At 54.0% G+C, this 57,005-nt stretch carries 53 protein-coding genes, 2 tRNA genes and 1 pseudogene (1 of these 56 cut by a window edge); 26 read left to right on the forward strand and 30 right to left on the reverse strand.

Translation table 11 applies throughout. From position 1 onward, the window contains the following. On the reverse strand, window positions 1–729 hold the 5' end (the start) of the coding sequence (locus CEK60_RS16090) for an AsmA family protein (protein ID WP_089039885.1). Its footprint begins 1,605 nt before the window's first position; only the first 729 of its 2,334 coding nucleotides appear in the window; it begins with the start codon at window positions 727–729; the stop codon falls past the left edge of the window. Further along, window positions 726–1,211, reverse strand: coding sequence for an acetyl-CoA sensor PanZ family protein (locus tag CEK60_RS16095; RefSeq protein WP_089039886.1), 486 nt, complete (start codon window positions 1,209–1,211; stop codon window positions 726–728). The genes CEK60_RS16090 and CEK60_RS16095 overlap by 4 nt, the downstream gene beginning before the upstream one ends. A 206-nt stretch (window positions 1,212–1,417) precedes the next feature. On the opposite strand from CEK60_RS16095, the gene hisB reads away from it, so the two are divergent. Genes hisB through CEK60_RS16120 form a run of 5 tightly spaced genes read left to right on the forward strand, consistent with a single transcriptional unit; the run spans window position 1,418 to window position 4,798 of the window. After that, complete coding sequence (gene hisB, locus CEK60_RS16100; protein WP_030074661.1) at window positions 1,418–2,011, forward strand: imidazoleglycerol-phosphate dehydratase HisB; 594 nt, start codon at window positions 1,418–1,420, stop codon at window positions 2,009–2,011. 52 nt (window positions 2,012–2,063) lie between these two features. Next, the gene (gene hisH, locus CEK60_RS16105; RefSeq protein WP_038478294.1) at window positions 2,064–2,705 is read left to right on the forward strand and encodes an imidazole glycerol phosphate synthase subunit HisH; all 642 of its coding nucleotides are present in this window, start codon (window positions 2,064–2,066) and stop codon (window positions 2,703–2,705) included. An 11-nt stretch (window positions 2,706–2,716) separates the two neighbouring features. Then, complete coding sequence (gene hisA, locus CEK60_RS16110; RefSeq protein WP_089039887.1) at window positions 2,717–3,463, forward strand: 1-(5-phosphoribosyl)-5-[(5-phosphoribosylamino)methylideneamino]imidazole-4-carboxamide isomerase; 747 nt, start codon at window positions 2,717–2,719, stop codon at window positions 3,461–3,463. Further along, window positions 3,460–4,233: an imidazole glycerol phosphate synthase subunit HisF gene (gene hisF, locus CEK60_RS16115; RefSeq protein WP_038478299.1), complete on the forward strand. Its 774-nt coding sequence runs from the start codon at window positions 3,460–3,462 to the stop codon at window positions 4,231–4,233. Before hisA ends, hisF begins: the two co-directional genes overlap by 4 nt. A gap of 58 nt (window positions 4,234–4,291) precedes the next feature. Beyond that, window positions 4,292–4,798, forward strand: a complete 507-nt coding sequence (locus tag CEK60_RS16120; protein ID WP_089039888.1) for a hypothetical protein — start codon at window positions 4,292–4,294, stop codon at window positions 4,796–4,798. Window positions 4,799–4,811: 13 nt separating this feature from the next. Here CEK60_RS16120 and CEK60_RS16125 read toward each other — a convergent pair whose 3' ends face one another. Continuing rightward, on the reverse strand, window positions 4,812–5,414 hold the full coding sequence (locus CEK60_RS16125; protein WP_089039889.1) for a YjaG family protein: 603 nt from the start codon (window positions 5,412–5,414) through the stop codon (window positions 4,812–4,814). 112 nt (window positions 5,415–5,526) lie between these two features. Between CEK60_RS16125 and CEK60_RS16130 the strand changes: the two genes are divergently transcribed. Continuing rightward, window positions 5,527–6,219 (forward strand): type 1 glutamine amidotransferase, encoded by a 693-nt coding sequence (locus tag CEK60_RS16130; protein ID WP_089039890.1) that lies wholly within the window; start codon window positions 5,527–5,529, stop codon window positions 6,217–6,219. A 22-nt stretch (window positions 6,220–6,241) separates the two neighbouring features. Here the strand turns inward: CEK60_RS16130 and mnmH are convergent, their stop codons facing one another. The 4 genes from mnmH to CEK60_RS16150 all read right to left on the reverse strand — a co-directional run bounded on the left by mnmH (window position 6,242) and on the right by CEK60_RS16150 (window position 10,339). Further along, a complete protein-coding gene (mnmH, locus tag CEK60_RS16135) occupies window positions 6,242–7,330 on the reverse strand; it encodes a tRNA 2-selenouridine(34) synthase MnmH (protein WP_089039891.1) in 1,089 nt (362 codons plus the stop codon). Next, entirely contained in the window at window positions 7,327–8,364 is a 1,038-nt protein-coding gene (gene selD, locus CEK60_RS16140) for a selenide, water dikinase SelD (protein WP_089039892.1), read from the reverse strand. Before selD ends, mnmH begins: the two co-directional genes overlap by 4 nt. Window positions 8,365–8,409: 45 nt before the next feature. Continuing rightward, complete coding sequence (gene radA, locus CEK60_RS16145; protein WP_089039893.1) at window positions 8,410–9,780, reverse strand: DNA repair protein RadA; 1,371 nt, start codon at window positions 9,778–9,780, stop codon at window positions 8,410–8,412. 109 nt (window positions 9,781–9,889) lie between these two features. Next, window positions 9,890–10,339, reverse strand: a complete 450-nt coding sequence (locus tag CEK60_RS16150; protein ID WP_089039894.1) for a copper resistance protein NlpE N-terminal domain-containing protein — start codon at window positions 10,337–10,339, stop codon at window positions 9,890–9,892. A gap of 164 nt (window positions 10,340–10,503) precedes the next feature. Between CEK60_RS16150 and hisC the strand changes: the two genes are divergently transcribed. Next, a complete protein-coding gene (hisC, locus tag CEK60_RS16155; protein WP_089039895.1) occupies window positions 10,504–11,565 on the forward strand; it encodes a histidinol-phosphate transaminase in 1,062 nt (353 codons plus the stop codon). 656 nt (window positions 11,566–12,221) lie between these two features. Here the strand turns inward: hisC and tyrS are convergent. Beyond that, window positions 12,222–13,421, reverse strand: coding sequence for a tyrosine--tRNA ligase (gene tyrS / locus CEK60_RS16160; RefSeq protein WP_089039896.1), 1,200 nt, complete (start codon window positions 13,419–13,421; stop codon window positions 12,222–12,224). Window positions 13,422–13,537: 116 nt separating this feature from the next. Between tyrS and CEK60_RS16165 the strand changes: the two genes are divergently transcribed. After that, complete coding sequence (locus CEK60_RS16165) at window positions 13,538–14,680, forward strand: anhydro-N-acetylmuramic acid kinase (RefSeq protein ID WP_089039897.1); 1,143 nt, start codon at window positions 13,538–13,540, stop codon at window positions 14,678–14,680. Window positions 14,681–14,718: 38 nt separating this feature from the next. On the opposite strand, the pseudogene CEK60_RS22175 reads toward CEK60_RS16165, so the two are convergent. After that, window positions 14,719–14,823: pseudogene (locus tag CEK60_RS22175) on the reverse strand (twitching motility protein PilT); the annotation flags it as partial. Window positions 14,824–14,857: 34 nt separating this feature from the next. Between CEK60_RS22175 and CEK60_RS16170 the strand changes: the two are divergent. The 6 genes from CEK60_RS16170 (at window position 14,858) to CEK60_RS16195 (ending at window position 19,466) form a co-directional block, all read left to right on the forward strand. Further along, entirely contained in the window at window positions 14,858–15,574 is a 717-nt protein-coding gene (locus CEK60_RS16170; protein ID WP_089039898.1) for a YggS family pyridoxal phosphate-dependent enzyme, read from the forward strand. A gap of 80 nt (window positions 15,575–15,654) precedes the next feature. Then, window positions 15,655–16,479, forward strand: a complete 825-nt coding sequence (gene proC, locus CEK60_RS16175; RefSeq protein WP_089039899.1) for a pyrroline-5-carboxylate reductase — start codon at window positions 15,655–15,657, stop codon at window positions 16,477–16,479. Between the two features lie 29 nt (window positions 16,480–16,508). Further along, the gene (locus CEK60_RS16180) at window positions 16,509–17,102 is read left to right on the forward strand and encodes a YggT family protein (RefSeq protein WP_089039900.1); all 594 of its coding nucleotides are present in this window, start codon (window positions 16,509–16,511) and stop codon (window positions 17,100–17,102) included. A gap of 64 nt (window positions 17,103–17,166) precedes the next feature. Beyond that, window positions 17,167–18,363, forward strand: a complete 1,197-nt coding sequence (gene metX / locus CEK60_RS16185; RefSeq protein WP_089039901.1) for a homoserine O-succinyltransferase MetX — start codon at window positions 17,167–17,169, stop codon at window positions 18,361–18,363. After that, complete coding sequence (gene metW / locus CEK60_RS16190; RefSeq protein WP_038480763.1) at window positions 18,363–18,956, forward strand: methionine biosynthesis protein MetW; 594 nt, start codon at window positions 18,363–18,365, stop codon at window positions 18,954–18,956. Before metX ends, metW begins: the two co-directional genes overlap by 1 nt. Before the next feature lie 48 nt (window positions 18,957–19,004). Next, complete coding sequence (locus CEK60_RS16195) at window positions 19,005–19,466, forward strand: DUF4426 domain-containing protein (RefSeq protein WP_089039902.1); 462 nt, start codon at window positions 19,005–19,007, stop codon at window positions 19,464–19,466. Here CEK60_RS16195 and sfsA read toward each other — a convergent pair. Both sfsA and CEK60_RS16205 read right to left on the reverse strand, forming a co-directional pair. Beyond that, window positions 19,463–20,191: a DNA/RNA nuclease SfsA gene (sfsA, locus tag CEK60_RS16200; RefSeq protein WP_089039903.1), complete on the reverse strand. Its 729-nt coding sequence runs from the start codon at window positions 20,189–20,191 to the stop codon at window positions 19,463–19,465. The genes CEK60_RS16195 and sfsA overlap by 4 nt on opposite strands. Then, a complete protein-coding gene (locus tag CEK60_RS16205; RefSeq protein ID WP_089039904.1) occupies window positions 20,188–21,348 on the reverse strand; it encodes an aminotransferase class I/II-fold pyridoxal phosphate-dependent enzyme in 1,161 nt (386 codons plus the stop codon). Before CEK60_RS16205 ends, sfsA begins: the two co-directional genes overlap by 4 nt. 186 nt (window positions 21,349–21,534) lie before the next feature. Between CEK60_RS16205 and dksA the strand changes: the two genes are divergently transcribed. The 11 genes from dksA to CEK60_RS16255 all read left to right on the forward strand — a co-directional run bounded on the left by dksA (window position 21,535) and on the right by CEK60_RS16255 (window position 33,935). Beyond that, window positions 21,535–21,972: an RNA polymerase-binding protein DksA gene (dksA, locus tag CEK60_RS16210; RefSeq protein WP_009723720.1), complete on the forward strand. Its 438-nt coding sequence runs from the start codon at window positions 21,535–21,537 to the stop codon at window positions 21,970–21,972. Window positions 21,973–22,133: 161 nt separating this feature from the next. Beyond that, a complete protein-coding gene (gluQRS, locus tag CEK60_RS16215) occupies window positions 22,134–23,033 on the forward strand; it encodes a tRNA glutamyl-Q(34) synthetase GluQRS (RefSeq protein ID WP_089039905.1) in 900 nt (299 codons plus the stop codon). 1 nt (window position 23,034) lies between these two features. Next, on the forward strand, window positions 23,035–23,211 hold the full coding sequence (locus tag CEK60_RS22430) for a hypothetical protein (protein WP_009723722.1): 177 nt from the start codon (window positions 23,035–23,037) through the stop codon (window positions 23,209–23,211). Beyond that, on the forward strand, window positions 23,201–26,146 hold the full coding sequence (locus CEK60_RS16220) for an ATP-binding protein (protein WP_089039906.1): 2,946 nt from the start codon (window positions 23,201–23,203) through the stop codon (window positions 26,144–26,146). The genes CEK60_RS22430 and CEK60_RS16220 overlap by 11 nt, the downstream gene beginning before the upstream one ends. After that, the gene (locus CEK60_RS16225) at window positions 26,124–27,509 is read left to right on the forward strand and encodes a sigma-54-dependent transcriptional regulator (protein WP_089039907.1); all 1,386 of its coding nucleotides are present in this window, start codon (window positions 26,124–26,126) and stop codon (window positions 27,507–27,509) included. Before CEK60_RS16220 ends, CEK60_RS16225 begins: the two co-directional genes overlap by 23 nt. A gap of 891 nt (window positions 27,510–28,400) precedes the next feature. After that, window positions 28,401–29,786: a polynucleotide adenylyltransferase PcnB gene (pcnB, locus tag CEK60_RS16230; protein ID WP_038480742.1), complete on the forward strand. Its 1,386-nt coding sequence runs from the start codon at window positions 28,401–28,403 to the stop codon at window positions 29,784–29,786. A 7-nt stretch (window positions 29,787–29,793) separates the two neighbouring features. After that, complete coding sequence (gene folK, locus CEK60_RS16235; RefSeq protein ID WP_089039908.1) at window positions 29,794–30,315, forward strand: 2-amino-4-hydroxy-6-hydroxymethyldihydropteridine diphosphokinase; 522 nt, start codon at window positions 29,794–29,796, stop codon at window positions 30,313–30,315. 135 nt (window positions 30,316–30,450) lie between these two features. Further along, window positions 30,451–31,242, forward strand: a complete 792-nt coding sequence (panB, locus tag CEK60_RS16240; protein WP_089039909.1) for a 3-methyl-2-oxobutanoate hydroxymethyltransferase — start codon at window positions 30,451–30,453, stop codon at window positions 31,240–31,242. Window positions 31,243–31,271: 29 nt separating this feature from the next. Further along, window positions 31,272–32,141 (forward strand): pantoate--beta-alanine ligase, encoded by an 870-nt coding sequence (gene panC, locus CEK60_RS16245; protein WP_089039910.1) that lies wholly within the window; start codon window positions 31,272–31,274, stop codon window positions 32,139–32,141. A gap of 26 nt (window positions 32,142–32,167) precedes the next feature. Beyond that, on the forward strand, window positions 32,168–32,548 hold the full coding sequence (gene panD / locus CEK60_RS16250; RefSeq protein WP_089039911.1) for an aspartate 1-decarboxylase: 381 nt from the start codon (window positions 32,168–32,170) through the stop codon (window positions 32,546–32,548). A 208-nt stretch (window positions 32,549–32,756) separates the two neighbouring features. Beyond that, complete coding sequence (locus CEK60_RS16255) at window positions 32,757–33,935, forward strand: acetyl-CoA C-acetyltransferase (RefSeq protein WP_089039912.1); 1,179 nt, start codon at window positions 32,757–32,759, stop codon at window positions 33,933–33,935. An 80-nt stretch (window positions 33,936–34,015) separates the two neighbouring features. Here the strand turns inward: CEK60_RS16255 and CEK60_RS16260 are convergent, their stop codons facing one another. The 16 genes from CEK60_RS16260 to rlmE all read right to left on the reverse strand — a co-directional run bounded on the left by CEK60_RS16260 (window position 34,016) and on the right by rlmE (window position 51,090). Continuing rightward, window positions 34,016–35,185 (reverse strand): MFS transporter, encoded by a 1,170-nt coding sequence (locus tag CEK60_RS16260; RefSeq protein ID WP_089039913.1) that lies wholly within the window; start codon window positions 35,183–35,185, stop codon window positions 34,016–34,018. Window positions 35,186–35,273: 88 nt separating this feature from the next. Then, complete coding sequence (gene pnp / locus CEK60_RS16265) at window positions 35,274–37,436, reverse strand: polyribonucleotide nucleotidyltransferase (RefSeq protein WP_089039914.1); 2,163 nt, start codon at window positions 37,434–37,436, stop codon at window positions 35,274–35,276. Between the two features lie 137 nt (window positions 37,437–37,573). After that, window positions 37,574–37,843: a 30S ribosomal protein S15 gene (rpsO, locus tag CEK60_RS16270; RefSeq protein WP_009723734.1), complete on the reverse strand. Its 270-nt coding sequence runs from the start codon at window positions 37,841–37,843 to the stop codon at window positions 37,574–37,576. A 119-nt stretch (window positions 37,844–37,962) separates the two neighbouring features. Next, window positions 37,963–38,883, reverse strand: coding sequence for a tRNA pseudouridine(55) synthase TruB (gene truB / locus CEK60_RS16275; RefSeq protein ID WP_089039915.1), 921 nt, complete (start codon window positions 38,881–38,883; stop codon window positions 37,963–37,965). Continuing rightward, window positions 38,883–39,299, reverse strand: a complete 417-nt coding sequence (gene rbfA, locus CEK60_RS16280) for a 30S ribosome-binding factor RbfA (protein WP_038480714.1) — start codon at window positions 39,297–39,299, stop codon at window positions 38,883–38,885. The genes truB and rbfA overlap by 1 nt, the downstream gene beginning before the upstream one ends. A 17-nt stretch (window positions 39,300–39,316) precedes the next feature. Next, window positions 39,317–41,860 carry a translation initiation factor IF-2 gene (infB, locus tag CEK60_RS16285; protein WP_089039916.1) on the reverse strand — a complete coding sequence of 848 codons (2,544 nt, stop codon included), beginning with the start codon at window positions 41,858–41,860 and terminating at the stop codon, window positions 39,317–39,319. 26 nt (window positions 41,861–41,886) lie between these two features. Continuing rightward, complete coding sequence (nusA, locus tag CEK60_RS16290) at window positions 41,887–43,401, reverse strand: transcription termination factor NusA (protein WP_009723738.1); 1,515 nt, start codon at window positions 43,399–43,401, stop codon at window positions 41,887–41,889. Window positions 43,402–43,471: 70 nt separating this feature from the next. After that, on the reverse strand, window positions 43,472–43,933 hold the full coding sequence (rimP, locus tag CEK60_RS16295) for a ribosome maturation factor RimP (protein WP_030074116.1): 462 nt from the start codon (window positions 43,931–43,933) through the stop codon (window positions 43,472–43,474). 295 nt (window positions 43,934–44,228) lie between these two features. Continuing rightward, a tRNA-Met gene (locus CEK60_RS16300) sits at window positions 44,229–44,305 on the reverse strand. A 164-nt stretch (window positions 44,306–44,469) separates the two neighbouring features. Continuing rightward, window positions 44,470–44,556: transfer RNA gene (locus CEK60_RS16305), tRNA-Leu, on the reverse strand. A gap of 34 nt (window positions 44,557–44,590) precedes the next feature. Continuing rightward, window positions 44,591–44,950: a preprotein translocase subunit SecG gene (gene secG / locus CEK60_RS16310; protein WP_009723741.1), complete on the reverse strand. Its 360-nt coding sequence runs from the start codon at window positions 44,948–44,950 to the stop codon at window positions 44,591–44,593. Window positions 44,951–44,954: 4 nt separating this feature from the next. After that, complete coding sequence (gene tpiA, locus CEK60_RS16315; RefSeq protein WP_089039917.1) at window positions 44,955–45,704, reverse strand: triose-phosphate isomerase; 750 nt, start codon at window positions 45,702–45,704, stop codon at window positions 44,955–44,957. Between the two features lie 125 nt (window positions 45,705–45,829). Further along, window positions 45,830–47,179: a phosphoglucosamine mutase gene (gene glmM / locus CEK60_RS16320; protein ID WP_089039918.1), complete on the reverse strand. Its 1,350-nt coding sequence runs from the start codon at window positions 47,177–47,179 to the stop codon at window positions 45,830–45,832. Further along, the gene (folP, locus tag CEK60_RS16325) at window positions 47,176–48,093 is read right to left on the reverse strand and encodes a dihydropteroate synthase (RefSeq protein ID WP_089040952.1); all 918 of its coding nucleotides are present in this window, start codon (window positions 48,091–48,093) and stop codon (window positions 47,176–47,178) included. The genes glmM and folP overlap by 4 nt, the downstream gene beginning before the upstream one ends. Before the next feature lie 107 nt (window positions 48,094–48,200). After that, window positions 48,201–50,198 (reverse strand): ATP-dependent zinc metalloprotease FtsH, encoded by a 1,998-nt coding sequence (gene ftsH / locus CEK60_RS16330; protein WP_089039919.1) that lies wholly within the window; start codon window positions 50,196–50,198, stop codon window positions 48,201–48,203. A 244-nt stretch (window positions 50,199–50,442) separates the two neighbouring features. After that, the gene (gene rlmE / locus CEK60_RS16335) at window positions 50,443–51,090 is read right to left on the reverse strand and encodes a 23S rRNA (uridine(2552)-2'-O)-methyltransferase RlmE (protein WP_083000710.1); all 648 of its coding nucleotides are present in this window, start codon (window positions 51,088–51,090) and stop codon (window positions 50,443–50,445) included. A 114-nt stretch (window positions 51,091–51,204) separates the two neighbouring features. Between rlmE and yhbY the strand changes: the two genes are divergently transcribed. Next, on the forward strand, window positions 51,205–51,531 hold the full coding sequence (gene yhbY, locus CEK60_RS16340; RefSeq protein ID WP_089039920.1) for a ribosome assembly RNA-binding protein YhbY: 327 nt from the start codon (window positions 51,205–51,207) through the stop codon (window positions 51,529–51,531). Window positions 51,532–51,663: 132 nt separating this feature from the next. Here yhbY and greA read toward each other — a convergent pair whose 3' ends face one another. From greA to carA, 3 genes are all read right to left on the reverse strand, one after another. Then, entirely contained in the window at window positions 51,664–52,140 is a 477-nt protein-coding gene (gene greA / locus CEK60_RS16345) for a transcription elongation factor GreA (protein WP_009723748.1), read from the reverse strand. Then, window positions 52,137–55,367, reverse strand: a complete 3,231-nt coding sequence (gene carB / locus CEK60_RS16350) for a carbamoyl-phosphate synthase large subunit (protein ID WP_089039921.1) — start codon at window positions 55,365–55,367, stop codon at window positions 52,137–52,139. Before carB ends, greA begins: the two co-directional genes overlap by 4 nt. 72 nt (window positions 55,368–55,439) lie before the next feature. Next, a complete protein-coding gene (gene carA / locus CEK60_RS16355; RefSeq protein WP_198361524.1) occupies window positions 55,440–56,585 on the reverse strand; it encodes a glutamine-hydrolyzing carbamoyl-phosphate synthase small subunit in 1,146 nt (381 codons plus the stop codon). Between the last annotated feature and the right edge of the window lie 420 nt (window positions 56,586–57,005).

Genomic DNA, 57,005 nt, shown 5'->3' on the forward strand with positions numbered 1-57,005 from the left:
AAGACGAGTTTCGAGATTCACTTCGCTGGTCAGGTCGGGCGTACGCTCCAACACCTCTGCATCTAAGCGATTATGCTTAGTTAATGTAAACATGGTTTTTAAAGGGAAGGAGCGTAACGGATTGACGTTGGCGCCTGAAATATTGAGCGGCTGCACACGCCAAAGCGCTTGGCTTTGCTCATCACGGAAGCGAATATCAGCATTTTTCACTTCTACGCTGGCAATATTCAGCACCACCGACAAACTGCCAGCATCTGCGTTGGGGCCAGCGCTTGCAGGCGCCAGTACCGTTTCCGCTGTTTCGTTACCCTGCTCAGCGAGGCGCTCTAGTAACGGCTGCCAATTACCTTCGCCCTGCTCATCCTTTTCAAGGTTTAAGCGCATGCCATCTAGGGTTAAGCCATCAACCGCGATTTCGCCGCGTAATAAAGGAGCAAAGGCTACGCTAACTTCAGCTCGCTCAATGGCGGCAAACGCACTCTCGTTTTGAGCTTGCTCTGGCAGCCACGCTTTTGCCTGCTCAACACTGACCCCTATACGCGGATAAAATGACCATGTGATCGGGCCTTCCAACGCTAGATTCAGGCCAGTTTGTTCTTCTACCACCGCGGTTAGCCGAGGCTTGAAATCTTCTGGGTCAAGAAAAGTGGTGACATACACCACTGCAGCAACGGCAACAATCGCTAAAATACCTACCGCAGCCAGCAAAATACGTAGTAGATGATTCATTGCCCTTTTCCTTGTGGGTCGAGCTCAACAAAATCACTGGTGATGGAATCATCCGACGGCGCGGATGATTCAGGGGCTACGGGGCGATAACCAAGCTTTGAGAGCAGTACTCGATCGGCTAACGGCAGCGACGACGTTGCGATGCGCAGCACACGCCCTTCCTGTTTTGCCTGCTCACCTAACAGTGCCATTAGTCGTGTGCCTACGCCACGCCGTCGGGTGGGTTTACGCACGCACAGCTCGGAGAGCCACCAGGCGCGGTCAGCTGCCTCTTTTATCGCCACTGCACCGAGCAGTCGATCATTAAAATGTGCGCAGGCAAAAAAGTGCTGCCCTTTTAAATGCTGTTCAATAAAAGGGGCGACCGTTGGTGTAGGCATTCGCTCTTGGGGCGCATCTTCATAAATGCGTATTAGGTCAATACGCACCTGCTCCTCTGCTTCCCAACGGGCCTGGTCGACGTAATCCAATGTCACCGGCATGGTGAAATCCTCTTTGCCAAAGCAGCAAGGCTGCTATTCTACCGCCAGCAAAGGCGGCTACCTTTCGCGCATTGTAGCGGATGGGGGTGCCGATTCACTATAATGGTCGCTTTTGGCACAGGTTATGCTTTGATCTAGCGGTGTTAACATTACCCGACGATCCACCAATACCCCCTCAGAGTGCGCATCAGCGCAGGAGATGCAACATGTCAGCGCGTATTGCCACGGTAAGCCGTGACACCAACGAAACGCAGATTACGGTCAGCGTCAACCTTGATGGCGAAGGCCGTCTCCGCAGCGACACCGGCGTTCCGTTTCTTGATCATATGCTTGATCAAGTAGCTCGCCATGGGATGGTGGATCTCGATATTGACGCAAAAGGCGATCTGCACATCGATGATCACCACACAGTTGAAGATCTAGGCATTACCCTAGGCCAAGCATTTCACCAAGCGATCGGCGATAAACGCGGCATCTACCGCTATGGGCATGCTTACGTTCCTCTTGATGAAGCGTTGTCCCGTGTGGTTATCGACTTCTCCGGCCGTCCAGGTCTCTATATGAATGTCGACTTCACCCGCGATACCATTGGCCGTATGGATACCCAGCTGTTTTGGGAATTTTTCCAAGGCTTCGTCAACCATGCGCGCGTCACCCTGCATATTGACAATATAAAAGGCTTTAATGCTCACCATCAGGCTGAGACTATATTTAAAGCGTTTGGCCGCGCGCTGCGCATGGCGGTGGCAGAAGACCCGCGTATGGCGGGACAAATGCCGTCTACCAAAGGAAGCCTATAATGCCGGGTATTGCAGCGAGTGGTAGCTCGCCAACGATCACAAGGAGCGCTTTATGACCATCGCGGTAATCGATTATGGAATGGGCAACCTGCACTCTGTGGCAAAAGCGCTTGAGCACGTCACCCACGAAAATGTGATTATTACTCGCGACCCGCGACGTATTTTAGGTGCAACGCGCCTAGTACTCCCGGGCCAAGGGGCTATTAGGGACTGTGTAGGCGAGCTGGAACGTACCGAGCTACGCGGCTTAGTCGATGACATCCTTACCCGTCAAGCGAAACCACTATTGGGTATTTGCGTGGGCCAGCAAATGCTGATGGAACGTAGCGAAGAGAACGGTGGCGTAGATTGCCTAGGCTTTTTCCATGGCAGCGTTGATCGTTTTCCGGCCAATATGCGCGATGATTACGAACAGCGCTTAAAAGTCCCGCACATGGGCTGGAACCTTGTAGCGCAGCATCACGATCACCCGCTATGGTCAGGCATTGACGATAACGAACACTTCTATTTTGTACACAGCTACTACGTTAATGCGACTGACGACGCGCAAGTGTTTGGTACTACCCAGTACGGCAAGGTTTGCGCCCATGTAGCGATTGGCCGTGACGCCACCTTCGCTGTGCAGTTCCATCCTGAAAAAAGCTCCCGCGCGGGCCTTCGCCTGCTAGAAAACTTTGTCACCTGGACGCCCTGAGAGGTTTCACAATGTTGGTAATTCCCGCGATTGATCTCAAAGACGGCCAGTGTGTGCGCTTGAAGCAAGGCCGCATGGAAGATTCAACGTCCTACGGCGATGACCCTGTTGCCATGGCCGCTCGCTGGGTAGAAGCGGGTGCTCGCCGCCTGCACTTGGTTGACCTAAACGGCGCTTTTGAAGGCAAGCCGATGAACGGCGAGGCAGTCACCGCAATTGCGCGCGCCTACCCTAAGCTGCCCATCCAAATTGGCGGCGGTATCCGCTCAGCGGAAACCATTGAGCATTATTTAAATGCCGGGGTTTCTTACGTCATTATTGGCACTAAAGCAGTTAAAGAGCCGAACTTCGTGGGCGAAATGTGCCGTGCGTTCCCAGGCCACATTATTGTTGGCCTGGATGCTAAAGATGGCTATGTGGCCACCGATGGCTGGGCGGAAGTATCCACTTTAAAGGCGACCGAGCTCGCCAAGCGCTTTGCCAATGACGGCGTTTCCAGCATTGTCTATACCGACATTGCCCGCGATGGCATGATGCAAGGCGTCAATGTAGAAGCCACGGCTGCGCTAGCCCGTGAAGGTGGCTTACCAGTGATTGCTTCCGGCGGCGTCACCAATTTAGACGACATTCGTGCGCTGTGTGATGTCGCTGACAGCGGCATTTTAGGCGCGATTACCGGCCGCGCGATCTATGAAGGCAGCCTCGATGTGGCAGAAGCTCAGCGCTTGAGCGACCAGCTTAGCGGAGGCGCCAAATGAGTTTAGCGAAACGTATTATCCCTTGCTTAGATGTCGATGCCGGACGCGTGGTGAAAGGCGTTAACTTTGTTGGCATCCGTGATGCAGGCGACCCGGTCGAAATTGCTCAGCGCTATAACCAGCAGGGTGCCGATGAAATCACCTTTCTCGATATTACCGCCAGCCATGAAAACCGTGACACAACGGTCGACATGGTAGAGCGCATTGCCGGTGAAGTGTTTATTCCCCTCACCGTGGGGGGAGGCATCCGCAGTTGCGATGATATTCGCACGATGCTGAATGCAGGGGCTGACAAAGTCTCCATCAATACCGCCGCGGTGACCAACCCCGAGTTTGTTCGCGAAGCCGCCGAGCGCTTTGGCAGCCAATGTATTGTGGTGGCGATTGACGCTAAGAAGGTGTCTAAAGAAGGCGAGCCTCCTCGCTGGGAAATATTCACTCACGGTGGGCGTCGACCAACGGGACTGGATGCCATCGAGTGGGCCAAAAAGATGGTAGAGTTTGGTGCTGGCGAGTTATTGCTCACCAGTATGGATCGCGACGGCACTAAAGTGGGTTTTGATCTGGGGGTGACCCATGCTATTTCTGAAGCCGTCAGCGTGCCGGTGATTGCTTCTGGCGGTGTAGGAAACTTGGACCACTTAGTAGACGGCGTACTCAAAGGTGGTGCCGATGCGGTATTGGCAGCAAGCATCTTCCACTTTGGTGAATATACGATACCAGAAGCAAAACGTTACATGGCGGAACGTGGCATCGAAATGCGCCTTTAACGAAACCTCCTAGTAGCGAAACCACTTAGCAAAAAGCCCTTCTCTCAGGAGCAGTGACATGCCTCGTTATTATCAATGGGCAGGAGGGATAGCAGGGATTTGGCTGAGCACTACCGTCTCAGCCTTTTCTTTGCCAGATTGGCCTCCCTCCTTAGAACTCGATCACACACTGGTGCAAACCAGTTTGCTAACGCGCCACTTCGATCCTGACCCTGACCATACCAATCAGCAAAAACTGGCAAGCATTGAACTACATAATCCAGACCGCTGGTTAGCAGGGGCAGCATGGTTTAAAAACTCATTTGATCAACCAACCTGGTATTTTTATGCTGGGCGTGAATTCCCGCTTTGGCAATTTGCCGAAGAGATCAACGTACGCGCCAAGCTAACTGGCGGGCTACTACACGGCTATAAAGGTGAATATCGCGACAAGATTCCCTTTAACCACTTAGGCACGGCGCCTGCACTGCTACCCAGCATTGGCGTGCAATGGGGGCGCGTAGAATCAGATCTTATCATCTTCGGCACCGCCGGCATGATGGTCACGGCGGGCCTGCGGTTTTAACCGGCTTCGACAGCTACTCCTCGCCCTCGTCTAAGGTTAAACCAAGATTACTAATGCCGTTATTACGCCCTAGCTGACGAATTTCTTTTAGGGAGGCTTTAGTAATTGGCTCACTCACGGCGTCCAAAACAGCGTCCTGGAAATCATTTTCGTCGGCCATCAAGGGATGGTCGCGAATGATCAGCGCAAGCGCCTGGGCATCTTCTTCACCTTCCGTTAGCTCGATAAAAGCGCGCACGCCCGCTCGCGAGGTGCGGCTGACATCTAACACGGCTTCGGGCGACTCCCCCAGCAGCGTATCCAGCAGCGCGGATACCGACACAACAGCATCTAACGCTCGGCGCGCCCCAAAGCTCTCATCATCTTCCGGAGGTTCGCACTCAGCCAGCTTTTCCGCTTGCCGAGCAAAGTCAATGCTCGCATTCGAAACGCTCAGACGTTCCCACACCAGGCTCAGCACAGTACGCAGTGTATGTTCGTCACCTAACCCCGTGGTTTGTTGATAAAGCGCGTAGTTAGGTAGCAGACGTTCACACAGGGCTGCCATGAACGCTTGCTGAGCGGGCAACGGCAACTGTTGAAGCCGCTGGTAAAATCCTAGGGGTTTAGCCACCATGCTGATTTCCTGGGTCACAATATTGGTGAAATGAACGCGATACGTTATCGTCGCACAAACGCGGCAGGAGATCCCTATCGCGTTATTAACATCGGCCGGCGAGGAGATTACCATGCATATCCATCTGCTACAGCACGGCCCTGACCATGGTCCCGCTCGTCTAACTGACTGGCTTGAGAGTATGGGCCATAGTTACACCGTTTTTCATCTTTATGCGGGCGAGCTAACCCCACGACCAGGTGAGTGCGACGCGCTAATTATACTGGATGGCCCTGAACGTCTAGTAAATGATCCACCCGATTGGTTTAAAGCCGAACGCAAGCTGATTAACCGCTATCTGGATGGGCAGAAACCAGTATTGGGTATTGGCTTAGGCGCACTGTGGATAGCGGAGGCGCTGGATGCCGTTATTGCACCAGGCACCTACCCTGAAATTGGCTGGCACCAAATAACACTTGCCCCAGAAAGCACCTTTGACCTACCCGAACAATTTGAGGCATTTATGAGGCACCGCCTCGTGTTCAGCTTACCGGAAAGCGCACTACCGCTAGGCGGCAGTGCAGCAGCACCACTGCAAGGTTTTTCGTGGGACGCCGGGCGTGTCGTCGGTTTACTGTGTCATTTCGAAGCGACGGCTTCTAGCGTATCACCACTGCTCAATGCCGATGAGTGGCCACAGCCCAAAACTGCCGCAGCAGGACGCTTTATACAAACCAGTGAACAGATCCTAGAAGATGCTGGACGCTTTCATCAGCTAGCTCCGCTGTTAGACCGCATGATGACCCAATGGCTGAAAGCGGCATAAGCTATAGATGCATACAACGCCGCTAAGCGCTCCACTGCCTAGCGGCTTCTAAGCAGCTTTCCCAATCGCCAACATGCAGTTCCACAGGGCGGTTATCTCGCTGCTTTTCAAGATGATAGCGATAAAGTGGGTCGTAATATTCGGTCAACAGTGGCGCAAGCCATGCTTCGTGGGCTCGAATATTCCCTAGTGCATGGGCATCAAAAGCCATACCTTGTAATCGCTGTAGACGCTGCAATCGGGCATTGCCTAAGCGTTTCGCCAAACGCTCCAGGGCATTGGCTAATTGGAGTCGCATACGTTGCCAGCCCTCTTGCTGGCCGTAACGGGCAGTGTAGCGCTGTTCAAGTGCTTCGATATAGTCACGGCGCAACTGCTCTAAACGCCAATCCAAGGGCATCTCAATGCGTATTCGCGGCGCACGCTGCAGGGCATGCCAAAAGGTAAGCGGAATATTGGCATTACCGATTTGCCGCGACTCATCTTCTACCACTAAGCTTCCCGTCAGCCCAATTAAGCGCTTGGCTAAGGCATGCTCAAAATCAATTTGTGTTGTCGGCTCTTCTGGCTGCCTCCCAAACGCCGACCCTTTATGGTTGGCAAACGCCTCCAGATCAATGCCGTTACTCAATTGATTAATTAGCGTCGTTTTCGCGCAACCCGTCAGCCCCGCCACGACCAGCATCGGCTGGCTGGCAGCCTCATCAATGCGCTGACATAGCCGTTGCCGCATCGCTTTCCAGCCACCGTCAATGCGCGGCCGGTTGATGCCTGCATCAGCAAGCCATTGCTGTGCAATTTGCGAACGCAGCCCTCCGCGAAAACAGTAGATAATAGCGTCTGGCTGACGCGCTACGTATCCCAGCCACGCGTCAACGCGTGCTCGTTTAGTGTCACCGCTGACTAAACGTTCACCTAACCCGATTGCTGCCTGCTGTCCGTGCTGTTTATAAGCAATACCCACTTGATGGCGCTCATCATCAACCATTAACGGTAAGTTAACCGCGCCAGGCAAACTGCCTTGAACAAATTCAACCGGGGCGCGCACATCTATCAGCGGTGTTGTTTGCGCAATTAAGTTCAATGATGCCGGAACAGTGGCTAGCGTCATCCAATGACCTCAATCAAAACGTCGCCTTGAGCTGCCTTCATGGTGCCAAACGGCACCAAGGTAAGACTGTGCTCACGACCAATACGCTCTACATCGTCTTCCCAGGCAGGGTCGACACTGATCAGCAAACCACCTGACGTCTGAGGATCACACAGCCATTGCCAGTGAGCATCGTCCATCGCAGGCAACGCTTTGCCAAGGGCTTCGCGGTTGCGCAGCGAACCCCCGGGGACAGCGCCCTGCCGACGGTAGGCTTCGGCTTCTGCTAAACGGGGTAAGCGGCGAAAATCGATCTGCGCCATCACACCGCTTGCGCTGCACATTTCAGCTAGGTGTCCAGCAAGGCCAAACCCGGTGACATCCGTCATAGCGTTAACGCCTTTCACCTTAGCTAACTCAACACCGATATGATTGGGCTTGAGCATCGTTTCACGAGCAAGGCCGTGATGGCCAGCCTCTAACAAACCCCGTTTTTCGGCTGTGGTTAGTAGCCCTACGCCAAGTGGCTTGGTTAGGAATAACAGGTCATTAGGCTTTGCTTGGCTGTTGAGCTTTAAATGCGCTAAATCGACTAACCCATTGACCGCCAAACCAAACATCGGCTCAGGAGCGTCGATCGAGTGACCGCCCGCTAACGCCACCCCTAGCTCACGACAAACAGCCTGGGCACCGGCAACAACATCTCCCGCGATTTCTGCGCTGAGTTTATCCAGCGGCCAACCTAAAATCCCTAATGCCATGACCGGCGTGCCACCCATGGCATAGACATCGCTAATCGCGTTAGTGGCAGCAATACGACCAAAATCAAAGGGGTCATCGACAATCGGCATAAAGAAATCGGTGGTCGCAATCATGCCGCGGCCATCACCCAAATCATACACCGCTGCGTCTTCGCGTCCTTTGTTACCGACAATGAGCCGTTTATGGCCTGCGGCAGGCCCAGCTTTAGCAAGAATCCCATCCAGTACATCTGGTGCAATTTTGCAGCCGCAACCCGCTCCGTGACTATATTGGGTTAACCGAATTGCACTCATGGCGCCTCTCCTTAGTCTTAATGCTTTTCCTTAGCATAGCTTACGCTACAACGCTTCCAGGGCATCGCTCAATTTATCGACAGGGATAACCTCCATTCCCTTCGGAGCCTGCTTGGGTGCGTTGCCGCGCGGAACAATTGCCCTTAGAAAACCGTGCTTAGCCGCTTCAGCAATGCGTTCTTGCCCACTGGGCACTGGTCGAATTTCTCCTGAAAGCCCCACTTCGCCAAACACCACCAGCTCTTTTGGCAGTGCGCGATTTTGCAGACTGGACACCACGGCTAACAGCACCGCTAAGTCAGCACTGGTTTCGAGCACTTTCACCCCACCCACCACGTTAAGGAAGACATCCTGATCACCGGTAAACAGACCACCGTGGCGATTTAATACGGCTAGCAGCATGGCAAGTCGGTTTTGATCGACGCCAACGGCAACACGGCGAGGATTACCCAGGGCAGACTCATCCACCAATGCCTGCACCTCCACTAGAATTGGCCGAGTGCCTTCCCACACCACCATGACCAAGCTACCGGGTGCCTGCTCTTCTTGGCGTGAGAGGAAAATCGCACTGGGGTTTTTAACCTCTTTCAAGCCTTGCTCGAGCATTGCAAACACACCCAGCTCATTCACCGCGCCGAAGCGGTTTTTCTGGCCGCGGAGCGTTCTAAATCGAGAATCAGCTCCGCCCTCTAATAGCAACGAAGCATCAATCATGTGCTCCAGCACTTTAGGACCCGCCAGCGTGCCATCTTTGGTCACATGACCAACCAGCAAAAGAACCGTGTTCGTTTGCTTAGCGAAGCGTGTCAGCGCTGCCGCAGATTCCCGCACCTGTGCCACGCCCCCCGGCGCAGAGCTGATATCTTCCAGATGCATAGTCTGGATGGAGTCAATCACCAGAATCTCTGGCTTCTCCCGTTCAGATACCGCCAAGATGGTTTCCACGCTGGTCTCGGCCAACATTTTCAAGCCATTAGTAGGCAGCTGTAAGCGGTGGGCGCGCATGGCGACTTGGGAAAGCGACTCCTCCCCAGTGACATATAGAATACGCCGCTGCTGAGCGAGCTTGCAGGCAGTTTGTAGAAGCAGTGTAGATTTACCAGCGCCTGGATTCCCCCCCAGTAACACAGCGGAACCCGGCACTAAGCCTCCACCCAGCACACGGTCAAACTCGGCAAAGGTCGAGGTAAGGCGAGGAACCTCACTGAGATCCACATTGCTAAGATCCACTACATCGCGCGACAGGTCTCCAGCATAGCCCGCTCGTCCCGTCGCAGTACCACCTCCAGGTCGCGCACTGGTCAAACGAATCTCACTTAGCGTGTTCCACTCCTGGCAGCTGGAGCACTGGCCTTGCCACTTTCGATACTCTGCACCGCACTCGGTACATACAAAGGCACTCTTCGCTTTCGCCACCGCCCTGTTGCTCCTGTTGATATATTGATGTCGCCACTGAGATTTATGCATCAGATCGCTAGAAATGCAAAAGGCGGCCAATGGCCGCCTTTGAGCGTCGCTTCACACTTTATTGACGCTGTAACTGCAGCATTTCGCCATTCTCGAAACGACGACGCTCTGGGTCGATCAGCTCCAGCGTGCGCTCACTGATACGCTGGAAGTAGTAAATCTGACCATCGCCATTCGGCGTTAATTCATAGACAGTAGCATCCGGATCAGACGGCGTGCCCGTCAACACTTCCCAGTTACCTGCATAGTTTTCGTCTGGTGGTGTTTGTGGATGATTACGATAAGTGGCGTTTAACGTGAACGTCCGTTCTTCAGGAGCACTCATTTCTTCGCCTATCATCGTCACATCCAAGTCGATACCATCGCAGTTGCGGCAAGGCAGCGTACCTTGGTAATTGACTTGAGAAGCAGTCATTCCTGCATCTTCACTCTGGCCCGTCGGGCCAGCTGCACAGCCCGCCAGCAGTGCCAACATAGCCGAGCCGGCTAGCAAACTCCTAAATTGCATTGAGTGTCTCCTTATCGTGTTGGACATACATTTCTTTCGCGCGCTTATGACAGCATAACCGCTACAAGGTGCGACGCCCACCCCCTTACTTACTTGAATGCTTGCGCTCGGGCAGCCATCGGGTGACCATGGGGTATTAACATTAGGATAATCAGGTTACCCGCATGAGCCAATACTGGAGTCCAGCTGTTCGGGAGCTTACCCCCTATGTGCCAGGTGAGCAGCCCCGCGAACAGGTTATTAAACTCAACACCAATGAAAACCCTTACCCACCCGCGCCAGGGGTGAGCAAGGCGCTGCGCAATTATGCCATCGATCATTTGCGCTTGTATCCTGACCCTACCTCTTATGCATTGCGTACAGCGCTGGCTGAAAGCTATGGGGTTAGCGTGGCAGAAACCTTCGTCGGCAATGGGTCAGATGAAGTGCTCGCGTTTGCGTTTCAGGCCTTCTTCTGCCACGACGCACCGCTGGATGTCCCCTCAATCACCTATAGCTTCTACCCTGTTTACGCCAATCTTTATGGCGTCACGCTTCGCAAACACCCGCTAAATGCCCAGTGGGAAGTTGATATCGATGCCCTGGCGAGTGCATCAGAGCGCAGCGGCGTTATTTTTGCCAACCCAAACGCACCGACTGGACACGCGCACTCCCTCGAAGCCATTGAGGCTCTGCTTAAGCGCGTGACAAACCGGGTTGTATTAATTGATGAGGCTTATGTTGATTTCGGCGCAGAAAGCGCTGTCGCCTTAGTTGAGCGCTACCCTAACCTACTAGTCACGGGAACGTTCTCTAAATCACGTAGCTTGGCTGGTTTACGCTTGGGCTATGCCATTGGCTCCCCAGAACTGATTGATGGACTTCAGCGGGTAAAAGACTCGTTTAACTCCTATCCCGTCGATAGTCTAGCGAGCCTCATCGGCATTGAAGCCCTTAAGGATGAAGAACATTTTAACGCCTGCCGAAATAATGTGATCACGACTCGAGAGCGCACACGTCAGCGTCTTGAGCAGCTAGGGTTTGAAGTGTTGCCATCAAAAGCCAACTTCGTGCTTGCTCAACATCCTAACATTGAAGGTGCTCAGCTGTTTGCAGGCCTCCGCGAGCGAGGAGTCTTGGTACGTCACTTTAATACTGACGCGCTCAACAACTTCTTGCGCATCACCATCGGTACAGATGATGAAATGGATAGTTTAATAGAGGCATTGGAAGCAATCTGCCGCTAATTTTCACCGTTCCATGCATAAAAATCCCCAATGCACGAGGCTCTGAGGGATTTTTCAGACAGTCCATAACCAATAGCACCAACAAAAAACCCCAGCTTCAGTTGAAGCTGGGGTTTTTCTTGATAGGTGCCTGACGAAGCCCTCCGCGCCACCCTCGTCATTCCCGCAGGCCCTTAGCGGGAATCCATGTTGGGCTGAGGTTTCGGACTGCTGCAGGCCAAGGTCAAGGTAGATTCCCGATAACCCCACTCGGGAATGACGGTGCAATGGCTCAGGAATGACGTGTGGCGACTTGAGCATGACGTGCGGTGCACGCTTCGGGAGGTGGCCACATTGTTATACCTCCGCGCCGCCCTCGGCCTCAGCGAGGAAGGCGTATTCTACGCACTTCCTGGTGTTTGTCAATCACTGTTTTGAGTGAGTGAAGCGAGTGAACGAAGAAAGCGAGATAACGTTGCTTTCTGGCGTGGCTCGTTTCAAAAAGCGCAGGAAGACATCGAAGCATGTTGCTGCTGAGTTCTTCTAACTCTCTGACAAACCGAAGGTTTTCACCTTCAATCACCGCTGGTAACGCTGTGCGTCCCCGGCAGCGGATGCGTACTTTACGGATTCGCTGCCGTCTTGGCAAGTGTTTTTTGAGAAAGTTATCGAAAACGTTAGGTAAGCGTCACACGAGCATAACGTTTCTTACCTGCCTGGATAACGTAGGCGCTACCCGTAGCTAACATCGTGTCTTGGGCAACAACATCCCCATCGACTTTCACACTACCGTTTTTCAACATGTCTTTGGCTTGCGCACTGTTCTTGGTGAGACCAGAGCGATTGAGTACTGCCGCGATAGGCGCCTGCTCATTACCTTCGAAATCTACTTCTACTTCAGGTAGGTCTTCCGGCAACTCACCTTCCGCTAGCTGATTACCCGCCGACTTGTGTGCATTGGCGGCAGCTTCATCGCCGTGGTAACGGGCAATAAGCTCACGGGCTAGCTCCATTTTCACGTCACGCGGATTAGCCCCCGCCTCAACGCTCTGCTTGAGCGCATCGATCTCTTCGTTGGATTTCAAAGAGAGCAGCTCAAAGTAACGCCACATTAAGCTATCGGGCATAGACACTAGCTTATTGAACATAGAGCCCGGCGCTTCATCGACACCAACATAGTTGCCCAACGACTTGGACATTTTTTGCACGCCGTCCAGGCCTTCGAGCAGCGGCATGGTGATCACGACCTGAGGCTCTTGGCCGAAGTGCTTTTGAATTTCTCGGCCCATCAACAGGTTAAATTTCTGATCGGTCCCACCTAACTCAACATCCGCCTCAAGCGCGACTGAGTCGTAGCCTTGGACGAGCGGGTAGAGAAACTCGTGGATCGCGATAGATTGGTTAGCTTTATAACGCTTTTCAAAGTCATCACGCTCAAGCATCCGCGCGACCGTGCTTTGCGCTGCCAACTCAATCATTTTAGCGGCGCTTAATTCACCAAACCATTCGGCGTTAAAGCGCACCTCGGTCTTTTCGGGATCGAGGATTTTAAACACCTGCTCTTTATAGGTTTCAGCGTTGGCTTTTACGTCGGCCTCGGTGAGCGGTTTACGAGTAACGTTTTTGCCAGTGGGGTCACCGATACGACCAGTGAAATCCCCGATCAAGAAAATAACGGTGTGCCCGAGATCCTGGAACTGGCGCATTTTCGTCAGCAGCACACTATGCCCAAGGTGCAAATCAGGTGCTGTCGGATCAAACCCTGCTTTAATACGCAGCTTACGGCCAGACGCCAGCTTTTTCTTCAGCTCATCCTCTACCAGGATTTCATGCGTGCCTCGCGACAGTAGCGCTAACGCCTGATCCACCTCACTCATTGCCTCTCTCTCCATGTAATATGTGCCATATAGGCGTCAGATATCGAATAACCGGCGATGTTACCATGCCCTATCGCCTTGGTTGAGCCTTCACTACGTTTTGGATGAGCCGCTTTATGAAAACGCCCCACCCTACCTTACCGTCGTACTATGTTGGCTTAATGTCGGGCACCAGCCTGGACGGCATTGATGCGGCGTTGGTCGCTATAACGCCGCACTCGCCACCGGAGCTCATTGCTACGCATGCGTCGCCCATGCCTCAGTCGCTTCATAACCTACTGCTGAACTTGTGTCATGCCGAGCAAGTGAGCTTTGCTGAGCTGGCAGCGGCCGAAACCGAATTTTGCCAGCTACAGGCAAACGCTGTGAAAGCACTGCTGGCTCAGCAACAGATCTCAGCAGCGCAAATTAGTGCTATTGGTAGCCATGGACAAACAATCGAGCATGCTCCCAGCGGCCACCACGGCGGCCCTGCCTATACACTACAGCTGGACAACCCCAGCCTGTTGGCCGAATTAACCGGCTGCACGGTGGTGGCTGATTTTCGCCGACGAGACTTAGCCGCTGGTGGTCAAGCAGCGCCGCTGGCACCAGCATTTCATCAAGCCCTTTTTGGTCGCCAGACAAGCGAGCAGCTTGTTTTAAACCTAGGAGGCTTTGCGAATCTGACGTGGCTACCCAGCGATACCAGCATTCCTGCCACTGGCTTTGATACAGGACCCGCTAATGTGCTGTTAGATGCTTGGTTCTCAAAACATCACGACGGACGCTTTGACCAAAATGGCACCTGGGCCTCTCGCGGACAGGTCGATCAAGCGCTACTAAAACGCCTGCTAAACGAGCCGTTTTTTCATCAACCGCCGCCGCGCAGCACCGGGCGCGAACTATTTCACTTGGCCTGGCTAGAAAACAAGCTAACGGGCAACGAAACGGCTTGCGATGTGCAAACCACGTTAGCGGAACTGACCGCGATAAGCGTTGCCCAGGGCATTCAGCAATTGTCCGCGACCCACGATAGCATGACCTTAATTGCGTGCGGCGGCGGTGCACATAACAGCTATTTAATGGCGAGGCTAGCGGCGCATTTGCCCCATGCGACGTTTAAGTCTCCCGCCGACTTAGGCTGGCCCGAAGACTGGATTGAAGCAGGCGCTTTTGCCTGGCTCGCCCATCAACGTTTACATGGCCTGCCCGGCAACTTACCTTCCGTCACTGGTGCCAGTGGCCCAAGAGTTCTGGGTGGCATTTACGCCTGCTGATTGACACCAACGCTTCCCATGGCGGGTAGATTAAGTCAACGGCTAACACCATCAGCACGTATCATAGGTGGAAGCCCAGCAGAAAGGTGCTGATTAGATGCATTCTGCTTTGCCGAGAACACCAGCAGTTCGGTAATATCCATCTCTCTTTTCCCAGCAGTGGTAAGGTGCTTGAGTATGACAGACATCGCGCTTCCCGAGTCACTCGCCCAGGCCCGCGAACGCCTGAGTAACGCATTAAAAAAGGCTGAACGCCCACTCGATAGCGCAACGCTGCTAGCCGTTAGTAAAACAAAGCCCGCTTCCATGATTCGCCAAGCCTGGCAGCATGGGCAGCGTGAATTCGGCGAAAACTATCTGCAAGAAGCACTGGAAAAACAAGCCGAACTGGCCGACTTAGACGGTATTGTGTGGCATTTTATTGGCCCACTACAGTCCAACAAAACCCGCGCAGCGGCAGAAAGCTTCGCTTGGGTACATAGCGTTGACCGCTTAAAAATAGCCAAACGGCTTAGCGAACAACGCCCGGAACACTTACCACCACTCAACATTTGTTTGCAGGTCAATATTAGCCACGAGGCTTCTAAGTCGGGCGTCATGCCCGATGAGGTAATGGCACTAGCGAAAGAAGTGGCCGCCCTGCCACGGCTGTGTCTACGTGGACTCATGGCGATTCCGGCCCCGGCCAACAGCCTTGCAGAACAGCGGGCGCCGCTTGCGGCCTTGCGACAACTTTTGGAAACCCTTCAGACAGCGCTCCCGGATGCCCCTCTGGATACGCTATCGATGGGGATGAGCGACGATTTAGAAGCCGCTGTTTTAGAGGGCGCAACGCTGGTACGTTTAGGAACGGCGATTTTTGGCGCACGCACCACTCAACACGCGACTCAGTAACACTGCTAATTGAAGAGCGTAAAGACGACTGACAGCCCATGCTGCCCGATGCAGCTTTTTTACCCAATAAGGATACCCACATGGCGAGCAAGATTACCTTCATTGGCGCAGGCAATATGGCCAGCGCCATTATCGGCGGCCTCATCGATAGTGGTGTGTCTCCTAGCGACATCACGGCCACCGCACCTAATGAAAGCGAGCTAGCGCCTTTAGCAGCACGCTTAGGAATTAACACAAACACCGATAATAACGCCGCCGTCGAAGACGCCGACGTGGTCGTACTGGCGGTAAAACCCCAGATTATGCGCAGCGTATGCGAAGCGATGCGGGATAACGTACAACAGCAATCACCGCTGATTATTTCGATCGCGGCAGGCCTCGATGCCGCCACCATTGATCAATGGCTAGGCGGTAATAATGCGTTAGTTCGTTGCATGCCCAACACGCCTGCATTGGTCGGCATCGGTGCCAGCGGCTTATATGCCAATAGCGCGGTGAGCGAGGAGCAACGCACGCTAGCAACACAGCTTATGGAAGCGGTTGGCATTGTGGAGTGGGTTGAAGAAGAGGGCCTGCTTGATGCGGTAACTGCGGTATCAGGCAGTGCGCCAGCTTACTTCTTTCTAATGTTTGAGGCGATGGAAGAAGCCGCTGTCAAACTAGGCTTGCCTGCCGCCACGGCGCGACGCTTGGCCATTCAAACGGCGCTAGGTGCCGCCACTATGGCCCAGCGCAGTGACAAAGACCCGGCCACACTTAAACAAAATGTTATGTCACCAGGCGGCACAACAGAACGCGCGATTCAGCACATGGAAGATGCGCAACTACGCGCCACCATCGCCGACGCCATGCAGGCCTGTGCCCAGCGCGCAGAAGCAATGTCCAAGGAACTTAGCGCCAACTAAATACGTAACTTTGCAACGGAGAGGCCGCAATGGGTAGTCAAGTGGGCAGTGCCGGGTTAATGCTTGTTAACTCGTTAATCAATATTTATTTATTCTTACTGATGCTGCGCTTTTTGTTGCAGGCATCGCGGGCGGATTATTACAACCCGCTTAGCCAATCAGTGGTTAAAATCACCCAGCCTGTTGTGGGGCTATTTCAGGGCTTCTTAGGTCCCGTCGCTGGGCGCTTTGACCTTGCCACGCTGGCCGCGGGTTTTGTGCTGAAAGTGGTTAGCATGCTGGCAATTTTCATGGTGATTGGCGTTGGCATGCCGCCCATTCCAGGACTACTGATTGCGGGCATTGCGGCACTGGCTAACGCCATATTAAAGATCTATTTCTTTGCCATGATTGTGATGATTATTCTGAGCTGGGTCGCCCCGAATGCTAGCCACCCAGGTGCTTTGCTGGTCATGCAGCTAGTCGAGCCCATTATGGCGCCTGTTCGGAAAGTCATTCCGCCACTCGGCATGATCGATTTATCACCCATCGTGGTGTTTATTGCGATTAATTTGGTGGATGGCTTAGTAGTGGGGGCTTTGATCCGCGCTGCGGGTATCTCTGGCGCACTGGTTGGGCTGTAACCGCGCAATATTCCCCAGGGCCTCTTTTTAGCAGGATTTATTTTTTGCAGGACTAGCGCTTTCGATGCCTGATTCAGACACTTTCACTTTCGTTGACCGGCCGGCGGACTCCGTTGGCCTCGTCACCCCCCATGTAGCGAAATTTGATACGCCGCTGCCGCTTGCTTGTGGCAAGGTGCTGCCTGAGTACGAGCTTATCTACGAAACCTACGGCACGTTAAACGCTGAGCGTAGTAACGCTGTGTTGATCTGCCATGCGTTATCGGGACACCACCATGCAGCGGGCTATCACGGTGACGAAGACCGCAAACCTGGCTGGTGGGATGCTCATATCGGCCCCGGAAAATCTATCGATACCAACCGTTTTTTTGTGGTATCGCTAAACAATCTGGGCGGCTGCCATGGCAGCACAGGCCCTGTTAGCCACAACCCTGAAACCGGCCGCCAGTGGGGGCCTGATTTCCCCATGGTCACTGTCAGTGACTGGGTAGCCAGCCAAGCGCGCCTAGCCGATCAACTGGGCATTGAGCGTTGGGCCGCAGCAGTGGGCGGTAGCCTGGGTGGTATGCAGGTGCTGCAGTGGACAATGACTTACCCTGAGCGTGTCGCCAATGCGGTAGTAATTGCCGCCACCCCCCGGCTCTCCGCCCAGAACATTGCCTTTAACGAAGTGGCTCGTCAGGCGATTCGCTCTGACCCTGAGTTCTTCGGCGGTTGGTATGCAGAGCACGAGACGGTCCCCAAGCGTGGTTTGAAACTGGCACGCATGGTGGGCCACATCACCTACCTCTCCGAAGATGCAATGGGCAGTAAGTTTGGCCGCGATTTGCGCAGCAACGATTTGAACTTTGGGTTTGATGTCGAGTTCCAGGTTGAGTCTTATCTGCGCTATCAGGGCGATACCTTCTCCACCGCCTTTGACGCTAACACCTACCTGTTAATGACCAAGGCCCTTGACTACTTCGATCCCGCAGCCACTCAAGCAGGCGACCTAGCCAGCGCACTAGCACCAGCAAAGTGCCCTTTTCTGGTTGTTAGTTTTACCACTGACTGGCGTTTCCCACCTTCTCGCTCTCGAGAACTCGTCGACGCGCTCACCCGCGCTGGCAAATCGGTTAGCTATGCCAATATCGACTCTCCTCACGGGCATGATGCTTTCTTACTGCCCGAGCCACGTTACCACGCTCTGTTCAGCGCATTTATGACTCGCATCGCCCGAGAGCTGAATATCGAAGAAACAGCCAGGGAGGAGACCCTGTAATGCGTGCGGATCTTGAACTGATTTACGACTGGGTGCCCCAAGGGGCTCACGTGCTGGATTTAGCCTGCGGTGATGGTGCTCTGCTTGAGCGCTTAGCGCAGGAGAAAAATGTTACCGGCTACGGTTTAGAGATCGACCCCGACGGTATTACCCAGTGTGTCGCCAGGGGCGTGAACGTTATTGAGCATAACCTGGATGATGGCTTGGGTAGTTTCTGCGACAACAGCTATGATCAAGTCATTATGACCCAAGCGCTTCAGGCGCTACGCCGCCCAGATAAAATGCTTGATGAAATGTTACGCGTCGCCGAGGAAGGCATTATCACCTTTCCTAATTTTGCTTATTGGCGACACCGAATTCATCTTGGCCTACGTGGCTATATGCCGGTCTCTAAATCGCTACCCCATGCCTGGTATGACACACCCAACATCCACCTTTCTACCTTTAACGACTTCGAGCATCTGTGCCGTGAAAAAGGGTTGGTGATTGTTGATCGCGCGGTAGGGGTTGGCGATCACAAAGGGCACTGGACATCCAAGTGGTGGCCCAACTTGTTCGGTGAAATTGCTATTTTTAGAGTGCGCCGTCGCTAATTTATTTTACGTTAACTCGCCATATCGACCCATAAGAGGAGACCTGCCATGGTTTATCGAGCGTTACGCAGAACAACCCTGCTTACTACGCTGCTTTGCTCACTGCTCCTCGCCACACAAGCGGTAGCTGAGCAGCTAGTACGGATAGGCGACTATGAGATCCATTACAGTGCTGTGGCCACCAGCTTCCTCACCCCTGAAGTTGCCCAAGCGCACGGAATTCAGCGCAGTGCAGGTCTCGGATTGGTTAATGTAAGCGTACGCGAACGCCAAGAGGACGGCAGCACCCGTGCCGTTAACGCTAGCGTACAAGGCCACGTGACAGGCCTCACCGACGCCCAAGAGTCGCTAAGCTTTCGTACTGTGCACGATGGTGATGCCACTTATCACTTGGCCACCTTCGCCCTGCGCCACGACGAGCCCACACGTTTTAACTTGGACGTTCGCTACGACCGCAATGCCAGTCCCGAGCGGGTCAGTTTTATTCAGCGTTTTTATATCGAGCGTTAAATTCGCACCGGTAGCGGTCGTGCTAATCGCACCGCTACCGGCGCTCCTGCCTGCCAATCTAGCGTAATACCGTAAGCCAACACCTCAACCCCAGCATCTACTGCTGCGGCTAACGCCGCCGCATAGATGGGATCGATGTGGGCCGCTGGGGCTACATCGTGAATACCTTCATGGGCGACACAAAACAGCAGCACGGCCCTTTCGCCCTGCTCGGCCAGCGCGGTTAATGCATGCAAATGCTTGGTGCCCCTCACGCTGACCGAGTCAGGAAAATAACCATGCCCATCGGCTTCTTTAAGGGTGACTTGCTTAACTTCAATAAAAACCTCGCCCTTATCAGGATCACTCAGCCGGAAATCGAGCCTTGCGTCACTGATCTTCACTTCCCGCTTGAGCGTTTGATAGCCTGCCAATGGCACAATATCACCGGCTAAAATAGCCTCCTCCACGATGCGGTTGGCGCGGCCAGTGTGGACAGAAGCCAGCGCCAAGGCGCCATCTGATTGTGGCAACTCAATCCATTCCCAGGTCCAGGCCAGCTTGCGCTTGGGATTATCACTCCGTGACAGCCACACTCGACAACCGGGCACATTCACCGCCTTCATCGAGCCCGTGTTGGGGCAATGGGCAATGACTTCCTCGCCACTCTCCAACCGTACATCGGCTAAAAAGCGTTTATAACGACGCAGCAACACCCCAGACACCAACTCAGGATAGGTCGTCATAGTCGGCTCACGAAACGGCCAATGCGCTCTACGGCCTCCTGCAACCGTTCAACGCTGTTAGTAAAGGCAATGCGCACATGGTGTTCGCCGCCCTCCAGCGCAAAATCAATGCCCGGAGTAATTGCCACGTTCTCCTCGACCAGCAACCGCTCACAGAATGCCTGGCTATCTCGGCTGTAATGGGAAATATCCAACCACAGATAAAAAGCCCCTTGAGGTGGCAGGTCCGGGGCAAGCCCCAACTGCGCTAGCCCATCCAACAACACTTGGCGTCGCTGCTTGAGCGTCGATCTACGCGCTTCCAAAATATCTCGACACTCTGGAGTGAAAGCGGCCAACGCCGCATGCTGGGAAGGCGTAGGCGCGGCAAGGAAGACGTTTTGCGCCAGCCTAGTAAGCGGCTCGACGGCATGTTCAGGCGCCACCAACCAGCCCAAGCGCCAGCCTGTCATGCCGAAATATTTAGAGAAACTGTTCACCACGAAGGCCTGGTCAGAAAGCGATGTCGCCGATAGTGGTGCATCGTCATAATTCAAGCCTTGGTAAATCTCATCGACAATCACGTCACCGCCTTTCGCAGCTACCGTGTTGATGACCGCGTTTAGCGCCTCAGCGCCTAACGTATGTCCCGTAGGGTTAGACGGGGAAGCCAGCATGGCTAAACTCGTTTTAGCTTGCCAGTGCTGTTCAATTAACGGCGCCGTTAACTGCCAACCGCTTTGGCGCCCTACGGGAATGGCATCAATGTCTGCGCCAGCTAGGGCCATAAAGTGACGATTACACGGATAGTTGGGATCGGCCATCAAAACACGGTCGCCTTCTTCGACCAGTAATTGGCTAGCCAGCAGCAGCGCTCCAGAGGCCCCTGGCGTTACCAAAATACGTGAGGGGTCAACGGTGGCGTTAAAATGCTCGGCGTAATGTCTTGAAATCGCCTCCCGCAGCGACGCTAGGCCTGCCGCAGGTGTATAGCGCGTTTTGCCTGTTGCCAACGCTTGCTGGCCTGCTGCTACAATCGGTGCCGGCGTCGCGAAATCAGGTTCGCCGACCTCTAGGTGAATCACATCGTGGCCTTCGGCCTCTCGAGCCTGGGCCATTTCCAATAGATGCATCACGCGAAAAGGTGCAACGTGATTTACACGTGAATTCCAAGCCATAACGGTTCCTTCACTAAATGGTAGAGAAATCATGACGCAGGTCGTTGAAGAGGCAAGACCATGGTCGAAAATGCGCTATTATGCTTGCATAGCGCGCATTTTTCAGCTAAACAAGCATCCCTTTGGCGTGAGATCGTGACACACACTCATGGTCGATCAGCAGTCACATACGTAAGGGGCACTCCCATGCCAGTAGCGGAAAAGAAACCGGAAGCGTCCAAGTCCTTCACCCCGTATGAGCCAGCACCGGGCGAAGAGTATATGAACGAGAAGCAGCTCGCGCACTTCCGCCAGCTCCTTCTAGACTGGAAACAAGATCTCATGGAAGAGGTGGATCGTACCGTACGCCACCTACAGGAAGACGCTAATAACTACGCTGACCCCGCTGACCGCGCCACTCAAGAAGAGGGCTTCAGCCTGGAGCTGCGTACTCGGGATCGCGAACGCAAGTTGCTGAAAAAGATTAACGAAACCATCGAAAAAATCGATGAAGACGACTACGGCTTTTGTGAAGCCTGCGGCGTTGAAATCGGCATTCGCCGCCTTGAAGCCCGCCCCACGGCAACGCTGTGCGTGGACTGTAAAACGCTGGCAGAGCTTAAAGAGAAACAGCTCGGTGGCTAACCATCGGCGCGCATACGCTGCAAGCTGCTAGTTTGTTACAAGCTAAAGCGTCCAACGGGCACCCTTGAGGTGCCCGTTTTTGTTTGTCATCTTGTATTTATCGCTGTACTTATCATCGTAGTTAATCGCTGGCGCTATTTGAACAATTGATTCGGGCTGTCATGACCCATACCACGCACTACCGAGGACGTTTCGCTCCTACACCGTCAGGGCCACTGCATCTTGGCTCGCTAGTCGCCGCCCTAGGCAGCTATTTAGACGCCCGCGCTGCTGGCGGGCAGTGGCTGGTGCGCATTGAAGATATCGACCCGCCCCGCTGCCCTGAAGGCGCTGCTGATACAATTCTGCGTCAGCTTGACGCCTTTGGGCTTCATTGGGATGAAGAAGTCCGCTGGCAGCATCACCGTGATGAGGCTTATCAGCAGGCGCTCGACCAACTGGCTACCCAAGGTTTGGCTTACCCGTGTAGCTGTTCGAGAAAACAGTGGCAAGCGTTTTCAATCTATCCCGGCTGGTGCCGCGAGAGCGTTCGTGATGCCACAAAGCCGGTTGCCTGGCGGCTGCGCAGCGACCTGGCAAAGCGCCCTATTACTTGGCAGGATCGGCTTTTTGGTTGCCAACAGTTCGATCCTGCCGTTTTGGGCGATGTTGTGCTTAAGCGCAAAGATCAGCTTTGGGCCTATCAGCTCGCCGTCGTAGTGGATGATGCTGATCAAGGCATAACCGACATTGTGCGCGGTTATGACCTGCTGGATAACACGCCCTGGCAAGGCCAGTTGCAGCAAGCGCTTGGCTTATCAACTCCCCGCTATCTACATTTACCGCTCGTGGTTACTCAAGAGGGTCAAAAGCTTTCTAAGCAAAACCTGGCCCCTGCATTAGCCGAAGACGCCGACGGCATTCGCCAACAGCTGTTTCAAGCACTGCAACTACTCGATCAGGCTCCACCTGACACGCTGGTTCAAGAGCCACCCGAAACGCAACTAAACTGGGCAATAGCACATTGGTCTGTTGAAAAGCTTGTCGCTACCACCCACCGCCGCTATCAATCAGAGTCTTAATATGTACGTTTATCGCATACTGCTGTTCTTGGTGTTTGGCGGCTATTTGCTTTCGCCGTTACTGATGGACGGCTGGGGAGATCCAAGCGTTGCCTGGTATCGCCCATTTGCTATTTGGGGCGGCCTGATCGCGCTAACGCTATGGCTTGAGCAAAAAAGGAAGTTAGATGAGCGTTGAGCTTTTAGGAGTAGTACTGCTAGGCCTAGGCTATCTTGCCTTACTGTTTGCCTGCGGCATGGCCGTTGAGCGTGGCTGGGTGCCCGTGCGCATTACGCGCCACCCTATTGTGTACACCCTGGCGCTGGGCGTATACGCCAGCGCGTGGGCAATCTATGGCAGTGTGGAGCTTGCGGCGAAAGCAGGCTTTGGCTACCTGGCATATTACCTCGGTGCAGCCGGGGCTTTTCTGCTGGCCCCCGTACTGCTGGTGCCCATACAACGCATTACTCGTACCTACCAGCTCTCTTCACTGGCGGATCTATTTGCGTTTCGCTACCGATCCCGCTGGGCAGGCACTCTGGTAACGTTAATCAGCCTGCTAGCCGTGATGCCACTGCTGGGTATTCAGGTGCAAACCTTAAGCGATGCGGTCTACTTGCTCACCGGCAGCCGCTATAGCGCGGCGGCCACCCTGCTGTTTTGCGGTGTGATCGCAGGCTGTGCGGTGTTGTTTGGCGCACGCCACAGCCACCGACATCGTCACGATACGCTACTCAGCGTGATTGCTTTTGAATCGATCATTAAACTACTGGCGATGCTTGGGCTAGGTGCCATTGCACTGTGGTGGGTATTTGATGGGCCTCACGGATTACAGCAGTGGTTAGAAGGGCCTGGAGCCGCAGCCCAAGCCGCAACGCCACAATTTGAAGCCCCCCAATGGCGCACGCTGCTACTGCTGTTCTTTGCGGCCGCTTTCATGATGCCGCATCTGTTTCAGATTACCTTTGCAGAAAGCCTTTCTCGCCACACCCTGCTCCAAGCCAGTTGGACATTACCGCTATTTTTGCTACTGATGGCACTGCCAGTACCGTTGATTTGGTGGGCTGCACAATCGACAAACGAGACGGTTCCCGTCGCAGCCTACGCTGCCTTCTTGATGTCAGAGCATTGGTGGGTGGGAGCGCTAGCCTTCATCGGTGGCCTAGCCGCCGCCAGTGGCACCATGATGATGATCGCGCTGGCTCTTTCAGGCATGGTGCTAAACCACGTGGTGCTAGTGGCTCGCCCCCCGGAGGCGCGTAGCGATTTATACGGCTGGCTGCTCTGGCTACGTCGCGGTTTAGTCGTCGCTGTGATTGCGGGCGGGTGGCTATTTGCGGAAAGCGTCGGTCGCTACCATTCACTGACAAACTTGGGGCTCGCTGCATTTGTAGGCATGGCACAGTGCCTGCCTGGCATGCTGGCGTTGCTGTACTGGCCCGGCGCGAACCGCAAGGGCATGATCGCCGGGCTAATGAGCGGCATCATCATTTGGCTGTGGGGCCTATGGTTGCCGCTTTTGCTTGATCTCCCCATGCTCTCGCTGCCCCTCACCCCTCTGATGTCTGCGGATGCGCCCATTTGGTATAACGTTACGCTTGTTTCTTTAGCGGTTAACATTTTACTGCTCCTCATTGTGTCGTTATTTACCCGCATCTCAGAAGGAGAACGCTCTGCGGCCGAAGCATGCTCCGTAGATGCGGTCATTCGTTCAAAACGCCTACCACTGGAAGCAGCTACGGCGGGAGACTTCCCTGCTTATCTTGCCCAAGCGTTGGGCGATGAGGCTGCCAGCCGTGAAGTTGACCGCGCACTGGCAGCGCTAAACCTGACACCTCAGGAGCGCCGCCCCTATGCACTGCGCCGCCTGCGCGACCGAATCCAGGCGAACCTATCCGGTTTAATGGGGCCTTCAGTTGCGCGAGATATTGTTGACCGTTACTTGCCCTACCGCCACGACGACGCCCCGGTCACTGACGATATTCATTTTGTTGAAAGCCGCCTTGAAGCTTACCGCTCTAGGCTCACTGGGCTGGCTCGGGAACTGGATGGCTTGCGCCGCCATCACCGGCAAACGCTAGCCTACTTGCCCGTAGGCTTGTGCGTGCTAGGCGACGATGATGAGCTGTTAATGTGGAATGAGGCGCTTTCATCACTCTCCGGGATTAGCGGCGATAGCGTGATTGGCTCACGCCGAGATAGCCTGCCCCCACCCTGGCCCAATTTACTCGGTAGCGTACTCAACGCCAGCCATACGCCGTTGTATAAACAAGCCGTGTCACTACATGGCAAGGATTACTTCCTCACCCTTCACAAAGCAGTGTTAAGCGGACACGACAGCCGTGGCGGCAGCGTGATTTTGGTAGAAGACCATACTGAAATGAAGTGGCTAGAAGAGGAACTTGTCCACGCAGCGCGCTTGGCATCCATAGGGCAACTTGCGGCAGGCGTGGCACACGAGATAGGCAACCCTATCACGGGCATTTCGTCACTGGCCCAAAACTTGCGCTACGATACCGATGACCCAGCGCTACTGGAAACGGCTGACCAAATTCAACAGTTAACCCAGCGAGTCACCAAGATTGTTAACTCGCTGGTCGGTTTTGCCCACGGTGGCCGTCAGACCCTGCCACTGCCGGCATCCCCCGCCTCGCTCTCTACCGTTAGCGAAGACGCGCTGCACTTGATCCATTTAGCGCGCTCGGGGGAGGATGTAAGCTTTACCAATGACTGTCCGGATGACATCGTGGTGCGTGGCGATGCTCAGCGATTAACCCAGGTCATGGTCAACTTACTCAGCAATGCCAAAGACGCTTGCGACGCTCAGGGCACGGTTCATATTGAAGCAGGCAAACAGGCAAGTCATGCTTGGTGGCGAGTCACCGATGATGGCCACGGCATTGACCCAAGCGTGAAGCATCGCCTTTTCGAGCCGTTCACCACGACCAAGCCTGCGGGTCAAGGAACGGGGCTTGGGCTCTCGTTGGCCTACCAAATTATCAATGAGCACCAAGGCAAAATAGAGGTTGCGTCACCACCTCCAGGAAAGCCTCGCGGCACTGCCATCACGCTTTGGCTACCGCTTTACCAACAGGATGATCACCTACCTCATGCCCAGGATACTGATTGTTGAAGATGAAGCGATTATTCGCAGCGCTTTAAAGCGTTTACTCGAACGTCACAGCTATACCGTCAGCGAAGCGGGCAGCGCAGAAGAAGCACGTGAGCTGGCGCCTAGCGAGTTTGATCTAGTCATTAGCGACCTGCGACTGCCAGGCGATCCTGGCACCGCCCTAATTGAGGCCGCAGCCCCCGCGCCGGTACTGATAATGACCAGCTATGCCAGCATGCGCTCGGCAGTCGACGCGCTTAAGCAAGGGGCTGTGGACTATGTTGCTAAACCATTTGATCACACCGAGCTTTTAGAAACCGTCGAACGCATTCTGCATAAACAGTCGATGCAGCAAGGCACACCTCCGGATATCACCGATGAAGGAGGTGGGCGTCAAACGATGATCGGCAATTGCACGGCTATGCAGCAGGTTTACACGCGCATTCGCAAAACAGCCCCGGCAGACGTTACCGTGCTAATTCAAGGAGAATCCGGCACAGGTAAAGAGCTCGTTGCTCGGGCCATTCATCAGCAAAGCAAACGTGCCAAAGCACCGCTGATTTGTGTGAACTGCGCGGCAATACCTGAGACGCTGATCGAGTCAGAGCTTTTTGGACATGAGAAAGGAGCGTTTACCGGTGCTAGCGCTGCCCGAACCGGGTTAGTGGAAGCCGCCGACGGTGGCACCCTGTTTTTAGATGAAATCGGCGAGTTACCATTGGATGCCCAGGCGCGACTGTTACGCGTACTCCAGGAAGGTGAAATCCGCAAAATTGGCTCCGTCGAAACACGCCATGTGGACGTTCGCCTGATCGCCGCCACCCATAGGGACTTGCGCGCTCTGTCAAAAAGCGGGGAATTCCGACTAGATCTCTACTATCGCCTCAACGTTATGCAGATTGAACTGCCTCCGCTGCGCGACCGTGAAGAAGACGTATTGAAGATAGCCGATATCCTGTTAGATAAAGCCTGCAAACGTCATGATCGCCAAGGGCTTCGTTTGTCACGGGCTTCCCGACAGGACCTACGCGACTACCCTTGGCCTGGTAACGTACGCGAGCTTGAGAATGCACTGGAGAGGGGCGTAATTCTAGCTGAGGGGCATTTGATTCACCCTGACGACCTAGGCCTTGGCCCTGTTACCAATCGACCTCACTCTTCTGCAGGTAACAGCTCCGCATTAGCCAATGAATCATCAGCGCCAAGTGGCGATGACGACGACCTCTCTCTTGAGGACTATTTTCAGCATTTTGTGCTGGAACATCAGGATCAAATGAGTGAAACCGAGTTAGCCCAAAAACTGGGAATTAGCCGTAAAAATTTATGGGAGCGGCGCCAGCGCCTAGGCATCCCACGTAAAAAAACCGCACGCCGCCCCAATTAGGTGGCGGCAATACCTATGATTAGCCATTCACCACCTCACCTTCTACGACTAACGTCCAATAGATTGATTTGCATAAGAAATATCCAAAACCTTCCCATCAGCCACTGTTACCTTCCCACACAACACGCCCCAAAAATCCCTTAAAAACGGGTAACACTATGCGTTGCGATTAGTTCCCTGGCATAGCCAATAAATTCCAAGCCCATGAGAATAAAAGAATAAAAAATGAGTGGCACAGCAAGTGCAATATTACTGGGCAAGAAGAACAAAATGGGCAGCGCGGACGTCGCTAACAAAAACAACATGACACCGCCCCAACCTGAGCCAAAACAAAAACAACAGGGCCAGGCAGAGATCATAGTACTAACAAGAACAACAGGCTTGAGTCTCACGACTTGCTAGCGCTAAGCAGAATAGGCGCAGCGAACAATAACAACAGTCAGCAAGTGCCCAAAAAAGGACGCGACGTACACAAAGAATCTGCTTCCAAACAAAAATAACAGCAGCATGTGTGTACACCCCGGAACCAATAACAACACGCCGGGAGAAAAAGTTCGCGGTTGGATTATTGTTTTGAATACGAGGCGGTCGGAATCAGACTGGTTCTCACGCCTACCGACTGCGGTGCGTATTCAGAGCGATGTGCCATCATGAAGAAAAACAACAGCATGGACGCTGATTGTCTGCTTTATAGGGGAGGCTCTTGTAGCCTCCCCTTTCCGCGTTTAAAGCAGTCGTCTTTTACAAACCCTGCTCCAGTGCTTTGCAAGCCTCAAGGGGTCGGCTACACTCAGCAACTTACCGCTAACCTTGCGGTCATTTTTTCGCTACGTTTCTCGATACTGTTTTCGATAATACTGTTTTCGATACCCTGCGAGTCGATATCGCCGCATGTTTAAAGGATTTACCCGTTTATTACATAGCCCGGGAGAGCACTTGAAATCCCTGCTCGATTCCCCAGAGAGCGCCGCCGATGCGCTCAGTCCCCGTATTATTCCGCGCTCCGAGCACCCTGTTTCTCGTCAGCAAATCAGCGAGGCCGCGTTAAAGGTACTCTATCGCCTTAATGGTGCTGGATTTGATGCCTTCCTGGTTGGCGGCTGCATTCGTGATGCATTGCTGGGCAAAATGCCGAAAGATTTCGACGTTGCCACCAATGCAACGCCGGAACAGGTGCGCGATCTGTTTCGCAATTCGCGGCTGATTGGTCGGCGTTTTCGCATTGTGCATGTGCGCTTTGGCCGCGAAGTCATTGAAGTTACCACTTTCCGCGGCAAGCCTCAGGACGAGCACGGCGATCATATCGCCCAGCAGTCTGACGATGGCCTGCTATTGCGAGACAATGTGTGGGGCAACATCGAAGAAGACGCTCTACGCCGCGACTTCACCGTGAATGCGCTTTACTACAATATCGCTGACTTCACGATTCATGACTTTGCCAACGGCGCGCGTGATATTGAGTCACGTACGCTGCGACTGATTGGCGACCCCGTTACCCGCTATCGGGAAGACCCTGTACGTATGCTGCGTGCGGTGCGCTTTGCGGCCAAGCTCGATTTCACCATCGAGCCAGCCACTGAAGAGCCGATGTACGATCTGGCGCCGCTGTTACTGCAAATTCCTCCCGCCCGTTTGTTTGATGAAGTACTCAAGCTATTCATGTCGGGGCACGGCTTAATTACTTTCCGCTTACTGAGCCATTACAACTTGTTTGGCATGCTGTTCCCCGAAGCGGAAGAAGCCATGGCGGATGCTGCTTGGGCCGAAGATCTGATTGAACAAGCGCTCACTAACACCGATAAGCGCATTGCGGAAGGACGGCCAGTGACGCCAGCCTTCCTGCTAGCCGCCTTTTTGTGGGCACCAGTGGCACACCGTCAAGCCGAGCTTGAGCGCGAAGGCATGCCCGCAATTCCAGCGCTGCAAACTGCTGCCCAGCAGGTAGTCACTCGTCAGTTACAGCATATTTCGATTCCCAAACGCTTTGGCATGCCCATGCGCGATATTTGGGAACTACAGGCACGCCTTCCTCTGCGCCGTGGCAAACGGGCATTTCAAACCCGCGAACACCCACGCTTCCGAGCCGCCTACGATTTGCTGCTGTTGCGTGAACAAGCAGGTGAAATACCGCGTGGCTTAGGCGATTGGTGGAATGCCTTCCAGCAAGGTGATGAGCACGAGCAACTTCGACTGCTGCAAAAAGTGGGAAGTGATCCGGCAAGCCAGGGGGACCGTCGACGTAAAAAACGACGCAAACCACGCAAAACAGAGCAGTAAGAGCACAATGTCACTTGCTTATATTGGCCTAGGTAGCAATCTGGATGACCCTGTCAGCCAGGTTCGCCAAGCCTTACGAGAACTGGACACCCTGCCTCTTTGCCAGTTGGTGGCTCAGTCGTCCCTATACGCTACACGGCCAATAGGGCCACAAGACCAGCCTGACTTTATTAACGCCGTGGCCGCCCTTGAAACTACGCTTTCTCCGCTGGCACTACTGGACCAGCTTCAAGGGCTAGAGCAACGCCACCGCCGTCGGCGATTACGTCACTGGGGGCCGCGCACGCTGGATTTAGATCTGCTGCTTTACGATCAAGATACGATCGCGCGCCCCAGACTTCAGGTTCCTCATCCCCATATGCATGAACGCGCCTTTGTATTAGCGCCTCTTGAAGAACTGGTGTCTGCTACTCAATTAGAGCCAATAGTGCTTTATCAACAGCCGCTTGCTGAGTGGCTGAAGCAGCTTGAGCAAAGCGGGATACAACGGTTAGACAATCCAAATGCTACCGTGACTGCTACCGTCTGACACAAATCTCGACACCAAGCCCCCATTCAGGTAACAATTGCCAGTTACGCCACTTCACGCTTGCAAGGATGCAACGTTAATAATGGTCGGCTGCCCACGTTGCATCGGCCCACTTAGAAACTACGAGAGCACGCCATGAAAACCGTCACCCTGAGCACTCTGCAGGCGTATAAGCGCGCCGGCGAAACGTTCAGTTGCCTGACCGCTTACGATGCCTCTTTTGCCCATGCCGCCAGCGCTGCAGGCGTTGATGTTCTGCTAGTCGGCGATTCCCTAGGCATGGTCTTACAAGGGCACACTAGTACGCTTCCTGTGACTATGGAAGATATTTGCTACCACACACGCTGCACGGCGCGTGGCAAAGGCCATAGCCTGTTGATGGTGGACTTGCCGTTTATGAGCAACGCCACCACGGAACGCATGCTAGAAGATTCTGCCGCATTGATGCGTGCTGGCGCTGAACTGGTAAAAGTCGAAGGCGAAGCATGGATGGCCGACGGTATCCGTGAGATGACCCGCCGCGGCGTTCCGGTATGCGCCCACCTCGGGTTAACACCGCAAACGGTCTACCAGCTAGGTGGTTATAAAGTGCAAGGCCGCGAAGCTGCCCAGGCCGAACAAATTATCAATGATGCCAAAGTGCTCGTTGAGGCAGGTGCTTCCGTAATTTTGCTGGAGTGTGTGCCAGCAAGCCTGGGTAAAGCAGTAACTGAAGCCTTAGACGTCCCAGTGATTGGTATCGGCGCAGGCCCTGATACCGATGGCCAAATTCTAGTCATGCACGACGTGCTAGGCGTTACTCATGGCCGCACACCGCGCTTCGTCAAGAATTTCATGGCGGATGCTGAAAGCATTCAAAGTGCATTTTCACACTACCATGAAGCGGTTAAAACCCGTACTTTCCCAGCCGCTGAGCACTGTTTTTAAGCGCCAACTGGAACGACCACGACCCCTTTATGCGCACTTTACGAGATATCAACGAATTACGCAGCACGCTCCGCGAATACCGCCAGCGTGGCCAACGCATTGCCTTAGTGCCCACCATGGGCAACCTGCATCAAGGCCACTTGGCGCTTGTGGCCAATGCTCGTCAGCTCGCTGACGTCGTCATTTCAAGCCTGTTCGTGAACCCCATGCAGTTCGGTCCCGGGGAAGACCTGGACGCCTACCCACGCACGTTCGAGGCAGACCAAGCGCAGTTGACCGATGCTGGCTGCGATATTCTGTTCGCCCCCACCGTCAGCGCGCTTTACCCCAATGGCCTGGCTGCCCAAACCCTCGTGCATGTCCCCGTCATAGGCGAAGGGTTGTGCGGAGGCTCGCGCCCTGGGCATTTTGATGGCGTTTCTACCGTGGTCAGCATGCTATTTAATCTGGTGCAGCCGGATGTGGCTTGCTTCGGTGAAAAAGATTACCAGCAACTTGCGGTCATTCGTAAGCTGGTGAGTGATCTACACATGCCTATCGAGATTATCGGCGTACCGATTGTGCGCGCCGATGACGGCCTAGCGCTCTCCTCTCGTAATGGTTATTTAAGTGCGTCTGAGCGCACAAAAGCCCCCATGCTATATCGCACCTTATGCGAGCTACGCGATGCGTTAGAGCGCGGCACCCCCGCCGAAGAGGTACTACAACAGGGTAAAACGGCACTGTATGATGCTGGCTTTACGCCTGATTACCTTGAGCTACGTGACGCAACGCTTGCTCCTGTGGGCAGCTCGACACGCAGTGCCGTGCTACTAGCGGCGGCTAAGCTAGGCCCCGCTCGACTTATTGACAACATCAGCGTGCAGCTCCCAGACGCTGCCACTGACACTAGCGCGTAAGCTAGTTTCGCTATTTAGGAGTTTCTATGCACACGATTATGCTGAAAGCCAAGCTGCATATGGCTCGCGTTACCCACGCGGTACTCAATTACGAAGGTTCCTGTGCTATCGACGGGGAATTGCTGGATATGGCCGGTATTCGCGAAAACGAGCAAATCCAGATCTATAACGTGGAAAACGGCGAGCGCTTCACTACCTACGCGATTCGTGGAGAAGAAGGCTCTCGGCTAATTTCCATCAATGGTGCAGCCGCGCATTTAGCCTCACCGGAACACCGGATCATTATTTGTAGTTACGCTCACTACTCTGAAGCAGAACTTGAAAAGCATCAGCCAGCGCTTGTCTATCTGCAAGAAGGCAATCACGTTAGCCACACCAGTAATGCGATTCCTGTTCAATTAGCGTAAGCCAAGCAGTTGAGTAAGCAGCTATTTAACGGGCCGTTTTACGGCCCGTTTTTATTTGCCTAAAAAAGCGTATTGCCGCAATGCACAACCTTCCCCTATGCTGATAGATAAGTTCGACACAACATGCTAACAACAATGGAGAGTCCGCTTCCCCTGAAGCCTCTGTCCTCATTCGGAACGTTGCGTTACTTACCCAAGGAGTCATCATATGCAAGACGTGGTTATTGTCGCCGCTCGCCGCACCGCCGTAGGAAGCTTTGGTGGATCACTCGCTGGCATTCCTGCTAGCGATTTAGGTGCATTGGTTATTAAAGACATTCTCGCCTCTACCGGCGTTGCCCCAGAGCAAATTGATGAAGTGTTGCTAGGCCAAGTGCTGACCGCTGGCGTAGGTCAAAACCCTGCGCGCCAGGCGGCTATCAAAGCTGGTCTGCCTGATGCCGTTCCAGCCATGACGATCAACAAGGTATGTGGCTCAGGCCTCAAGGCCCTGCACTTGGCTACCCAAGCCATCCGTTGCGGTGACGCCAGCGTTATTCTGGCAGGTGGACAGGAAAACATGTCTGCGTCCCCGCATATCCTGCCTAACTCGCGTAACGGTCAGCGCATGGGCGACTGGAAAGCGATTGATTCCATGGTTCACGACGGCCTGTGGGATGCATTCAACAACTATCACATGGGTATTACCGCGGAAAACCTGGCGGATAAATACAGTATCACTCGCGAAGCGATGGACGAGTTCGCGGCGGCCTCGCAACAAAAAGCCGCGCAAGCTATCAGAGATGGTAAATTCAAAGGCCAGATCGTTCCTGTGGAAATTCCGCAGCGCAAAGGCGATCCAGTGGTGTTTGATACGGATGAGAACCCACGGGAAGTTACCGCTGAGAAGCTAAGTGGTATGCGCCCGGCGTTCAAGAAAGACGGCACCGTTACCGCCGGTAACGCCTCCTCCTTAAACGATGGCGCTGCCGTGGTGATGCTTTGCTCAGCAGAAAAAGCCAAAGAACTTGGCTTAGAGCCACTGGCACGTATTGCCGCTTACTCTAACGCTGGCGTTGACCCGGCAATTATGGGCATTGGCCCAGCCCCAGCCACCCGCCGCTGCCTCGAAAAAGCGGGCTGGAGCCTGGACGACCTGGACCTAGTAGAAGCTAACGAAGCATTCGCTGCTCAAGCGCTTTCAGTCAACAAAGAGTTGGGCTGGGATGTCAGCAAAGTGAATGTGAATGGCGGTGCTATTGCACTAGGCCACCCGATCGGTGCTTCTGGCTGCCGCATCTTGGTCAGCCTACTGCATGAAATGATTGCGCGTGATGCTAAGAAAGGCCTAGCCACCCTGTGTATCGGCGGCGGTCAAGGTGTTGCACTGGCGATTGAACGTCCCTAAGCCCTACGTTTAGTGCGCTTAAACGCCATGCCCCCGCTACTAAGAGCGGGGGCATTTTTTACGGTTTATGTTGCAACGCCCTAGCGACGCTTCTCACCCACAATGCTTGAAGGCGTTCGCCATACCAAAAACGCCCCCAGCAGGAATAGCCCCGATGCCGCCCACATAGCAATCGGCAGGCTAGTGCCATCGACGATACGTCCACCAAACATGGCCCCTAAACCAATCGACATATTAAAGGTAAAGGCCATCAGCGCGGTGGCTGCCTCGGTATTAGGTGCCGTACGTATAATCCAGGTTTGAATACTCACTGACACGCTGCCAAAAACAGCCCCCCATACCATTAGCAGCAGGACGCCGCTGATAGGCTGAACACCCAGCAGCGGGAAAACAGCCACAACTAACAGTAACAGGCTAGGAATGGCCAGCACCGCCCGATAAGGGTGACGCCCAGCAAAGATACCTGCCGCGATATTACCCAAAATCCCGGCCGCCCCATATAGCAACAGCAAACTGCCAACATGGCGCTGAGCCACGCCACTAATCTCCTGCAGAATGGGGCTAATAAAGGTATAAGCAGCAAAGTGCCCAATAACGACAAAGCCAGTGGTTAACACCGCGACACGCACACCACGATTGCTAAACTGCTGCGCTAACATACGCAACCGTACCGGCTCTCTTGGCGGCAGTGGCGGTAGCCAACACCAAAGTGCAATGGCGGTTAAAAGACTCAGCCCGCCTAGCGCGCCAAACGCCACCCGCCAGTTGCTCAGGTCCCCAAGCAGCGTGCCTAACGGCACCCCCAATACCGACGCAGCGGCCACACCACCGAAAATAATCGTCATGGCCTTGGCAACCTGATCGCTGGGCACCAGCCTTGGGGCAATACTGCCCGCAATGGCCCAAAACCCGCCGATACTAATGCCCACCAACACACGGGCTGCCAGAAGTAAGCCAAAGTTGCTGGCCACTGCTGAAAGCGCGCTGCCAATCACCATCACAATCATCATCACCGTGAGCATGACACGTCTATCTAAACGGCCTACCGCTACCGGCAACAGCGGCGCAGAGAAAGCAGCAACCACTCCCGGCACGGTCACCATAAGGCCCGCCATACCTGGCGTGACACCCATTGACGACGCCACCTGGGACAATAACCCTATAGGCAGTTGCTCAGCTGTCACCAATAAAAAAATGCCGATCATCACGGCCACTACCGCCCACCAACGCGGCGCTTGCTCCTTCTCCATGTTCTCTTCTCTTTTCCTATACTGCCTATAAAACGACACCGCCCCCACAACTGAAAGCTGCGGGGGCGGCCGTTACGTCTACATCGCTTTAGTTAGCGACGTCCGCCTCGGCAGCGGCAAAAGCTGCTTTCTCTTCCTCGGTGATCTCTTTGATTGAGAGTTTCACACGATTGCGGTTGTCGATATCCAATACTTTCACAATCACATCATCGCCTTCATTTAAGAAGTCGCGCACGTTGTTAACGCGCTCGGCCACAATTTGCGATATGTGAACCAAGCCGTCAGTACCCGGCATGATATTAACGAAAGCGCCAAAATCCGCAATGCGAACTACTTTACCGTTATAAAGCTTACCAATTTCCGCCTCTGCGGTAATTGCCAGCACGGTATCGATCGCTTTTTTGGCTGCGGCTTTATCTTCGGCGTAGATGCGCACGGTGCCATCATCATCCAAATCAATAGAGGCGCCGGTATCTTCGCAAATTTTACGGATCGTCGCGCCGCCTTTACCAATCACATCACGGATCTTGTCCGGATCGATTTTAATCGTCGCCATGGACGGAGCATTTTCCGACACATCCGTACGACTTTGGCTGATCACGTCGTTCATCTGAGCGAGGATACTGAGGCGAGCATCATGGGCCTGCTGCAGCGCTTTCTCCATGATCTCTTCATTGATGCCTTCAATCTTAATGTCCATCTGCAGAGCAGTAACGCCCTCTTCAGAACCGGCAACTTTGAAGTCCATATCGCCCAGATGATCTTCGTCACCCAGGATATCGGTCAATACCGCATAGCCGTCTTCATCTTTCACCAAGCCCATGGCAATACCGGCCACCGGTGCTTTTAATGGTACACCAGCATCCATCAGCGCGAGCGAGGAGCCGCACACTGACGCCATGGAGCTAGAACCGTTAGATTCGGTGATTTCCGATACCACACGGATGGTATAGGGGAAAACGTCTTCTGACGGCAGCATCGCTTGAACGCCACGGCGTGCTAAACGGCCATGGCCGATTTCGCGACGCTTCGGGCCGCCCATAAAGCCGGCTTCACCAACACAGTAAGGAGGGAAGTTGTAGTGCAGCATAAAGCGGTCTTTACGCTCACCTTCTAGGGACTCGATCAGCTGCGAATCGCGCAGGGTGCCCAAGGTAGCAATGGCGATGGCCTGAGTTTCACCACGGGTAAATACTGCCGAACCGTGTGTCTTAGGCAGTACACCCACCTCAATCGCTAGAGGACGTACAGTGGCATTGTCGCGTCCATCAATACGGGGCTCGCCTTTCACGACACGAGAGCGTACAACGCGCTTTTCAAGGCCAGCAAACGCACCTTTCACGTCATCTTTGCTGAACTTACCTTCTACTTCTTCGCCTTCAGCAGTGGCCAACTGTTCAACCGCTTCATCTTTCAGCGCTGACAGCGCATCTTGGCGAGCCATTTTGTCAGTAATGCGATAAGCATCACCTACCTTGGCTTCAAAGGCATCGGCCATGGCCGTTTTCAGTGCTACATTTTCTTGGGCCGGCTGCCAATCCCAACGCGGTTTGCCAGCTTCAGCGACCAGCTCTTTAATCGCGCTAACGGCTACCTGCATTTCTTGGTGACCAAACAGCACGGCACCGAGCATTTCGTCTTCAAGCAGTTCCTGAGCTTCCGACTCCACCATCAATACCGCGTTTTCGGTACCGGCAACAACCATGTCCAGCTCTGAGGTAGTCAGCTCTTCAACGGTTGGGTTTAGGAAGTAGCCCTGCTCTTCATTAAAGCCCACACGTGCCGCGCCAATCGGGCCGTTGAACGGCACGCCAGCAATACCCAGCGCTGCCGAAGTGCCCAGTAGGGCTGCGATATCGGGGTCATGATTACGATCAGTCGACAGAACAGTACAGATAACCTGCACTTCGTTCATAAACCCTTTAGGAAATAGCGGACGGATCGGACGATCAATCAGACGCGAGGTAAGGGTTTCTTTCTCAGTAGGACGCCCTTCGCGCTTAAAGAAGCCGCCGGGGATCTTGCCCACTGCGTAGGTTTTCTCTTGGTAGTGTACCGAGAGTGGGAAGAAAGGCTGATTGGGGTTTGCTTCTTTTTTAGCCACAACCGTACACAGTACGACGGTTTCATCCATGGTCACCATAACGGCGCCAGTGGCTTGGCGAGCAATACGCCCAGTTTCTAGGGTGACGGTGCTACGACCGTATTGAAACGTTTTTTTTACCGGATTCACGGCGACTTCCTTTAACATTAATATCTACTTGTCTTTTCGCTTGGGTCGTTTTGACTCGCCACCATTCTAGGCGCTGTGGCGCCATACGGCTACCAGAAACAAAAAAACGGGCAGCCCACAAGGGGCTGCCCGTTTTTGATCGTTGCCGTTAACGCTTAACGACGCAGACCTAAACGCTGAATCAGAGACTGATAGCGTTCAAAATCTTTACGCTTCAGGTAATCCAACAGCTTACGACGCTGGTTTACCATGCGGATCAGACCACGACGAGAGTGGTGATCCTGCTTGTTGGTTTTGAAGTGGTCCTGCAGGCCATTAATGTTGGCGCTCAGCAGTGCAACCTGAACTTCAGGGGAACCGGTATCGTTATCGCCGCGGCCGTATTCGTTGACGATCTCGGCCTTCTTCTCAGCGGTTAATGCCATCTGTCTCTCCAGTAAGCAATATGCCTAAAATTGAATGGGTGAGACCACGCATATTTGCAGTCTCATGCAACTATCTTCACGTACAATTTTCGCGCAAATCGCTACATCCTTGCAACGCTTTACGAGATAGCGACGGTACTTAACAGCCGCTTGGGAGCTACTTCCTGCGCCCCTTTTACAACGCCAAGGCCGATAAACGTCTCAGCGTAATAAAGTCTTGCCAGCGCCTCAGGCTCAAGCGCACCAATGGCTAAGCTAGCCGATTGGCCGTGTGCAAGACGCCCGTAAGCCGTTTCATCCACCGTCAGCGACGGCAAATGATCAACCAGCACATCCGCAGGCATTAGTTCAGCCTCGCGGGTGGCTTGGTCTGCCAGCGCCTCAAGGCCCTCCAGTGTCCACATTGCATCGCCAGTAAAGGGCCCCGTTTTGAGCCTTCTCAACTGGCTAATGTGGGCACCACAGCCCAGCGCATGACCAATATCTTCAGCCAAGGTGCGAATATACGTGCCTTTGCTGCAACTGACTTCAATCTCAAAGGCAGTGCCCTCGAAAGCAAGCAGCCGCGCATCATACACGCTTACTCGCCGCGCTGCACGCTCAACGTGCTTACCCTCACGGGCAAGCTCATAAAGCTTTTTGCCTTGATGCTTCAATGCCGAATACATCGGCGGCACTTGGTCAATCTCGCCGTGAAAGCGAGCTAGGACTGACTCGACATCCTCGGCCGTTAAGCGGGGGATCTCGCGCTGCTCAATGACCGTGCCTTCGGCATCACCGGTGTCTGTAATCACGCCCAGTTCAACACGGGTGCGATACATCTTGTCGGCTTCTAACAGGTGCGCGGAAAACTTAGTAGCTTCCCCAAGGCAAATAGGTAACAAGCCTGTTGCCATAGGATCCAGCGTGCCGGTATGACCGGCTTTTTGCGCCTCAAACAGACGACGCACACGCTGCAGCGCATGATTGCTGGAAATGCCCTTAGGCTTATCCAGCAGCAATACGCCATTAACCGGCAATCCGCGACGGCGACGTGCCATTAGCGCGTCTCCTCACCATTGTCATTGTCGCTACCCTCTTCATCATCCTGTTGACGTGCGCGGTCAGTTGAAACCGCTTCGTCGATCAGTGATGAGAGGTGCTGGCCGCGTACCACGCTTTCATCGTAATGAAAGCGCAATTCAGGTACGTGACGCAGCTTAATACGTTTGGCAATTTGGCTTCTTAGAAAGCCTCCAGCGCGCTTTAGCACCTGCAGGTTTTCTTTGATACGCGCGGGATCTTGCTCACCCAATAAGGTGACATAGATATCGGCGTAGCCAAGATCACGGCTAACGGTCGCGCCGCTCACCGTGATCATGCCCAAACGCGGGTCTTTTACTTCGCGCTGGATCAGTACTGCCAGCTCCTTTTGGAGCTGGTCAGCAACTCGGTCGGTACGCTTAAATTCGCGCATGATTGCTCCTCGCGGCCTTACAGGCTGCGCTCGACCTTCACTTGGTCAAAGACTTCGATCTTATCGTTGACCTGAACATCGTTGTAGTTCTTCACGCCGATGCCGCATTCCATGCCATTACGCACTTCTTGAACGTCATCTTTGAAGCGGCGCAGCGACTCGAGCTCGCCTTCGTAAATCACAACGTTGTCACGCAGTACACGGATACGCTTGCTGCGCGATACGGTGCCTTCGACAACCATACAGCCAGCCACTGCACCAATTTTCGGTGCGCGGAACACATCGCGTACTTCGGCCACGCCCACGATCTCTTCTTTCCACTCGGGAGCAAGCATACCGCTCATCGCCTGCTTAACCTCATCGATCAGCTGGTAAATAACGCTGTAGTAGCGCAGATCCAGACCTTCACGTTCGATGATTTCACGAGCAGCCGCATCAGCACGGACGTTGAAGCCGACGACGATGGCCTCAGAAGCAAGCGCCAAGTTGGCATCGGTACCGGTGATACCACCAACACCCGAGGAGACCACGGCAACTTCAACTTCACCGGTGGAGAGTTCTTCCAGGGCGCCTTTGATAGCTTCCAGCGAACCTTGAACGTCGGCTTTCAGAACGATGTTGACCTTGGCCACTTCGTCTTGGCCCATCTGGCTGAACATGTTCTCCAGCTTGGCCTTCTGCTGACGTGCCAGGCGCACTTCGCGGTATTTGCCTTGACGGAAGTTAGCCACTTCACGGGCTTTCTTCTCATCGGCAACGACCATGAAGTCATCACCTGCATCCGGCGTGCCATCCAAACCTTGGATTTCGACCGGCATCGCAGGGCCAGCGGTATCCACTTGCTTGCCCAGCTCATTGGTAAGCGCACGAACGCGGCCGTAATGCAGACCGGCAAGAACGATATCGCCTTTCTTCAGCGTGCCGTTTTGTACCAGAACAGTGGCTACCGGACCGCGACCTTTATCAAGGCGCGATTCAACAACAACGCCTTTACCAGGTGCGGAAGGTACAGCCGTCAATTCAAGTACTTCTGACACAAGCTGAATGGCTTCCAACAGCTCTTCGATGCCATCGCCAGTCTTCGCAGAAACGTGAACAAACTGGGTGTCACCACCCCATTCCTCTGAAATCACGCCATGCTGCGAGAGCTCATTACGAATGCGGTCCAGATCGATGCCCTGCTTGTCGATCTTGTTCACCGCCACCACCATGGGTACTTCAGCAGCTTTGGAGTGTTCGATCGCTTCAATCGTCTGGGGCATTACGCCGTCGTCAGCAGCAACAACCAGGATAACGACGTCGGTCGCCTTAGCACCACGGGCACGCATTGCGGTAAACGCCGCGTGGCCAGGGGTATCCAGGAAGGTAACGCCGCCGTGGTTGTCTTCCACGTGGTAAGCACCGATGTGCTGGGTAATACCGCCCGCTTCGCCAGTGGCGACTTTCGCGCGACGGATATAATCCAACAGCGATGTTTTACCGTGGTCAACGTGACCCATAACAGTGACCACCGGTGAACGAGTGATCTCTTCGCCTTCGTAGGAGATGCCTTCCAGCATTTCCGTTTCCAGCGCATCGTCTTTCACCAGCTTGACCTTGTGGCCCATCTCTTCCACAACGATAGCCGCAGTATCCTGATCAATCGTTTGGTTGATGGTCACGGCCGCGCCCATGTTGAACATGGCCTTGATCACTTCATTGGCCTTGATCGACATTTTGTCGGCCAGCTCAGCAACGCTGATTGACTCAGGAATCGAGACTTCACGAACGATCGGCTGAGTCGGCTTTTGGAAAGCATGCTTGCCGTTGCCACTCTGGCTGGCACCACCACGACGACCGCCGCGACGCTCGGCACGTTTGACTTTCTTACCGCCACCACCGCGCTTACGCTCTTCGCGGTCGCCACGATCCTCATCGTCACTACGGCCTTTTTTCTTAGCCGCTGCCTTTTTAGGCGGCGCTGTACGACGATCCGTGCGGCCTTCTTTCGGCGGCGCGGGCGGCAAATCATCAGGTGCCGGGGTATCGTCGATTTGCAGCTCAGGCACAGCGATATCGGGCACTTCAGCCGCTTTTGCCTTGGCTTTCTCTTCCTCGGCTTTACGTGCAGCCTCTTCCGCTGCTTTCGCTTTAGCCGCTGCCGCCTTCTCTTCAGCTTCGCGGATATCGCGAGCTTTACGCTCGGCTTCCGCTTCTGCCATATCACCTACCAGCTGACGCGGGCCAGAATGCTTAGGCTCAGGCGCCTTCGGCTTATCGTCTTCAGCGCTCTTAACGTACGTTTTCTTCTTACGCACCTGCACTTCGATCGTTTTGCCACGCTCGCCCGTTTTAATACGGCTACGGGTTTTACGCGTCAACGTAATGCGGTTTTTGCTAGCATCGCTGTCACCGCCGCCGTGGCTTTTTTTCAAAAAGCTGAGCAGCGTTTGCTTATCGTCTTCAGACACGGCGTCGCTTTCTGATGCATGTTTTAAACCAGCTTCTTTCATCTGTTCCAATAGGCGGGGCACATCACGGCCCACCTTTACTGCAAAATCTTTAACTGTCATATCCGACATAGTGACCCTCCTCAGCCCGTGACCTTTTACTGTGTGTTCGAATCCGATACGCCATCGTCTTCAAACCAGGGCGCACGGGCAGTCATGATCAGTGCCGCTGCGCGCGCTTCGTCCAACTCCTCGATATCGACCAGATCGTCGACAGACTGCTCGGCGAGATCTTCCATGGTGACGATGCCTCGGCTAGCCAGAATGAAGGCCAGGTGGCGCTCCATGCCGTCCATGTCCAGCAGATCGTCTGCTGGTTGGGCACCGTCTAGCGCTTCCTCCGAGGCAATGGCCATCGTCAGCAGCTCGTCTTTCGCTCGTGCGCGCAGCTCTTCCACCAAATCTTCATCGAACTCTTCGATTTCGAGCATCTCTTCAAGCGGCACGTAGGCAACTTCTTCCAGGGTGGTGAACCCTTCTTCTACTAATAGGCGGGCAACGTCTTCGTCCACTTCCAGATGCTGAACAAAGGAGTCCACCAGGCTATCAATTTCCTGCTCACGTTTTGACTCAGCTTCATCTTCGGTCATCACGTTAATACGCCAGCCGGTTAGCTCAGAAGCTAAGCGTACGTTCTGGCCGCTACGACCAATGGCCTGCGCCAGATTGTCTTGAGCAACGGCAACGTCCATGGCGTGAGCATCTTCGTCAACCAGGATAGACGCCACATCGGCAGGTGCCATGGCATTTATCACCAACTGCGCTGGGTTGTCGTCCCACAGCACAATATCGACACGCTCATTTTGCAGCTCTGACGACACTGCCTGTACGCGAGAACCGCGCATACCAACACACGCCCCAACAGGATCGATGCGGCGGTCGTTAGTTTTAACGGCGATTTTGGCCCGCGAGCCAGGGTCGCGCGCCGCACCCTTGATTTCAATCAGCTGTTCAGCAATTTCCGGCACTTCAATTTTAAACAGCTCAATGATGAACTCAGGACAGGTACGTGACAGCTGTAGCTGTGCACCACGCGCCTCTGGATCAACTTTTACTAGCAAGGCGCGTACCCGCTCATTCATGCGGTAGCGCTCACCGTGAATCATTTCGTTACGCGGCAAGAACGCTTCAGCGTTTTCACCCAGGTCGATAATCAATCCGTCACGCGTGGTTTTCTTGACGATACCTGCCACTAACTCGCCTTCGCGGTCAGCGTACTGACGAACCACTTCAGCGCGTTCGGCTTCACGTACCTTTTGCACGATAACCTGCTTTGCAGTTTGCGCAGCGATACGGCCAAACACGGCATTTTCAATCTTTTTCTCAACCACATCGCCTAGTTTCAGCGGCGGATCACGCTGCTCGGCGATGGTTTCTTTAATTTCATAATCAGGTGTTTCAAATTCGTCATCTTCGACAACGGTCCAGTAGCGGAACGTATCGTAGTCGCCCGTGCGGCGATCGATATGAACGCGCACATTGGCTTCTTCCTGATCAAAACGCTTGCGTGACGCGCTAGCTAGCGCGGCCTCAACCGCCTCAAAAATAACATCGCGGGGGACGCCTTTTTCGTTAGAGATCGCGTCCACGACCATTAAAATTTCTTTACTCATGCGTTTGCCTCGCCAGAAAACCTGTCCTTTTGTGCATCATCCCGGCAGCCTGCCGGAAGCCGCCACCCGTTTATTCGTCGAATTGCGGGACGACGTGCGCAGAATCGATGCTTTCGATTGGAAAACAGTACTCTTCGCCATCCAGCTGTAGCAGTACTTCATCGCCTTCGACACCAGCGAGAAGGCCTTGGTATTTACGCCGTCCATCAAAAGCCACGCGCAATTTGAGCGCAACGTGGTGGCCTTGATAACGAATAAATTGATCCAGGGTATATAAGGGACGTGCCATACCAGGCGACGAGACTTCCAAGCGGTATTCGCCAGGAATGGGATCTTCCACATCCATAACGGCACTGACTTGGCGACTAATATCAGCGCAGTCTTCCACGCTGACGCCACTTTCGCGTTCGATATAAATTACCAGCCGCGAATGCTTGCCCTGGGAAAGATGGTCGATACCCCATAGCTCAAAACCCATGGCGGCTACGACAGGTTCGATCAGCGCGTGAAGCGCAGCGTGTTTTGTGGCCACAGACAAAGCTCCTATAGCCGTTGCATCAGGCACCTGGCCAGGAGTTGAATGAGAAGCTAGGTGGCTGATTGGCGTTACCCGGAAATGTGTCTCTGGCAATTCGGAAGACATCCGCTCTGGAGACACTCTTGGCTCTCGAAAAGCTACTAACAAAAAGCCCCTTCACAGGAAGGGGCTTTTCGAAAGAAACCTGTAATACCACCTAATAACATGACTTGGCTTTCGCCCTTGCCCAACCAACATCAAGATTAACTAACATCAAGACTTTTCAGGCGATTAACATGTTACTAGTAAATGGTAGCGGGGACCGGATTTGAACCGATGACCTTCGGGTTATGAGCCCGACGAGCTACCAGACTGCTCCACCCCGCATCAATCTAGGTCGACGATAATAGACACTTGAACCACTTTCGTCAACCTTTCTTTTCAAGTGCATTTTTCGTCTTAGATGCCAATCCCTACTTTTTGACAATAGCCCTTTAATGAAGCTTATTTGACAAAACAACTCTGGGAAGCTGGCGAGCCAGCAAAACAGATGGTGCCGAAGGCGGGACTTGAACCCGCACGACCATACGGTCACTACCCCCTCAAGATAGCGTGTCTACCAATTCCACCACTTCGGCAACAGGGGAGGCTAAAAAAAGCAGTATCAATATGTTACTCGCTGCTTTCCTCTAGCACTGGCGCGGTATTATCCATACTTGCAGGGCCATCGTCAAGCGTTGGAATATTGCGCTGCTGCTCAATTAGCCGAGAGTCGGGAATACCCGCTTCGGGCGCTTGTCCTGCCTGGGTCGCAAAATAAGCCAATGCCATTGAGGTAACAAAAAAGCCGGCGGCTAAAAGTCCCGTTGCGCGAGACAAAAAGTTACCGCTACCCCGCGAACCAAACACAGTTTGCGATGCCCCTCCACCAAAGGCGGCACCCGCTTCGGCACCTTTACCCTGCTGAAGCAGGATGAGCACAACCAAGGCGATCGCAATCACCACGTGAACCATAAGAATTGCAACTTGCATGGGATTATCCTGCTGACTGACAAATGGCGTAGAAATCGTCGGTTTTGAGCGAAGCACCGCCCACTAAACCGCCGTCGATATCCGGTTGAGCAAGCAACTCAGCCGCATTATTTGCATTCATGCTGCCGCCGTAAAGCAACTTAAGCTGCTCGGCTAGCGTTTTATCAAACCCGGCCTGGTAGGTACGAATACCGGCCATTACTTCCTGAGCCTGCTCAGGCGTTGCTGTGCGGCCTGTCCCAATTGCCCATACGGGCTCATAGGCAATAACAATCTTAAGCCGCTGCGCTGGTTCCAAACGCGCCATTGCATAGCCAACTTGCCGCAATACAACATCCATCGTGCTACCGGCATCGCGCTCTTCTAGGGTTTCACCCACACAAAGAATCGGCGTGATGCCGACATCAAGCGCGGCTACCAAGCGGTCAAACACCTGCTCATCACCTTCTTTGTATAGCTGGCGACGCTCAGAGTGACCAACCAGCACATAGGCCACATCAAACTCTTTAAGCATACGCCCGCTAATCTCACCCGTATGCGCACCTGAGTGCTGAGGATTGAGCGTCTGCGCCCCTAGCTGTAACGGCGTATTTTGGAAAGCACTTCGTGCAGCTTCCAAATAAGGAAACGGCGGAATAACTACAACGTCGATATCATTAGGCAGCTTGGACGCGGCGAAGGCGTCTCCGAACGCTTGAATCAACGCCGTGGAGCCGTTCATTTTCCAGTTACCGGCAATTAATGGCGTACGCATCGATTATCCTCACTCAAGGTGGAGCGAAATGGTATAGGAGCGGCCTTGTCAAGACAACCGCTGTTATACAGGTTAGTTAGTTGGGGCGTGGCAAGCATACTCGCCTATCAAACACATTTACCAAGCTAGCTGAGCAACGCCTGGACCTGATCGGCAAGTTTATGCGCTAGACGGTCAACATCCAGGTGAGCCCGCCCTTCCACCATCACTCGGATTAGCGGCTCAGTGCCCGACGGCCGTAGCAACACTCGGCCCTGGTCACCCAGCTCATCTTCAAGGGCAGCCACCGCTTCGAGTAGCGGCTTTGCCGTCATAACATCTTTTGCGTTGGTACCCCCAGGCAGCCTGACGTTAACCAGCGACTGAGGTACCTTTTCCAACCCCGTCAAGAGAGACAGCAGCGGCTTCTGCTCTCGTACCATCAACGCCAACACTTGCAACGCTGAAACAATCCCATCGCCCGTCGTTTGAGCATGGCCACATACAATATGACCTGATGACTCGCCTCCCAGCTCCCAGCCGTTGGCAGCCATCATCTCCATGACAAAACGATCACCCACTTTCGCGCGCTGAAAGGGAATCCCCAGCCGCTCCAGCGCCATGGCAAGCCCGAAGTTGCTCATCAGAGTGCCCACCACGCCACCTTCAAGCAGTCCCCGCTCATGACGATCTCGGGCAATCAGGTAAAGAATATCGTCGCCATCCACCTCACGGCCATCGGCATCTACCAACAGCACTCGATCTCCATCACCATCAAAGGCAATGCCTAAATCAGCACCTTGCTGAATCACCGCTGCACGCAGCGCTGCGGGATGGGTAGACCCCACTTGATGGTTAATATTCACCCCATCAGGAGAAGAACCAATTACGCTAACATCAGCGCCTAGCTCACGAAATACGTTTGGCGCAATGTGGTAGGTAGCCCCATGAGCACAATCCAATACCACTTTTAGACCGTGCAGGCTGAGACGATCAGGTAACGTCGATTTGCAGAATTCGATATAGCGCCCGGCAGCATCGTCAATGCGCGTCGCTTTACCCAACTGAGCCGCGCTCGCTGTTGTCAGAGGCGCATCAAGCATCGTCTCAATGCGATCTTCAATCTCGTCGGGTAGCTTTTTACCCTCGGCAGAGAAAAACTTAATGCCGTTATCATCAAACGGGTTATGCGACGCGGAAATCACTATCCCAGCGTCGGCGCGAAAGGTACGCGTTAGATAGGCGATCCCCGGTGTAGGCATTGGCCCCAGCAACGAAACATCGACACCTGCGGCAGATAGCCCCGCTTCCAAGGCTGACTCAAACATATAGCCAGAGATGCGCGTATCTTTACCAATTAACACACGCGTGCGGCCTTTTTCACGGCGCAACACCTGGCCCACCGCCCACCCCAGCTTGAGCATAAAGTCGGCAGTAATAGGCGCTTGCCCAACCGTACCGCGAATCCCATCGGTACCAAAATAACGTCGCGTCATGGCGCCATCTCCTTATTTAACGGCGGCTCGCAGCCTTCCTGAAGCACCGCCCATGCCATATCCACGGCATCTACCGTGGACCCGACATCATGCACGCGCAAAATATTGGCGCCCCGTTCAACCGCCATGGCTGCTAGCGCAAGACTTCCGGCCAAGCGCTCCTCCACCGGGCGACCCAACACTTTACCAATCATGCTTTTCCGCGACATCCCCACTAACAGCGGCAACTCCAGCGCCTGAAGTTCATCCATATACTTCAGCAAGCGCAGGTTATGTTCAATGGTTTTGCCAAAACCAAAACCAGGATCTACCAACAGACGGCTACGGCGAATTCCAGCGGCTTCACACGCCGCTACCCGCTCAGCAAGATAGTCGGCAACCACTCGCTCAACTGGCTGACCATAATAGGGCGACTGCTGCATATCCTGGGGCTCACCCTGGCGATGCATTAAGCACACTGGCAGGCCAGTGCTTGCTGCAGCGCCCAGTGCACCCTCGCGCTCTAGCGCTCGCACATCGTTAATCATACCAGCGCCAAGCGCGCTTACTTCTCGCATAACGGCAGGGCTACTGGTATCCACTGACACCAGCGCATCTAGCTCGTGCACTAACGCTTCAACCACAGGTGCCACGCGATCTAACTCTTCTTGCTCTGATACAGGGCTAGCCCCTGGCCTTGTCGACTCCCCGCCCACGTCGATCATCGCGGCCCCTTCCGCCAACATTTGTTCAGCGTGGCGCAACGCGCTATCTAGACCAATGTGTTGCCCGCCATCAGAGAAGGAGTCCGGCGTAACATTCAGAATACCCATTACCCGTGGAAACGAAAGATCTAATGAATGGCGCCCACAGCGCAGGTGATATGCGCTATCCGCTGCCCGTGAAGGCGATGAAGAGTCAACTATCGGTTTCATGCTGCGGCCTACTAAAAGAAAAAACGTGTTTGCAATGGCTTCACAGCATAACAAAAAGGCGCCCCGTTATGGGGCGCCTTTGCTAACATCTCTAACACTCGCACACGTTAAGGACCTGCGGGACCGCCTAACGGGTCAGAAGGACGACGGCGTGGCTGGTCATCATCCTCTTCGCCATCGTCGCCAGATGCATCAGAAGGCGTACCGTCAGCCTTTTCCTCCGCCTTCTCGTCACCAACACGCGTGCCGCCGCCAGATGAATCACCATCGTTCCAGCCTTCTGGCGGACGCGGATCGCGCCCCTCCATAATATCTTTCAGCTGATCAGCATCGATGGTTTCGTACTTCATCAGCGCTTCGGCCATCGCATCTAGCTTGTCGCGATTATCTTCCAGAATCTGGCGTGCCTGCTCGTAACACTCGTCGATAATCTTGCGCACTTCTTTATCGAGACGAGACGTCGTTTCGCCAGATTTTAGCTTACCGCCACCCTGACCAGGGCCACCAAGGAACTGGTGGGACTCATCCTCGTCGTACATGATCGGGCCCATCTCATTCGATAGCCCCCATTTAGCGACCATGTTATGGGCCAGCTCGGTGGCGCGCTTGATATCGTTTGAAGCACCCGTTGTCACACCGTTAGCACCCAGCGTCATCTCTTCGGCAATACGTCCACCAAACAGCGAGCAAATCTGACTGAGAATTTGCTGGCGAGACAGGCTGTAACGATCTTCTTCCGGCAAGAACATGGTGACGCCTAGCGCACGGCCACGCGGGATGATCGTCACTTTGTAAACAGGATCATGCTCCGGCGCAACAAGGCCAATAATGGCATGACCTGATTCGTGATACGCCGTGTTGAGCTTCTCTTTATCGGTCATAACCATCGATTTGCGCTCAGCGCCCATCATGATCTTGTCTTTAGCAAGCTCCAGCTCTTCCATGGCAACCAAGCGCTTGTTACGACGGGCGGCAAACAGCGCTGCCTCGTTGACCAAGTTCGCAAGATCCGCACCAGAGAAGCCTGGCGTACCGCGCGCAATCAGCTGCGGCTTAACATCATCTGCCAGCGGCACTTTACGCAGGTGAACGCCCAGAATGTGTTCACGACCACGAATATCCGGCAGCCCAACCGTTACTTGACGGTCGAAACGACCCGGACGCAGCAGCGCAGGATCAAGCACGTCAGGACGGTTAGTGGCCGCAATGACGATGACCCCTTCATTAGCTTCGAAGCCATCCATCTCTACCAGTAACTGGTTGAGTGTCTGCTCACGCTCATCATTGCCGCCACCCATGCCAGCACCGCGTGAACGGCCAACCGCATCGATTTCATCAATAAAGATGATGCAAGGCGCTTGTTTCTTGGCTTGCTCAAACATGTCACGAACGCGTGAAGCACCAACGCCCACAAACATCTCAACAAAGTCTGAACCAGAGATAGAGAAAAACGGTACTTTGGCTTCGCCCGCAATGGACTTGGCCAGCAGCGTTTTACCTGTTCCTGGCGGACCTACCATCAATACACCGCGCGGGATCGTGCCACCCAAACGCTGGAATTTAGTAGGATCACGCAAGAAGTCTACAAGCTCTTCAACTTCTTCTTTCGCCTCGTCGCAGCCTGCAACATCGGCAAATGTGGTCTTGATCTGATCTTGGGAAAGCAGTTTGGCTTTCGACTTACCAAAGCTCATGGGACCGCCTTTACCGCCACCGGCTCCACCCTGCATTTGGCGCATAAAGAACATAAAGATGGCCAGAATAAGCAGAATCGGGAAGCTCGCAATCAGCAAGCGCGTCCAGATGCTTTGTTGTTCCGGCTCTTTACCGACAACGGTCACGTTATTGCTTAGCAGATCATCCATCAGCTTAGGATCTTCCGCCGACGGGCGGATGGTCTGGAACTGAGAACCGTCCGTACGCTCACCAATGATGGTATAGCCATCAATCGTGACACTACGTACCTGCTGATTTTGCACCTGCTGCACAAACTGAGAGTAGTTGGTGGTTTGCGGTGCGCTTTCCGTACTGAAATTGTTGAACACTGTCAGTAGAACGGCCGCGATGACCAACCACAGAATCAGGTTCTTCGCCATATCGTTCAAGGGGCTACCCTCATTACAAGAATCCGTCAGTTAACCGTCAATACTCAGACCTTACACTAGAGCTTAACGTTCAACCATTGCCAAAGCACATTTTGCTTTGGGCCATCTGTGTCACGCTCGTCCAATGTGCATAATGTGACACAATTTACGCCTGCCTGTCTGGCAATCGTGGTGATAAATCTTTGCTATTACCCGCCAGTATCTACACGCTCGCACTCACTGACGAGTACAGGGCCACGTCTCGCTAGCCTCGAAATCCTTCCGCTAAAAAATAGACTTCCCGCGAGCGCGCCCTCGAAGCATCCGGCTTGCGAGTCACAACACGATCAAAGCTACTTCGGAGCTCTTTCAAATAGGTATCAAATCCTTCGCCTTGAAATACCTTAGCCAGAAAACGCCCGCCAGGCGGTAGCGTTTCTCGCGCAAGTTCCAAAGCGAGTTCAACAAGGTACATTGCCTGTGGCTGATCAATAGCCGCCATACCACTCATATTGGGGGCCATATCGGACATCACAAGGTCTACCTGACGATTTCCTAAACGTTCAAGAATCGCGTTAAGCACGCTCTCTTCAGTAAAATCGCCCTGGATAAAGTCAACGCCGGCTAGGGCATCCATCTCTAATATGTCTGACGCTATCACGACACCGTCAGGCCCCACCTTTTCTGCGGCAATTTGACTCCACCCCCCTGGGGCAGCGCCTAGATCAATTACCGTCATGCCTGGGCGAAACAGCTTATCCTTTTCATCAAGCTCAAGCAGTTTATAGCTTGCACGGGAGCGATAGCCATCTTGCCAGCGTTGTTTCACATACTGATCGTCGAAATGTTCTTTCTTCCAGTTGTTGCTGGTCTTGCTCACTGAATGTTTACGGCTTGGGGGCTTTTGCTGCATGTGGGAATCTAACACTGGAATAAGAGATGGGCGCATTCACGCGATTGCTTTCACTTAACGGCATTTCACCGTAAGATGGAGCGTTAAGCGCTAACCGGGATACCGCAAGATACCATGAGCTTGTCACAGGCACAAAAGAAAGCATTTCGTAGCATTGGCCATCACCTTAATCCAGTGGTCACCGTTTCTGAGAACGGCGTCTCCGAAAATTTGCTCGCAGAACTCAGCCGCGCGCTCAACGATCACGAGCTCATCAAAGTGAAGCTCGCTATTCCCGAGCGGGAAGACCGCGTCGCGGCGCTCAATGAGCTAGTCGCCGACAGTAACGCCGAGCTAGTACAAACCATTGGCAAAATGGCGCTGCTCTATCGCCACAACCCAAAGGTAAACCCCAAGCTTTCCAACATCACGCGTTTTGAAAACCACCACGGACGGCATTAACCCACACGTGACTCGTTAAACAACGCATGAACGCATGATACTAAAAGGCCCGCGACGTCACCGTTACGGGCCTTTTAGTGTGCCTGGACTGCAGGCGCCATCAAGACGCCTGCCCCGCGTCACCGCGGTAAATCAGAGATGTTCAACACTCTCAATTTCGTACTCAACATCGCCACCAGGTGTTTTTACCACCACCACATCGCCTTCTTCTTTGCCAATCATTGCTCGGGCGATAGGTGAGGTCACAGAAATGCGCCCCTCTTTAATATTGGCTTCGTCTTCACCAACAATGCGGTAGGTAACGCTGGCGTCGCTATCCAGATTCAGCAACGACACGGTAACCCCAAAGATCACCTTGCCGGTTTTGGGCAGCTTAGTAACGTCGATGACCTGCGCACCTGAAAGCTTGCTTTCAATTTCCTGGATACGGCCTTCAATAAATCCTTGCTGCTCGCGAGCGGCGTGGTACTCGGCGTTCTCCTTGAGATCGCCATGTTCACGCGCTTCAGCAATAGCAGCAATAACTTGAGGGCGGGCTTCGCCCTTCAAGTGATTAAGCTCTTCGCGAAGACTTTTTTCTCCCGCTACCGTCATCGGGACCTTGTTCATTGACTTGCTCCTGCATGCAGATCCTGAAGGCGCCGCACCGTAATCTCCCTACCGTACTCAAGCGCCATGCAAACAGCATTAGCGCCCGCCAAGGTGGTCGCATAGGGCACCTTGCGCGCGAGAGCAGTACGGCGAATAATTGAAGAGTCGTTAATAGCCTGACGACCTTCAGTCGTGTTCACGATGTAGGCGATTTCGTCGTTCTTCAACAGATCGACAATATGGGGACGGCCTTCGTAGACTTTATTGACGTGCTCCACTTCCAGTCCAGCAGCTTCAAGTGCTGCCGCTGTACCGCGCGTTGCACATAGTGTGAAGCCCAATGTTAGCAGAGAACGCGCCACTTCGATAATCCCTTGCTTGTCGGGCTCGCGTACTGAAAGGAACGCTTTACGCTCGCCATCCAATGCTGGAATGGCTTCGCCAGCGCCCAACTGCGCTTTAAAGAACGCTTCTGCAAAGGTCTCGCCAGAGCCCATCACTTCACCCGTCGATTTCATCTCGGGCGACAGAATCGGGTCAACACCCTGGAACTTGTTGAACGGGAAGACCGCCTCTTTCACGCTATAGAAGTGCGGGATAATTTCGCGCTCAAAGCCCTGCTCGGCCAGAGTTTTACCCGCCATGCAGCGCGCAGCGATCTGCGCCAAAGAAGTGCCGATGCACTTAGACACAAACGGTACGGTACGCGACGCACGAGGATTAACCTCGATGACATAAATTTCGCCATCCTGCCACGCTAGCTGCACGTTCATCAGACCTTTAACGCCCAGCTCAACGGCCATTTTCTTGACCTGCTCGCGCATTTCATCCTGCACATCGGCAGGCAGCGAGTAAGGCGGCAACGCACAGGCGGAATCACCAGAGTGAACGCCGGCTTGCTCAACATGCTGCATAATGCCGCCGATCACCACCTGCTGGCCGTCCGACACAGCGTCGATATCAATTTCGATCGCGGCACTCAAGAAGTGGTCAAGCAAAACGGGAGAGTCGTTAGACACCTTCACCGCATTGGTCATGTAGTTTTCAAGCTCGGAGGCGTCATAAACGATCTCCATCGCACGACCACCCAGCACATAGCTAGGACGCACCACCAGCGGGTAGCCGATGGCCTCCGCCTTGGAAAACGCCTCTTCAAAGCTGCGGGCAGTGGCGTTGGGCGGCTGCTTCAAGCCTAGCTTATCGATCATCACCTGGAAGCGCTCGCGATCTTCAGCGCGGTCAATGGCATCCGGCGTGGTACCAATAATCGGCACGCCTGCCGCCTCTAGCTCACGGGCAAGCTTCAGCGGCGTTTGACCACCGAACTGCACAATCACGCCAACAGGCTTCTCTTTGTCGGCAATTTCCAACACATCTTCCAGCGTCACCGGCTCAAAGTAGAGACGATCAGAGGTGTCGTAGTCGGTAGAAACGGTTTCCGGGTTGCAGTTGACCATGATGGTTTCATAGCCATCATCGCGCATGGCAAAGGCGGCATGAACACAGCAGTAATCGAACTCGATACCTTGACCGATACGGTTCGGGCCACCACCCAATACCATAATTTTCTGACGATCAGAGACGTCCGCTTCGCACTCCTCTTCATAGGTGGAGTACATGTAAGCGGTGTCTGAGGCAAATTCCGCCGCACAGGTGTCAACGCGCTTATAAACCGGACGAATGCCCGCTGCTTGGCGCGTTTTTCGGAACTCTTTTTCAGACACGCCCAGCAGCCTGGCCAAACGCGCGTCACCAAAGCCTTTGCGCTTAAGCTGGTACAGCTCGCGAGCAGAGAAATCGGCCAGGGCGCGCTTGGCGACGGCATTTTCAGTCAACACCAGGTCTTCCAACTGCACCAGGAACCAAGGGTCGATATTGGTGAGCGCAAATACCTCATCGACACTCATTCCAGAGCGCATGGCGTCAGCCACGTAGAAAATACGCTCGGCACCAGCGGCCTGCAGCTCGCCCTGAATGATCGCCATGTTATCTGGCGTGAAATCGGTGATGATCGGATCAAGACCGTCGTTACCGGCTTCCAGACCGCGCAGCGCTTTCTGCAGCGACTCTTGGAACGTACGGCCAATCGCCATCACCTCGCCCACCGACTTCATCTGGGTGGTCAGGCGGTCGTTTGCCTGAGGAAATTTCTCGAAGGTAAAGCGCGGAATCTTAGTGACGACATAGTCGATTGATGGCTCAAACGACGCGGGCGTGCGGCCACCGGTAATATCGTTTTGCAGCTCATCCAAGGTGTAACCCACCGCCAGTTTCGCGGCGATTTTGGCAATCGGGAAACCAGTAGCCTTAGATGCCAGCGCCGACGAGCGCGATACCCGCGGGTTCATCTCGATAACCACCAGGCGGCCGGTTTTCGGGTCCATACCAAACTGTACGTTGGAGCCGCCGGTTTCCACACCAATCTCGCGCAGCACCGCGAGGCTGGCGTCACGCATGATCTGGTACTCTTTGTCGGTCAGCGTTTGCGCTGGCGCGACGGTAATCGAGTCACCGGTGTGAACGCCCATAGGATCGAAGTTTTCAATCGCACAGACAATGATGCAGTTGTCATTCTTATCCCGCACCACTTCCATCTCGTACTCTTTCCACCCCAGCAGCGATTCGTCGATCAGCAGCTCGTGGTTATTGGAAAGCTCGAAACCGCGGGTACAAATCTCTTCGAACTCTTCTTTGTTATACGCCACGCCGCCGCCGGAGCCGCCCATGGTGTAAGAAGGACGAATAATGGTCGGGAAGCCTAATTCAGCCTGAATTTCCCAGGCCTCATCCATGGTGTGCGCCACCTTGGCTTTCGGGCACTCCAAACCAATGCGCTTCATGGCTTGATCGAACAGATCGCGATCTTCAGCCATATTGATGGCATCGGCGTTGGCGCCGATCATCTCGACGCTGTACTTTTCCAGTACGCCATGCTTTTCCAGGTCAAGCGCACAGTTGAGCGCTGTCTGACCACCCATCGTGGGTAGAATCGCGTCCGGGCGCTCGGCCTCAATAATTTTTTCAACCGCTTGCCAGGTAATCGGCTCGATGTAGGTGGCATCGGCCATGGCCGGGTCGGTCATGATGGTGGCCGGGTTGGAGTTAACCAAAATAACCCGGAACCCCTCTTCACGCAGCGCTTTACACGCCTGGGCGCCAGAGTAGTCAAATTCGCAGGCCTGGCCGATGACAATCGGGCCAGCGCCAATGATAAGAATGCTGTTGATATCGGTACGCTTAGGCATAACGGTTCCCGCAAAATAGGTGACGATGAGCGACAAAAAAACGGCGTTACATGGCGGCGATCAAGGGCAGCGTTAGCGACGCGCCTGCATCATGGTAATAAAGCGATCAAACAGCGGCGCCACATCACGCGGGCCAGGGCTAGCTTCCGGGTGACCTTGGAAGCTAAACGCCGGGCGATCAGTGCGCTCGATTCCTTGCAGCGTGCCATCGAACAGCGAACGGTGCGTGGCACGCACGTTGGCTGGAAGGGTCGCTTCATCGGCAGCAAAGCCGTGGTTTTGGCTGGTAATCATTACCGTGCCGGTGTCTAAATCCTGCACCGGATGGTTAGCACCGTGGTGGCCGTGGCCCATCTTGATGGTTTTCGCACCCGAGGCCAGCGCCAGCAACTGGTGACCAAGGCAAATGCCAAATACCGGCGTATTGGTTTCCAATACGTCCTGAATCGCCTTGATGGCGTAATCACAAGGTTCGGGGTCACCGGGGCCGTTAGCCAAAAAGATACCATCCGGATTCATCGCCAACACGTCAGCCGCAGGCGTTTGTGCCGGTACAACCGTCAACCGGCAGCCGCGCTCGGCCAGCATACGTAGGATGTTAAATTTCACACCAAAGTCATACGCCACCACGTGGTAAGGACGCTCACCTTGGGAAGCATCAGCATAGCCCTCGCCCAGCGTCCACTCGCCTTGGGTCCATTCGTAAGCCTCTTTGCACGAGACTTCCTTGGCCAGATCCATGCCCTTCAACCCGGGAAATGCCTTCGCTGCCGCCAGCGCCCGCTCTACCGCATCATCGCCCTCTGCTTCTGCACCCGCCAGAATCGCACCGTTTTGCGCACCTTTATCACGCAGAATGCGCGTTAAACGGCGAGTATCGATATCCGCAATGCCCAGCACATTTTGGCTTTTTAGATAGTCAGAGAGGCTTTGCTCTGAACGGAAACTGCTGGCCAGCAGGGGTAAATCACGAATCACCAGGCCCGCTGCGGCAATCGATGCAGATTCCACATCTTCCGAATTAATGCCGGTATTGCCGATATGAGGATAGGTCAGCGTGACGATTTGGCGGGTGTAAGAAGGGTCAGTGAGGATTTCCTGGTAGCCGGTCATGGCTGTATTGAACACCACCTCACCGCTTGTGACGCCATCCGCGCCAATGGCAATGCCATGAAACACACTGCCATCTTCCAGGGCCAATATCGCGGGTTTGCTCAATGCGGGGTTATTCAAGACAAGTTCTCCCATGCTGGTGGGAGCCTGTGGGCGCAGGCTCGGCGATCCGGTTTGTCGGCGTTTGCGTGCAAACGTCGGGTCGTAAAAAAGCGGGACGAAGCCGATAGTAAAAAAATCGGTTTCATCCCGCTTGTTGTTCTCTTCCGTGGCGAATGGCCATGGCGCAGCATTTAGCTGACTGTTTTCTCTAACCTAAGGCCAGTGCAACAAGCGCGGTGCTTACCCTACAGCGATTCGTTCGCTGCAGATATTTTGCTGCTTTTTGCAGCCACTGGGCCAAAATTTTTGGAATGTTACAGGATTTATCGACCTTAGGCTAGCCCTAAAACTACCAGCAACTTTATATGCTCCATTTTACCCCTGCAATCAATATGCCACGACCTTCAGGTCATTGATAAATGA

This window comes from Halomonas sp. N3-2A (genome assembly GCF_002216165.1).
Classification (GTDB): domain Bacteria; phylum Pseudomonadota; class Gammaproteobacteria; order Pseudomonadales; family Halomonadaceae; genus Vreelandella.

What these genes read in the sequence shown, in the direction of transcription:
- CEK60_RS16095 (WP_089039886.1), bottom strand. Translation starts at nt 1,211, where the DNA reads ATGCCGGTGACATTGGATTACGTCGACCAGGCCCGTTGGGAAGCAGAG.
- hisB (WP_030074661.1), top strand. Translation starts at nt 1,418, where the DNA reads ATGTCAGCGCGTATTGCCACGGTAAGCCGTGACACCAACGAAACGCAG.
- hisH (WP_038478294.1), top strand. Translation starts at nt 2,064, where the DNA reads ATGACCATCGCGGTAATCGATTATGGAATGGGCAACCTGCACTCTGTG.
- hisA (WP_089039887.1), top strand. Translation starts at nt 2,717, where the DNA reads ATGTTGGTAATTCCCGCGATTGATCTCAAAGACGGCCAGTGTGTGCGC.
- hisF (WP_038478299.1), top strand. Translation starts at nt 3,460, where the DNA reads ATGAGTTTAGCGAAACGTATTATCCCTTGCTTAGATGTCGATGCCGGA.
- CEK60_RS16120 (WP_089039888.1), top strand. Translation starts at nt 4,292, where the DNA reads ATGCCTCGTTATTATCAATGGGCAGGAGGGATAGCAGGGATTTGGCTG.
- CEK60_RS16125 (WP_089039889.1), bottom strand. Translation starts at nt 5,414, where the DNA reads ATGGTGGCTAAACCCCTAGGATTTTACCAGCGGCTTCAACAGTTGCCG.
- CEK60_RS16130 (WP_089039890.1), top strand. Translation starts at nt 5,527, where the DNA reads ATGCATATCCATCTGCTACAGCACGGCCCTGACCATGGTCCCGCTCGT.
- mnmH (WP_089039891.1), bottom strand. Translation starts at nt 7,330, where the DNA reads ATGACGCTAGCCACTGTTCCGGCATCATTGAACTTAATTGCGCAAACA.
- selD (WP_089039892.1), bottom strand. Translation starts at nt 8,364, where the DNA reads ATGAGTGCAATTCGGTTAACCCAATATAGTCACGGAGCGGGTTGCGGC.
- CEK60_RS16150 (WP_089039894.1), bottom strand. Translation starts at nt 10,339, where the DNA reads ATGCAATTTAGGAGTTTGCTAGCCGGCTCGGCTATGTTGGCACTGCTG.
- hisC (WP_089039895.1), top strand. Translation starts at nt 10,504, where the DNA reads ATGAGCCAATACTGGAGTCCAGCTGTTCGGGAGCTTACCCCCTATGTG.
- tyrS (WP_089039896.1), bottom strand. Translation starts at nt 13,421, where the DNA reads ATGAGTGAGGTGGATCAGGCGTTAGCGCTACTGTCGCGAGGCACGCAT.
- CEK60_RS16165 (WP_089039897.1), top strand. Translation starts at nt 13,538, where the DNA reads ATGAAAACGCCCCACCCTACCTTACCGTCGTACTATGTTGGCTTAATG.
- CEK60_RS16170 (WP_089039898.1), top strand. Translation starts at nt 14,858, where the DNA reads ATGACAGACATCGCGCTTCCCGAGTCACTCGCCCAGGCCCGCGAACGC.
- proC (WP_089039899.1), top strand. Translation starts at nt 15,655, where the DNA reads ATGGCGAGCAAGATTACCTTCATTGGCGCAGGCAATATGGCCAGCGCC.
- CEK60_RS16180 (WP_089039900.1), top strand. Translation starts at nt 16,509, where the DNA reads ATGGGTAGTCAAGTGGGCAGTGCCGGGTTAATGCTTGTTAACTCGTTA.
- metX (WP_089039901.1), top strand. Translation starts at nt 17,167, where the DNA reads ATGCCTGATTCAGACACTTTCACTTTCGTTGACCGGCCGGCGGACTCC.
- metW (WP_038480763.1), top strand. Translation starts at nt 18,363, where the DNA reads ATGCGTGCGGATCTTGAACTGATTTACGACTGGGTGCCCCAAGGGGCT.
- CEK60_RS16195 (WP_089039902.1), top strand. Translation starts at nt 19,005, where the DNA reads ATGGTTTATCGAGCGTTACGCAGAACAACCCTGCTTACTACGCTGCTT.
- sfsA (WP_089039903.1), bottom strand. Translation starts at nt 20,191, where the DNA reads ATGACGACCTATCCTGAGTTGGTGTCTGGGGTGTTGCTGCGTCGTTAT.
- CEK60_RS16205 (WP_089039904.1), bottom strand. Translation starts at nt 21,348, where the DNA reads ATGGCTTGGAATTCACGTGTAAATCACGTTGCACCTTTTCGCGTGATG.
- dksA (WP_009723720.1), top strand. Translation starts at nt 21,535, where the DNA reads ATGCCAGTAGCGGAAAAGAAACCGGAAGCGTCCAAGTCCTTCACCCCG.
- gluQRS (WP_089039905.1), top strand. Translation starts at nt 22,134, where the DNA reads ATGACCCATACCACGCACTACCGAGGACGTTTCGCTCCTACACCGTCA.
- CEK60_RS22430 (WP_009723722.1), top strand. Translation starts at nt 23,035, where the DNA reads ATGTACGTTTATCGCATACTGCTGTTCTTGGTGTTTGGCGGCTATTTG.
- CEK60_RS16220 (WP_089039906.1), top strand. Translation starts at nt 23,201, where the DNA reads ATGAGCGTTGAGCTTTTAGGAGTAGTACTGCTAGGCCTAGGCTATCTT.
- CEK60_RS16225 (WP_089039907.1), top strand. Translation starts at nt 26,124, where the DNA reads ATGCCCAGGATACTGATTGTTGAAGATGAAGCGATTATTCGCAGCGCT.
- pcnB (WP_038480742.1), top strand. Translation starts at nt 28,401, where the DNA reads ATGTTTAAAGGATTTACCCGTTTATTACATAGCCCGGGAGAGCACTTG.
- folK (WP_089039908.1), top strand. Translation starts at nt 29,794, where the DNA reads ATGTCACTTGCTTATATTGGCCTAGGTAGCAATCTGGATGACCCTGTC.
- panB (WP_089039909.1), top strand. Translation starts at nt 30,451, where the DNA reads ATGAAAACCGTCACCCTGAGCACTCTGCAGGCGTATAAGCGCGCCGGC.
- panC (WP_089039910.1), top strand. Translation starts at nt 31,272, where the DNA reads ATGCGCACTTTACGAGATATCAACGAATTACGCAGCACGCTCCGCGAA.
- panD (WP_089039911.1), top strand. Translation starts at nt 32,168, where the DNA reads ATGCACACGATTATGCTGAAAGCCAAGCTGCATATGGCTCGCGTTACC.
- CEK60_RS16255 (WP_089039912.1), top strand. Translation starts at nt 32,757, where the DNA reads ATGCAAGACGTGGTTATTGTCGCCGCTCGCCGCACCGCCGTAGGAAGC.
- CEK60_RS16260 (WP_089039913.1), bottom strand. Translation starts at nt 35,185, where the DNA reads ATGGAGAAGGAGCAAGCGCCGCGTTGGTGGGCGGTAGTGGCCGTGATG.
- pnp (WP_089039914.1), bottom strand. Translation starts at nt 37,436, where the DNA reads ATGTTAAAGGAAGTCGCCGTGAATCCGGTAAAAAAAACGTTTCAATAC.
- rpsO (WP_009723734.1), bottom strand. Translation starts at nt 37,843, where the DNA reads ATGGCATTAACCGCTGAGAAGAAGGCCGAGATCGTCAACGAATACGGC.
- truB (WP_089039915.1), bottom strand. Translation starts at nt 38,883, where the DNA reads ATGGCACGTCGCCGTCGCGGATTGCCGGTTAATGGCGTATTGCTGCTG.
- rbfA (WP_038480714.1), bottom strand. Translation starts at nt 39,299, where the DNA reads ATGCGCGAATTTAAGCGTACCGACCGAGTTGCTGACCAGCTCCAAAAG.
- infB (WP_089039916.1), bottom strand. Translation starts at nt 41,860, where the DNA reads ATGTCGGATATGACAGTTAAAGATTTTGCAGTAAAGGTGGGCCGTGAT.
- nusA (WP_009723738.1), bottom strand. Translation starts at nt 43,401, where the DNA reads ATGAGTAAAGAAATTTTAATGGTCGTGGACGCGATCTCTAACGAAAAA.
- secG (WP_009723741.1), bottom strand. Translation starts at nt 44,950, where the DNA reads ATGCAAGTTGCAATTCTTATGGTTCACGTGGTGATTGCGATCGCCTTG.
- tpiA (WP_089039917.1), bottom strand. Translation starts at nt 45,704, where the DNA reads ATGCGTACGCCATTAATTGCCGGTAACTGGAAAATGAACGGCTCCACG.
- glmM (WP_089039918.1), bottom strand. Translation starts at nt 47,179, where the DNA reads ATGACGCGACGTTATTTTGGTACCGATGGGATTCGCGGTACGGTTGGG.
- folP (WP_089040952.1), bottom strand. Translation starts at nt 48,093, where the DNA reads ATGAAACCGATAGTTGACTCTTCATCGCCTTCACGGGCAGCGGATAGC.
- rlmE (WP_083000710.1), bottom strand. Translation starts at nt 51,090, where the DNA reads ATGCAGCAAAAGCCCCCAAGCCGTAAACATTCAGTGAGCAAGACCAGC.
- yhbY (WP_089039920.1), top strand. Translation starts at nt 51,205, where the DNA reads ATGAGCTTGTCACAGGCACAAAAGAAAGCATTTCGTAGCATTGGCCAT.
- greA (WP_009723748.1), bottom strand. Translation starts at nt 52,140, where the DNA reads ATGAACAAGGTCCCGATGACGGTAGCGGGAGAAAAAAGTCTTCGCGAA.
- carB (WP_089039921.1), bottom strand. Translation starts at nt 55,367, where the DNA reads ATGCCTAAGCGTACCGATATCAACAGCATTCTTATCATTGGCGCTGGC.